This is a genomic window from Kitasatospora sp. NPDC087314, assembly GCF_044744365.1.
Lineage (GTDB): Bacteria > Actinomycetota > Actinomycetes > Streptomycetales > Streptomycetaceae > Kitasatospora.
The window spans coordinates 165,027-221,675 of sequence record NZ_JBIUYE010000016.1 but is presented as its reverse complement, the minus strand read 5'-3'; the positions used below and the strand labels follow the sequence as shown (position 1 = coordinate 221,675).

Genomic DNA, 56,649 nt, shown 5'->3' with positions numbered 1-56,649 from the left:
CGGAGAGCGTGGAGTGGCGGCCGGGCCCGTTCCAGCGCGGCCTGGTCTCGCTGCCGGTGCGGTTCACCCCGGCGCCCGCCCGTACCACGGGGCCGGGCGTGCGGACGGACCCCGCACCGGGCGGGGCGCCGGGCGGCTCCGCGGCGGCGCAGGCGTACCCGCAGGTCACCGCCCCGGCGCCGGTCCGGGCCCCGCAGAAGAAGGGGTGGTGGAGCTCCTTCCTGGACGTCTTCCGGCTCTGAGACGTCCTGGGCTCCGAACCGACGCGCCGTCGGAATCCGCTCGACCACCACTGGGTGAACCGGGTGTGACGGCGGCGCGGCACGTGACGGGGGCAACACGGATCGACGCTTGAGCGCACTGTTACTGGGTAGATCGCCGCCGTACTGCCCGCCCGCGCGCAAGGAGCCCCGTGTGACCGCCATGTTGGAAGCCCGCCCTGCGGATCCGGAGCGTCCTGACGCAAGGGTCGACCGTCGTGCCGCCGTGCCGCTGCTGCGGAGGCTGCGGTCGGCCGAGGGGCTCGCCGACCCGAGCCCGGTCTACGACGAGCTGCGGGCGCTGGGCGATCTCGTCCCGGCGCCCTGGGGCGGCTACCTGGTCACCGGTTACGACGCGTGCGACCAGGTCCTGCGCGGCAGGACCTGGCTCGTCCCCGACTTCGCCTGGCAGGAGCGGCAGACCGGGACGGAGCGCTGGGAGGCCGTCGCCACCCAGGAGATGAGCCGGACCCTCTCCCGGCTCAACGCCCCCGAGCACACCCGGCAACGGCGCAGCCTCGGGAACCTCTTCGACCGGAACACCCTCCGGGACATGGCTCCGCAGATCGAGGCCGACGCCACCGAACTGCTCGACCGCCTGGCCGAGCGAATACGGGCGGACGGCGAGGCGGACTTCGCCGCCGTGGTCAGCGAGCAGCTGCCGATCGGAACCGTCGGGCGCTGGCTGGACATCGCGCCGGCGGACTACCCGCACATCCTGACGATGACCCACAACCAGGTGCACGCCCAGGAACTGCTGCCCACCAAGAGCCAGCTGGCGGTCTCCGAGCAGGCCACCATGGACCTGCGCGAGTACTTCACCCGCCTCGTCCGGGAGCGGCGCGACAAGGACGGCGACGACGTGATCGCCGGCTGGATCCGCACCTGGGACGAGCTGGAGGGCGACCGCGAGGCCACCGACCGGATGGTCTACCAGCTCACCATGTTCGTCACCATCGCCTCGCTGGAGACCACGGCGACGCTGCTCTCCTCGCTGGTGTGGCAGCTGCTGCGGTCGCCCGGGACGTGGGAGTGGCTGCGGGAGCGGCCGGAGCACATCGACGAGGCGATCGACGAGGCGCTGCGCTACGACCCGCCGATCCGCGTCAACAGCCGCGTCGCGGGCGAGGACACCGTGCTGGCCGGGGTGTTCCTCCCCAAGGACACCATGGTCCACGTGATGTACGGCGCGGCCAACCGCGATCCGCGCCGCAACCCGGACCCGCACGCCTTCGACGTGCTCCGCCGGGGCACCCACCTCACCTTCGGCGGCGGCGCCCACTACTGCCTCGGCGCGGGCCTGGCCCGGTTGGAGGCACGCGCCCTGCTCGGCCAGCTGCTGCGGCGCTTCCCGACCCTGCGGGCGGTGAGCCCGCCGGAGCACGCGTCCCGGATGGTCTTCCACCGGGTGACGTCCCTGAGAGTGTCCGCATGAACGTTTCCCCGCAGGCGCCCCAGTACCCGTCGCACGCGATGCAGCCCCCGTACGTCCCGTACCCCTCGGCGCCCACCGGCTGGTACCCGCAGCCCGGGTCCGTCCCCGAGCCCGCGCCGATCCCCGAGCCCGCGCCGACCCGTACGGTCCGTTCCGAGCTCCGGGGCGCGGTGCTCCACGTCGAGCTGGACAGCCCGGGGACCGGGAACGCCGTCACCGCGGCCATGCTGGACGAACTCCTCGCCGTCCTCGCCGTACCCGACCCGGCCGTGCGGGTGATCGTGCTGTCCGCGGCCGGCCGGGACTTCTGCCTCGGCGGCGACCGCGACGAACTCTTCGCGGGTCTGGACGAGGACCCGACCGGCGGCGGCATACGGAGCTACGGGGACAAGGCCCGCAGGGTCTGCGAAGCCCTCACCAACAGCTCCGCCGTGACCGTCGCACGGGTCCAGGGCCGGGCGACCGGCGCCGGCTTCGCCCTGGCGCTCGCCTGCGACCTGCGGGTCGGCGCCGACGACGCCGTCTTCCGGCTGCCCGAGCTGGCCCTGGGCCTGCCCGTCGCCTGGGGCGGTCTGCTGCCCCGCCTGATCCACGAGGTCGGCGCGGCCCGGGTCCGCGAGATCATCCTCACCGGTCGCCCGGTCGGCGCGGTGGAGGCGCGTGAGCTCGCCATCCTGCAGCGGGTCGTCCCCGAGGAGGACCTGGATGCGGCGGTGGCCGAGTGGACCAGGCCCGTCACACGCCGCCCCGAGGCCGCGCTGCGGGTCACCAAGACACTGCTCGCCGCCCACGCGTCGGCCACCCGGCTGGCGGACGCCTCCGTGCTCGACTCCGAGCTGATGGCTTCGGTCCTCGCCGCCGCCCACTACACCCGCGGCCTCGCCACCCGGCCCCCGGCGTTCTAGGCCGGACAGGCCCTAGCCGGCCGCTGCCGTCCGTCGCCTCCGGAAGGTGACGGACGGCGCGGTGGCGCCCCTTCCGTTTCGCGGTTCAGGGAAGGGGCGGGGCGGGTGCCGCGACCCGGTCAGCGGGCGGCGGCGCGCTGGAGCGCGCTGGCGAGGAGGGCGAGGTCGGTGGGGCCGTTGCCGAGTTCGCGGACCGGGCGGCGGGCGGGCGGGGCGCCGAGCTGGAGCGGGTCTATCGCGACGACGGTGGGGCGCAGGGTGGCGGTGCGCGGGATGCGGCCGCTGATCCGGGCGGTCTGGAAGGCGGTGACGCCGCCGTCCGGCAGGCGCAGGTAGCCGCGGCCGGGGGTGTCCTCGGGGAGGGCGGCCGCGTCGCCGAGGTGGATCAGCAGGTCGGAGTCGGCCGGGTCCTCGGTGCGCAGCGCGATCCGCAGCAGGGCGGCCTCGTCGACCTCGGTGCCGGCGCTCTCCTCCGGACGGCCGGTGGCGACCGCGAGGTGGACGCCGAGCGGGCCGCCGCGGCGGGCGACGGCGGCGAGCGCGCGGGCGAGCGGGCGGCCGGCCGGGGAGGTGGGGGCGAGCAGGGCGTCGTAGTCGTCGACCACGACGACCAGCCGGGCCGGAACGGGGGCGGCCGCCGGGCGGGGGGCGTCGCCGCTGCGGGGCTGGATGATCCTGGGGGAGGCGGCGGAGCCGGCCGCGCCGACGGTGGCGGGCACCGGCACCTGCGGGCGTTCCGCGTCCGCGGCGCCGTGCTGCCCGTCCAGGATCCGGGCGGCGTGCCAGGAGGCGAAGTCCAGGCCGTCGAACAGCCGCTCGCGCAGGGCGAGTTCGTCCTCCAGCGCCTCGGCCGCGAGCAGCGCGGCGCGCGGGTCGGCGGCGGCGTTCACCCGGCCGGTGACGTGCGGCAGTTCGGTGCAGCCGTCCAGGCCGTCCTCCGTCGCCCGGCCCTCGATGAGGGTGACGGCCAGCCGCTCGGGGCGCTCGGAGACGGCGAGCGAGGCGACCAGGGTGCGCAGCAGTTCGGTCTTGCCGGAGCCGCGGGCGCCGCCGATGAGCAGGTGCGGGCCGCCCGGGTCGGGGGAGGGGAGGGCGAGTTCGGGGTCGGCCAGGTCGAGCGTGCAGAGCTCGTCCCGGGTGGTGCCGAGCAGCGCGGTGGCGGCGCCGATGCCGCCGGCGTGGGCGTCCCAGCGGGCGGACAGCTTGGCGGGGGTGACGGTGTCGAGCTGGAGCAGGTCGAGCAGCCGCAGGGCGTCGGGCAGCGGGCCGCGGGCGGCCGGGACGGCCTCGCGCAGCGGGGCGAGGACGCGGGCGAGCCGTTCGGCCCAGACGTCGGAGACGGCGTCCAGCGAGACCTCGTGCAGGGTCTCCCGGCCGCGGGCGACCGGGCGGTCGAGCGAGAGCTGGGTGCCGACCTCGCCGGTGATCAGGGCGGTGGCGCCGAGGCCGCGGGGGAGCAGTTCGGGCTGCTCGGCGAGGCAGATCGGGAAGATGCCGACGGCCGGGCCCTGGCGCAGCAGCAGGTCGAGCGCCTGCCGGGCGGTCTCGGTGGCCGGGCGGCCGTCCACCACGACCACGGTGGCGGGGTGGCCGCCGAGGCCGGTCGGGGCACTGAGCCGGGCGGTGAGTTCGGTCAGCCGGGCGGTGGCCTGGTCGTCGTCGAGGCCGAGCAGCAGGCGGCAGTCCTGGCCTTCGGCGGGGCGCAGGTGGGGCAGCCACAGGGCCCAGGCCCAGGTGTCGGTGCGTTCCTCGGGGGCGCGGCCCGGGTCGGCGTCGACGACGACGAGGCTCAGGCCGGTCGGCGGGTGCAGGGCCGCGAGTTGGGCGACGACGGCGCGGGTGAGCGAGTCCAGGCGTTCCCGGGGTCCGCTGAGGCCGAGGCTGCCGGCGGTCTGCAGGTCGAGGGTGACGGGGACGGCGGGCAGCGTGGTGCCGGGTGCGGTGCCGGGGCCGCCGGGGCGGTCGGCGGTGCCCAGGCGCAGGGTGAGCGCGTCGGGATGGCCGGGGCCGCGCTCCCAGAGCCGGGGGCCGGGGCCGACGGCGTTGAGCAGCAGGGTGGCGAGATCCGGCCACCGTTCGCGCTGGGCGGCGGCCTGGCGGAGCCGGACGGCGGTGTGGTGGCGCTCGGCGCTCTCCTGGCCGGGCGGTTCGGCGGTGCGGCCGAGCCGTAGCGAGAGCAGGCCGCGGCCGCGGCCGGGGGCGGGTTCGGGGGCGGCGGGCGGTTCCGCCACCGGCGGGGCGGGGCGGACCGGGCCGGGGGCGGCGAGCTGGAGGTGGCCGTGGCCGTCGGGCAGGGCGGCGCGGCCGGTGCCGGGGCCGTCGGCCGGGTCGGGGACGGCCACCTGCAGGGTGGATTCGCCGATCCGCAGCAGGGCGCCGGCGTCCAGCGGGACGGCCTCCTCGGGTGCGCCGGGCGGGACGAGCCGGCCGTCCAGGGTGGTGCCGTTGGTGGAGCCGAGGTCGCGGACGGTGACCTTGCCGTCGTCGGCGAGGTGCAGGGCCAGGTGCAGCCGGGAGACGTCGGGGTCGTCGAGCGGGACGTCGGCCTCGCCGGAGCGGCCGATCCGGATCTCCCGGCCGTGCAGCCGGTGCACCCCGCCGGCGTCCGGGCCGCCGACCACGCGCAGTTCGGCGGCGGCGGGGGTGTCGTCGGGGTCGTCGGCGGTCGGGTCGGGCTCGTTGAGGCTGAGGACGGCGCCGTCGAGGAGCGGGGGGTGGCCGAGCAGGGTGTGCTCGTCCACCCGGTGCGCCCCGGCGTACAGGTGCACATGGGTGGCGGCCCGGGGCCCGCGCACGCCGACGGCGCCCGCGAGGGCGCCCGCGAGGGAGCCGAGCGCGGTGCCGACGGGCGCGGTGACCAGCACGTCCACGTAGGGGATGGCGGAGCCGGCGGCGGTCGGGCCGCTGCGCGGTCGGAGGACGGTCAGCCGGATCTGCATCTCGCCCGCGGGTCCCTTCTGCTGGTGTGAAGCCTGGTACCGCTGCCCGGTGTCCTCGCGGGCGCGCGGGGCGACCGCGGCGACCCTTTGGGCCACACGAGTGGCGAGTGTCCATCCTGCCATCCGTCACGGACAGTCCGCGCACCGTACCGGATTTGACGATCTTGCGATCATCGCCATGGTGGAGGCGACGGAGGGTCAGGTCAACCGGTGCCGCGAGGGCCCCGTCGGCGGGCCCGTCGAACGGGTCCGGGAAGTCCCCTAGGGGATGTCCCCCAACCCCTCCGGGATGGCCTGCCGGTCGCCTCAAAAACCTGAACGGACACCGTTAGAGTGGCCGCAGACACGGGCCCGGCAGGCTCACCGCACCGGCGGAGGAGCGCCCCGCGCGGGCGGCACGACGAGGAGTGCGACAGGTGCGGCCAGTCGGCAGCAAGTATCTGCTTGAGGAGACCCTCGGTCGGGGTGCCACCGGGACGGTCTGGCGCGGCCGGGTGCGCCCCGACGTCCAGGTGCCCGGCAGCGAGCCCGGGCAGCTGGTGGCGATCAAGGTGCTGCGCGAGGAACTGGCGGCCGACCCGGACGTCGTGATGCGCTTCCTGCGCGAGCGCTCGCTGCTGCTGCGGCTGACCCACCCCAACATCGTCCGGGTCCGCGACCTGGTGGTCGAGGGCGAGCTGCTGGCCCTGGTGATGGACCTGGTCGACGGCCCCGACCTGGCCCGCTACCTGCGCGCCAACGGCCCGTTCAGCCCGATCGCCGGCGCCCTGCTGATGGCCCAGGTCGCGGACGCGCTGGCGGCCAGCCACGAGGACGGGATCGTCCACCGCGACCTCAAGCCGGCCAACGTGCTGCTCGCCTCCGTGCTGGTGGACGGCACCGAGCAGATGCACCCGCTGCTGACGGACTTCGGCATCGCCCGCCTGGCCGACTCGCCGGGCATCACCCGCACCCACGAGTTCGTCGGCACCCCCGCCTACGTCGCCCCGGAGTCCGCCGAGGGCCGCCCGCAGACCTCCGCGGTGGACGTCTACGGCGCCGGGATCATGCTGTACGAGCTGGTCACCGGCCGCCAGCCGTTCCAGGGCGACGGCGCCCTCGCGGTCCTCCAGGCCCACCTGGCGCAGGAGCCGCAGCGGCCCAGCACCATGCCCGAGCCGCTCTGGACGGTGATCGAGCGCTGCCTGCGCAAGGACCCGGCGCAGCGGCCGGGCGCGACCTCGCTGGCCCGCGCGCTGCGGGTGGTGGCGGCCGGCGTCGGGGTGCACGCCTCCCCGGCGGCGGTGGACGAGGCGCTCGCGGTCGGCGCGCTGCTCCTGCCGGACCCGCGGCCGACCGCCGTCCCGAACGCCGCCGCGGCCGTCCCGGACCTGCCGCCGACCGCCCCGGGCATGCCGCCCGCGGGCCCCGGCGCCCCGCACTACGACCCGGCCGCGGCGACCCGGGTGATGAGCACCCAGCCGCCGCCCGCCCCGCCGTACGGCGCCCCGGACCGCACCCAGGTGATGCCGCCCACCGTCGTGCCGCCGCCCCCGCCGGGCGCACCGGGCGCGCCGAAGGAGGAGACGCCGCACCCGTGGCAGACGCAGCTGCGGGCGGCGCGGGACCGCAACCAGCAGACCCAGGTCGGCTACTTCGGGCCGGAGGACTTCGAGGACCCGCAGGTCGCCCCGCCGCCCTACCAGGCCGGGACGGGGGGCCAGGCGGGGCCGGGAGGCCGGCCGGGCCAGGGCGGCCGACCGGGCTACCAGCCGCAGCCGCCGGCCGGCTACCAGCCGGACCAGCGACGCCAGGGCCCGCCGCCGCCCGGGTACGCCCAGCGCCCGCAGGTCGCCCCGCCGCCGTACCAGGGCGGCCCGGGCGGCCAGCCCGGCCACGGCGGCCAGCCGCAGCCCGGCGGCCGTCCGCAGCCGCCCGGCGGCTACCGGCCGGCCCCGGCGGGGTACGGGCAGTCGCAGGGCGGCTACCCGCCGCCGCCCCCGCCCGCCCCGGTGCCGCGCCGGAGCGAGCCGCCGGCGCCGCAGCACCGCGAGCCCCCGCAGCACCGCGAGGAGCCGCGCGAGCAGGCCCGCCGCGAGCCCGCCCCGCCGCGCGAGCGGCGCCCGCGCAGCCGCAACCGGATGTACATCCCGGGGCTCGGCTGTCTCAAGGGCTGCCTGATGGTGCTGCTGGTCCTGGTCGTGGCCGGGGTGGCGCTGTGGAACTTCACGCCGCTGCCGCACTACTGGGACAACGTCCAGGGCTGGTTCAACACCGTGCGCGACTGGGCGAACGCGCTGTTCGGCAGCTCGTAGATCTGACGTCGGGTCGGGTCCGGCCGTACGGGCCCCGCTCACGCCCGACACCGCGCCCGGGCGGCAGGATTGACGATTTGTCGACAATTCCGGAGATTTCTCGCCCGAGACTGCCCGCCCGGGGCCGTCAGGCGGCCCGCGCGGGGGGTCGGGGCGCGTAGGTTGGTCGCTGTTGTCCCGCCCCACCGAGCGCACCGGACCCCCGGCGCGCTCCCGCGCCGCCCACGGAGCAGCATTGGCACGCAAGATCGGCAGCCGGTACACCGTCCACCAGGTGATCGGCCGGGGTTCGGCCGGGACGGTCTGGCTCGGTGAGGGGCCCGACGGCCCGGTGGCGGTCAAGCTGCTGCGCGAGGACCTGGCCGCCGACCAGGTGCTGGTCGGCCGCTTCGTCCAGGAACGCGCCGCGCTGACCAGCCTCGACCACCCCCGGGTGGTCGGCGTGCGCGACATGGTCGTGGACGGCAGCGACCTCGCCCTGGTGATGGAGCTGGTCCAGGGCACCGACCTGCGCTCCCGGCTGGAGCGGGACGGCGCACTCCCGCCGCAGACCGCCGCCTCGGTCATCGCGGACGTCGCCGACGGCCTGGCCGCCGCGCACGCGGCCGGCATCGTCCACCGCGACGTCAAGCCGGAGAACGTCCTGCTCGACCTCGCCGCCGCCCCCGGGCCCGGCGGCGCCCCGCGCGCCAAGCTCACCGACTTCGGCGTGGCCCGCCTGGTCGACGCCCCGCGCCGGACCCGGGCCACCAGGATCATCGGCACCCCCGACTACCTCGCCCCGGAGATCATCGAGGGCCTGGAGCCGCGCGCCGCCGTCGACATCTACGCCCTCGCCACCGTGCTGTACGAGCTGCTGGCCGGCTTCACCCCGTTCGGCGGCGGCCACACCGGCGCGGTGCTGCGCCGCCACGTCACCGAGCAGGTGCCGCCGATCCCCGGCCTGCCGGACGGGCTGTGGCGGATCATCTCCGAGTGCCTGGCCAAGGCCCCGGCCTCCCGGCTGCGGGCCGCCGAGCTGGCCGCCCGGCTGCGCGAGCAGCTGCCCTCGCTGGCCGGCCTGCCGGTGCTGGCCGTCCCCTCCCAGGGCCGCGCCCCGGCCGAGGAGGCGCTGACCCCCGGCGAGGCCGTGTACGCCGAGGTGGACGCCGGCCCGGGCGTCCACAAGCGCCGCCGCGGCCCGGCCGTCCCACTGGTGCCCGGCGTCGCCCCCGACTCCACCCGGGACACCCACACCAGCCTGCGCCGCCCCTCCGCGGACGAGCTGGCCGCGTACGCCGCGGAGTCCCGCGCCCAGCGCACCGCCCCGGGCGCCGGGCACCGCCGGGACCGGCAGGCACTGCTGCGCCGCCGCCGGCTGCTGGCCGTCCTGCTGGCCACCGTCCTGCTGCTGGCGGGCGCCGCCGCGGCCTGGACGGCCTTCGCGGCCACCGCGCCGGACGCCGGCCATCCGGCCCGTCCGGCGGTGTCCGGCACGGCCCCGCGGGCGCCGTAGCGGGCCGTCGGGCCGCTCCCGGAGGGTCGGTGGACCCCGGTGTCGCCATGACCACCCCCGGAACCATTACCCTGGGGGCGTGGCAGCCGTCGATCCTTCCGAAGAGCTCAAGAACCTCGAAACGACCATGGGGTCGATCGAGGCCGTCCTCGACCTGGACAAGATCCGGGCCGACATCGCGGTCCTGGAGGAGGATGCAGCCGCCCCCAACCTGTGGGACGACGTCGCGAACGCGCAGAAGGTGACCAGCCGGCTCTCCTTCCTCCAGGGTGAACTGCGCAAGGTCGAGGGCCTGCGCAGCCGCATCGACGACCTGGGCGTGCTGTTCGAGCTGGCCGAGGCCGAGGACGACGCGGACACCCGCGTCGAGGCCGAGGCCGAACTCGTCTCCGTCCAGAAGGCGGTCGAGGAGCTGGAGGTCCGCACCCTCCTGTCCGGCGAGTACGACGCCCGCGAGGCGCTCATCAACATCCGGGCCGAGGCCGGTGGCGTCGACGCCGCCGACTTCGCCGAGCAGCTGATGCGCATGTACCTGCGCTGGGCCGAGCGGCACGGGTACGCCACCGAGGTGTACGACACCTCGTACGCCGAAGAGGCCGGCATCAAGTCCGCGACCTTCACCGTCAAGGCGCCGTACGCCTACGGCACGCTCTCGGTCGAGCAGGGCACCCACCGTCTGGTGCGCATCTCGCCGTTCGACAACCAGGGCCGCCGGCAGACCTCCTTCGCCGGTGTCGAGGTGCTCCCGGTCGTCGAGCAGTCCGACCACGTCGACATCGACGAGGGCGACCTGCGCATCGACGTGTACCGTGCCTCCGGCCCCGGCGGCCAGGGCGTCAACACCACCGACTCGGCGGTGCGCATCACGCACATCCCGACCGGCGTGGTCGTCTCCTGCCAGAACGAGCGCTCGCAGATCCAGAACAAGGCGTCCGCGATGAACGTCCTCCAGGCCAAGCTGCTGGAGCGGCGCCGCCAGGAGGAGCGCGCGGCGATGGACGCGCTCAAGGACAGCGGCAGCTCCTGGGGCAACCAGATGCGCTCCTACGTGCTGCACCCGTACCAGATGGTCAAGGACGTCCGCACCGAGTACGAGGTCGGCAACCCGCAGGGCGTGCTGGACGGCGACATCGACGGCTTCATCGAGGCCGGCATCCGGTGGCGCAAGCAGCGGGAGACCGCCGCGCAGTAGGCGCAGGCCAGGCTCAGACAGCGAAGAGGGCCCCCGACCGGATCGGTCGGGGGCCCTTCCGGTAGGTCTCGGACGGGGTGAGCGGACTCAGGCCAGTGCCTGCCGGGCGATCAGCGCCACCGCGAGCAGACCGGCCAGCAGGGCCAGCAGCATCGCGGGGGAGAGCGCCGCGAACGGCCCCTGCTGCTCCTGCAGCCGGGCCCGGTTGGCGCGGCAGACCGGGCAACGCCCGTCACTCACGCGGCCGTTGCAGTTGGCGCACACCAGATGGTCGCAGGTCATGCGATCTCCTCCTCGCTGCTACAGCCAACGCACCGGACGGGGCTTTGGTTCCTCTTCTTGCCCTGTGCGGGGGAGCGCCCGAACGCGGACGCCACCTCCACTCTGCCAGGTTCTGACCGTTCCGGCTCCCGGGCTGTGAGATGCCTCGCAATTTTCGGGGCATAACCGGACATTGTCCCCCAGATTTCGACGTCCGTCCCGGGCCGACCCTGCGCGCCGACCGTCGATTCGCGTATGGTCCCAGACCGGGAGCGGCCCTTTCCGCTCCCATCGCCCGCCCCAGGGCCGGGCGCCCGGGGTGGATGGACCGAGGACTGGCGCCGCCTAGGATGGCCTCCGTGATGCAGCCGTGATCAGATTCGACAACGTCTCCAAGACCTATCCCAAGCAGAACCGTCCCGCCCTGGACAACGTCTCGCTGGAGATCGAGAAGGGCGAGTTCGTCTTCCTGGTCGGCTCGTCCGGCTCGGGCAAGTCCACCTTCCTGCGCCTGTGCCTGCGCGAGGAGCGCCCCAGTACGGGTGAGGTGCACGTGCTGGGCAAGGACCTCGGCAAGCTGTCCAACTGGAAGGTGCCGCACATGCGCCGCCAGCTGGGCACCGTCTTCCAGGACTTCCGCCTGCTGCCGAACAAGACGGTCGCGCAGAACGTCGCCTTCGCGCTTGAGGTGATCGGCAAGCCCAAGAGCGCCATCAACAAGGTGGTGCCCGAGGTGCTGGAGCTGGTCGGCCTCGGCGGCAAGGAGGACCGCATGCCGGGCGAGCTCTCCGGTGGTGAGCAGCAGCGCGTGGCGATCGCCCGCGCGTTCGTGAACCGCCCGATGCTGCTGATCGCGGACGAGCCCACCGGCAACCTCGACCCGCAGAACTCCGTCGGCATCATGAAGCTGCTCGACCGCATCAACCGCACCGGCACCACGGTGCTGATGGCCACCCACGACCAGGCCATCGTCGACCAGATGCGCAAGCGCGTCATCGAGCTCGACAAGGGGCTGCTCGTCCGCGACCAGGCCCGCGGCGTCTACGGATACCAGCACTGACCGACCGGCGCTGAACCTGTAGGGCCGTCCGCCCGCGTCGCCAGACCAGCAGTACCGACCCTGGAGTTGTTACCCGCATGCGTGCCCAGTTCGTCCTGTCGGAGATCGGTGTGGGTCTCCGCCGCAACCTGACGATGACCATCGCGGTCGTGGTCAGTGTCGCGCTCTCCCTCGCCCTCGCCGGTTCCTCGCTCCTGGTCCGCGACCAGGTGAACTCCATGAAGGGGTACTGGTACGACAAGGTCGAGGTGAGCATCTACTTCTGCACCAAGTCGGACGCCCGCAACTCGCCGCAGTGCGACAAGGGCGCGGCCACCGACCAGCAGGTGCAGGACATCAAGGCCCAGCTGGACAAGATGGACTCGGTGGTCCAGTCGTCGACCTTCGAGAGCTCCGCCGAGGCGTACAAGCACTGGAAGGAGATGAACCCGGACAACCCGCTCATCTCCGTCCTGGGCCCGGACGCCATGCCGCAGTCCTGGCGGGTCAAGCTCAACGACCCGACCAAGTACGACGTCATCCAGAGCGCCTTCGCCGGAAAACCGGGCGTCAAGTCGGTCGAGGACCAGCGGAAGATCCTGGAGAACCTGTTCGGGCTGCTCAACGGCCTCCAGACGGCGGCCTTCGTGATCATGGTGCTGATGCTGTTCGTCGCCCTGCTGCTGATCGTCAACACCGTCCGGGTGTCGGCGTACAGCAGGCGGCGCGAGACCGGCATCATGCGCCTGGTCGGCGCCTCGAACTTCTACGTCCAGATGCCGTTCATCGCCGAGGCCGCGTTCTCCGCGCTGCTCGGCGCGATCATGGCCTCCGGGCTGCTGGTCGGCGGGCACTTCTTCGTCCAGAACTGGCTGGCCGACCGGGTGCAGTTCATCCACTTCATCGGCCTCGGCTCGGTGCTCGCGGTGATACCGCTGCTGATCGTGGTCGGTATGGGCATGGCCGGTGTGGCGGCGTTCTTCACCCTGCGCAAGTACCTCAAGGTCTGACCCCGACGGGCCCGGCGGCCCCGGACGGCACTGCGCCGTCCGGGGCCGCCGCCGTTCTCCGCTCCACCGTTCCGGCCTGTCGTGCCCGACGCGGTGTCTACACTCCGATGCCATGCTGCAAACTCCGCGCAGGGCACGTCAGGTGGCCACCCTCAGCCTGGTGTTCGGCGCCGTGCTGATGGCCGGGGCCGCCACCGGCGCCTGGGGCGACCCGAGCGGTCCGCCGCGGCGCCCGTCCGCCGACGCCGGCCCGGCCGCCGGGTCCGCCGTGGGCCTCCCGGCGGACCCGGCCGGCACCGCGCTGTCCGAGCAGCAGGCCGAGCACCTGCTGGGAGCCAACGGCGACCGCTGGGGCGCGTACTACAGCGCCCAGGAGTACGCCGAGTTCAGCCAGGGCCTGGACGGCCGCTACCTGGGCGTCGGCCTCTCGGTCGGCCGCGGTGAGGACGGCGTCACCACGGTCTCCCAGGTCGCGCCCGCCGGGCCCGCCGCCGCGGCCGGGATCGCGGCCGGCGACCGGCTGCTGCGGATCGACGAGGACCCGGCCGACCGCCTGCCGGTCACCGAGGTGGTGGCCCGGCTGCGCGGGCGGGACGGCGAGCGCACGGCGGGCTCCGAGGTCACCCTCGCCGTGCGGCGCGGCGACGGCGAGGCCCGCGAACTGCGGCTGCGGCGCGTCCTGCTGGACAGCCAGCAGGTCACCGCCGTGCACCTGGAGAAGGGCGCGCTGCGGATCACCGTGCGGGCCTTCACCAGCGGCGTGACCGACCAGGTGCGCGCCGCGCTGCGCGCCCCGCACACCGGCGTGGTGCTCGATCTGCGCGGCAACTCGGGCGGGCTGGTCGAGGAGGCCGCCGGCACCGCCGGGATCTTCCTGGACGGCGGCCCGGTCGGCTCCTACCAGGAGCGCGGCGAGACCCGGGAATTGACCGCACCGCCCGGAGGCGACCAGCGCACCCCGCTGGTGGTGCTGGTCGACGGCGGCACGATGAGCGCCGCCGAACTGCTCACCGGCGCGCTCCAGGACCGCAGCCGCGCCGTGGTGGTGGGCTCGCGGACCTTCGGCAAGGGCACCGTCCAGCAGCCCAGCCGGCTCGCCGACGGCGCCGTGCTGGAGCTGACCGTCGGCCGCTACTACACCCCGGCCGGCCGCTCCCCGGAAGGCGCCGGCCTGGCCCCGGACGTCCCGGCGACCGGCGGCGAGGACGCCGACGCGCTCGCCCTGCGGGTGCTGGCCGGGCTCGGCACCCGGGCCTAAAGGGGCTGCCCCGCGCGGGCCGAAGTGCGAGAATGGCCGCGCTATGGCAAAGGAAACCGGACAGAAGCTGATCGCGCAGAACAAGAAGGCGCGACACGAGTACATGATCCTCGACACCTACGAGTGCGGCCTGGTGCTCACCGGCACGGAGGTGAAGTCGCTGCGCGAGGGGCGGGCCAACCTGGTCGACGGCTACGCCTACATCCAGGGCCACGAGGCCTGGATCGACAACGTGTTCATCCCCGAGTACACCCAGGGGACGTGGACCAACCACGCGGCCCGGCGCAAGCGCAAGCTGCTGCTGCACAAGATGGAGATCCGCAAGATCGAGACCAAGGTCCGCGACGCGGGCCACACGCTCATCCCGCTCTCGCTGTACTTCAAGGACGGCCGGGTGAAGCTCGAACTCGCGCTCGCCGTCGGCAAGAAGCTGTACGACAAGCGGCAGACGCTGCGCGAGAAGCAGGACACCCGCGAGACGGCCCGCGCGGTGGCGGCCGCCCGACGGCGCCAGCGTTAATCCGCTGGACCCTCACCCGTCGCCTCGCGTACTATGGCGCCAGCAACACGGACGGTCACCGTCCGGCTGTTTCTCAACAAAACATGGGGATGATCGGTTTCGACAGGGGATGTTGAAACAGGGGAAGCGAGCCGAGGAACGCGGCAATGATCTCGTTAACCACGTGTCGCAAAAAAATAATCGCCAACTCTAAGCGCGATTCCCAGCAGTTCGCTCTCGCTGCCTAATAAGCACCGATAGCGCTTGGGTGTCAGACCGGGGAGTTCCCGACCCGGACCCTGGCATAATCTAGGGAACTCAACCGTCCGCCCGGGCTGCGAGGGTGGATGGGAAATCAAACAGCAGCTGGGCCTGTTGGCGGCTTGTCCGTGTGACCGCCAGGGCCGAGAAAAGCACAGCGGACTGCGCTCGGAGAAGCCCTGAATTAACTCCACTGGACCCGGGTTCGATTCCCGGCATCTCCACCACCCCATGTTCACAGTGAAGGCCGTCCACCGCTCAGCGGAGGGCGGCCTTCGTGCTGCCGCCGTACCGGGGCCGTGTCCGTTTCGATGCGGCTCCGATGCGTCTCCGACGCCGTCCCGATGCGGCGCGCGGCACCGGCCGGGGCGTAGGATCATCCGTCCGCTCGTTTTCCGGAGCCGGATTCCGTCGCTACCACCGAGGCCATGCAGAGCAACACGGACACCACCGCCGCCACCGACCACGAGACCGTACGCGAACGCGAGATCGCCGGTGAGCAGCAGCACCTCGACACCGTCTACCACCGGCTGGAGGAGAAGCTCGCCGAGGCCGAGTACATCCTGGAGGACGCCGCCAAGCGGGTTCACGTCGGCACCCCCGGCGCACTCGCCGAGCGGGACGCCCAGGTCTACCGGGCCGGTGCGCACCTCCAGCGCCTGAACAACGAGTTCGAGGACTTCCTGTTCGGCCGGATCGACCTCCAGCGGGCGGACGCCCCGGAGGAGCACGGCATTCCCTCCGACACCCCGCTCGACCCGGCCGACCCGGCCGTCGCCGAGACCCTGCACATCGGTCGCCTCGGTGTGCTGGACGCCGAGTACGGCCCGCTGGTGATCGACTGGCGGGCGCCCGCCGCCGCGCCGTTCTACCGCGCCACCCCGGTCGAGCCGGGCCGGGTGATCCGCCGCCGGGTGATCCGCTCCAAGGGGCGCCGGGTGGTCGGCGTCGAGGACGACCTGCTGCGCCCCGACCTGACCCCGACCCTGAACGGCCGGGAGCTGGCCGTGGTCGGCGACGGTGCGCTGATGGCCTCGCTCGGCCGCGCCCGCAGCCACTCGATGCGCGACATCGTCTCCTCCATCCAGAAGGAGCAGGACGAGGTGATCCGCGCGGCCGCCGCCGGCGCCACGCTCGTCACCGGCGGCCCGGGCACCGGCAAGACCGCCGTGGCCCTGCACCGCGCCGCGTACCTGCTGTACCAGGACCGCCGCCGCTACGCCGGGGGCATCCTGGTGGTCTCGCCGACCCCGCTGCTGGTCTCCTACACCGAGGGCGTGCTGCCCTCGCTCGGCGAGGAGGGCCAGGTCGCCATCCGCGCGGTCGGCTCGCTGGTGGACGGCATCGAGGCGGGCACCTACGACAGCCCGGAGGCGTCGCGGGTCAAGGGCTCGGCCCGGATGGTGCAGCTGCTGCGCCGGGCCGCCCGGGCCGCGCTGGAGCTGGGCGCGCCGCAGGAGCTGAAGGTGGTCGCCCGCGGCGAGGTGCTCAAGCTGGACGCGGCCCGCCTCAAGGCCGTCCGCGGCAACGTGATCGGCTCCGGCGGCACCCCGCTGAACCTGCTGCGCCCGCGGGCCCGCAGGCTGCTGCTGGACGCCCTGTGGCAGGAGGCCACCCGGCACCTGCCGAAGCCCGCCGACCACTACGCCCGCGAGCAGCGCCAGGAGGAGAAGGAGTCCTTCGACGAGTACGTCTCGGACGAGGCGCCGTTCCTGGACTTCCTGGACGCCTGGTGGCCCGCGCTCACCCCGCGCCGGGTGCTCGCCACGCTCAAGCAGCACCGGCACACCAACCGGATCGCCCGCCGCGCCGTCGCCCCGGACGAGGCGAGGCTGCTGGCCGCCTCCTGGCGCCACCTGTCCCACCGGGGCGAGGGCGCGCTGTCCGCGCACGACGTCGCGCTGGTGGACGAGCTCCAGGTGCTGCTCGGCGAGGCGGCCCGGCCGAAGGTGCGCGAGGTGGACGCGGTGGACCTGCTGAGCGGGCTGGAGGAGGTCACCACCTTCGCCGACCGCAGCTCCCGCCAGCGCGAGCGGGTGCCGGTGGAGCGCACCGAGTACGCGCACGTGATCGTGGATGAGGCGCAGGACCTCACCCCGATGCAGTGGCGGATGATCGGCCGCCGGGCCCGGATGGCGACCTGGACGATCGTCGGCGACCCGGCGCAGTCCTCCTGGCCGTTCCCGCAGGAGGCCCAGGCCGCGCTGGACGAGGTGCTGTCGGGCAAGCCGCGCCGCCGCTTCACGCTGACCGTCAACTACCGCAACCCGGCCGAGATCGCCGAGGTCGCGGCCAAGGTGCTGGCGCTGGCCGCGCCGGGCACCCCGTCGCCGAGCGCGGTGCGCCGGGTCGGCGTCGAGCCGCGCTTCGCGGCCGTCACCGATCCCGCGCCGGAGGCCTTCGGCGCGGCGGCCCGGACCGAGCTGGAGCGGCTGCTGACCGAGGTGGACGGCACGGTGGCGATCGTGGTGCCGATGGACCGCCGGGCCGAGGCGGCCGGCTGGACCGAGGGCCTGGGCGAGCGGGTGGTGGCGCTGGGCAGCCTGGAGGCCAAGGGCCTGGAGTACGACGCGACCGTGGTGGCCGATCCGACCGGCATCGCCGGCGAGTCGGAGGCCGGCCTGCGGGTGCTGTACGTGGCGCTGACCCGGGCGACCCAGCGGCTGACCGTGCTGTCCGGCCCGGACGACCTGCCGGACGCGGCGGGCGTGCCCGCGCTGCTGCACGGCTGACGGCCGGTCCGCGACACGAAGAAGGCCCCCCACCGCTTGGTGAGGGGCCTTCAGACGTTAGTGACACCGACCCGCCATGCTCGCCTCGCGGCAAGTGGTCCCTCGAAGGGACGAAGGTTGGGCCCGGGGGCTTGGATCGAGCCGGTGTCCCGTCCAATGTAACGCATCGGCCCGGAGAGGCAAGAAGTTGTCGGATCCGCACACTCAATGAACGTTATTTCTGGCTACCCCTTGGAAGGTGCGACGATCGAGGTCTAGCATGCGCAGGCGATGCCTTCAACAAAACGTTGAACCTGCCGCACGGACGGAAGAAGGAAGCGTCGATGGCGACGGTGCCCAGTGTCTCCAACTCGATCACGGTGCGGCTGGAGGTCCCGGCCCGGGGCAACGCCGTCAGTGCGATCACCACGGCCGTGGAGTCCTCCGGCGGTTCGGTGACCGGTCTCGACGTCACCGCCTCCGGCCTGGAGGCGCTGCGGATCGACGTCACGGTCGCGGCCTCCTCGGTCGCGCACGGTGAGGAGATCGTCGAGAAGCTGCGGGCGATCGACGGCGTGTCGATCGGCAAGGTCTCGGACCGCACCTTCCTGATGCACCTCGGCGGCAAGATCGAGATGTCGTCCAAGCTGCCGATCCGCAACCGTGACGACCTCAGCATGATCTACACCCCGGGCGTCGCCCGGGTCTGCATGGCGATCGCCGAGAACCCCGAGGACGCCCGCCGCCTCACGATCAAGCGCAACAGCGTCGCCGTGGTCACCGACGGCTCGGCGGTGCTGGGCCTGGGCAACATCGGCCCGGCCGCCGCGCTGCCGGTCATGGAGGGCAAGGCGGCCCTGTTCAAGCGCTTCGCCGGGATCGACGCCTGGCCGATCTGCCTGGACACCCAGGACAGCGACGAGATCGTGGCCATCGTCAAGGCGATCGCCCCCGGCTTCGCGGGCATCAACCTGGAGGACATCTCCGCGCCGCGCTGCTTCGAGATCGAGGCCCGGCTGCGCGAGGCCCTGGACATCCCGGTCTTCCACGACGACCAGCACGGTACCGCGATCGTGGTGCTGGCCGCCCTCACCAACGCGCTCAAGGTGGTCGGCAAGGAGATCGGCGACATCCGGGTGGTGATGTCGGGTGCCGGCGCCGCCGGTACCGCGATCCTCAAGCTGCTGCTGGCGGCCGGCGTCGAGCACGCCACCGTGGCGGACGTGCGCGGCGTGGTCCACCAGGGCCGGGAGGACCTCAACGAGAGCCTGCGCTGGATCGCCGAGCACACCAACCGCTCGGGCCGCACCGGCAGCCTCAAGGAGGCCGTGGCGGGCGCCGACGTCTTCATCGGCGTCTCGGCCCCGAACGTCCTGGACGGCGACGACCTGGCCACCATGGCCGAGGACTCGATCGTCTTCGCGCTGGCCAACCCGGACCCGGAGGTCGACCCGGCCATCGCCCGGCAGACCGCCGCCGTGGTCGCCACCGGCCGCAGCGACTTCCCCAACCAGATCAACAACGTGCTGGTCTTCCCGGGTGTCTTCCGCGGCCTGCTGGACGCCCAGAGCCGGACCGTCAACACCGAGATGATGATCGCCGCCGCCCGGGCGCTGGCCACCACCGTCGGCGACGACGAGCTGAACGCCAACTACATCATCCCGAGCGTCTTCCACAAGGACGTCGCCAAGACGGTGGCCTCGGCGGTGCGCGAGGCGGCGCTGGCCGGCGTCCAGGAGAACACGGAGCCGGCCCGTCCGACCCCGGGCATCGTCGGCACGCTCGACGCGTCCTCCTTCCCCACCGTCAAGCTCTGACCGGCCCGGTCGCCGGCGTGTCGCCGGTCGGTCAAATGTCCGAATAGCGGACATGCCCGCCCAAGTCCGCCCCGAACCCTTGCGACACAAGGGCGAGGGGCGTGTTTGGGCTTGTCGTGCCTAGGGCGTACGGTAGCCCTGCACGGGGCAGGCGTGTCCGACAAGTACGGAACGTCCCCCTGGTCTTCCGGCGCGTCCTCCCGACCGCCGCCCGCGCCCGGTCCGCCGGAGCCGACGGAGCGTCACACCTCCAACGGGCGGGCTTTGTTCGGGTGTCGTGGCCGGGGCCCGATTGGCTTTCTCGGGGCCGGTCGGGGCAGGATTCGTATCCAGGCAGGCGGACGGGCCTTCGACGGCACCGGCGCGCGGCATCGGGTACGGACCCGGCCTGCGACCACGCAATGCCTGCATGAGCACAGTGTGCGGACCTGCGGCCCATCCGGGTGCCCCCCGGTGGGAGTACCGATGGGCCCCCGCACACCGCAAGCGAACAGACCACAGGAGTACACATGAACCGCAGTGAGCTGGTGGCCGCGCTGTCCGAGCGCGCCGAGGTGACCCGCAAGGACGCCGACGCCGTTCTGGCCGCCTTCGCCGAGATCGTCGGCGAGGTCGTCGCCAAGGGCGACGAGAAGGTCACCATCCCCGGTTTCCTGACCTTCGAGCGCACCCACCGTGCCGCCCGCACCGCCCGCAACCCGCAGACCGGTGAGCCGATCCAGATCGCGGCCGGCTACAGCGCCAAGGTGAGCGCCGGCTCCAAGCTCAAGGAAGCCGCCAAGGGCTGAACCACCCCTTGAACGCCCGAGAGGCCGGGCTCCCCGCTGGGGAGCCCGGCCTCTCGGTTTTCCGGCCCGGTGATCAGGCGTCGACCAGCTGCTCGGACGGCAGCTCGACGTGGGCGCCCAGGTCGCGCAGCTTCTCCATGAAGTTCTCGTAGCCGCGGTTGATCAGGTCGATGCCGTGCACGGTCGAGGTGCCCTCGGCCGCCAGCGCCGCGATCAGGTACGAGAAGCCGCCGCGCAGGTCCGGGATGACCAGCTCGGCGCCCATCAGCTTGGACGGGCCGGAGACGACCGCCGAGTGCAGGAAGTTGCGCGCGCCGAAGCGGCACGGGGTGGCGCCCAGGCACTCGCGGTACAGCTGGATGTGCGCACCCATCTGGTTGAGCGCGCCGGTGAAGCCGAGCCGCGACTCGTACACCGTCTCGTGGACGATGGACAGCCCGGTGGCCTGGGTCAGCGCGACCACCAGCGGCTGCTGCCAGTCCGTCTGGAAGCCCGGGTGCACGTCGGTCTCCAGGGCGATCGCCTTGAGCTCGCCGCCCGGGTGCCAGAAGCGGATGCCCTCGTCCTCCACCTCGAAGGCGCCGCCGACCTTCCGGAAGGTGTTCAGGAAGGTCATCATCTCCAGCTGGCGGGCGCCGCGGACGTAGATGTCGCCCTTGGTGGCGAGCGCCGCGCAGGCCCAGGAGGCGGCCTCCAGGCGGTCCGGCAGCGCGCGGTGGGTGTAGCCGCCCAGCTCGTCGACGCCGGTGATCAGGATGGTCCGGTCGGTGCCCAGCGTGATGATCGCGCCCATCTTCTGCAGCACGCAGATCAGGTCGACGATCTCCGGCTCGATGGCCGCGTTGCGCAGCTCGGTGACGCCCTCGGCGAGGACGGCGGTGAGCAGCACCTGCTCGGTCGCACCGACCGAGGGGTAGGGCAGCTCGATCCTGGTGCCGCGCAGACGCTGCTGGGCGACCAGGTAGGTGCCCTGCGGGTGCTTCTCGATGGTGGCGCCGAACTGGCGCAGCACCTCGAAGTGGAAGTCGACCGGGCGGCCGCCGATGTCGCAGCCGCCCAGGCCCGGGATGAAGGCGTGGCCGAGGCGGTGCAGCAGGGGGCCGCAGAACAGGATCGGGATCCGCGAGGAGCCGGCGTGCGCGTCGATGTCAGCGACGTTCGCACTCTCCACGTGGGACGGGTCGAGGATCAGCTCGCCGTCCTCGTCGCCCGTGCGCACGGTGACCCCGTGCAGCTGGAGCAGGCCGCGGACCACCTTGACGTCGCGGATGTCCGGGACGTTGCGCAGTCTGCTGGGGCCCTGGCCGAGGAGGGCGGCGACCATGGCCTTGGGCACCAGGTTCTTCGCACCGCGGACGCGGATCTCGCCTTCGAGCGGGTTTCCGCCGTGGACCAGCAGGACGTCGTCGGTCATCGTTCTCGCAATCCGGGGTGCCAGAGGAGTGGGAAGGGGCTCCGGTAGAGAGCCGGTGGTGGACCGGTTGGTACGGGCGCGTTCGGGCCCCCGGCGAAACCGAGTCGGCACCGTAGAAAGGGCGTCCACCATCCGTAGATGGTAGTGGGCGTGCCGATGGTTCCCGTGAGCCTCTCCCGTGATGGTGCTCTCTCCGGGTCCGGTCCCGCCCGCCGGATGGTCCGTACGGGTGTTCGTCGGGCGTGATGGTTTCGAGCGTTGCGGTGTCCGACCCCGGCCGTTCTGCGGGATCATGTGTGGCATGACGGCGGCCCATTCGCACGCAGGACGGTCCCACACCGGCCGTCTGCTCGTCGCGACGCCCCTGCTCACCGATCCGAACTTCGCCCGGGCGGTGGTGCTGCTCCTCGATCACGACGCCGAGGGGGCGCTCGGCGTGGTCCTCAACCGGCCGACGCCGGTCGAGGTGGGCAGCGTGCTGGACGGCTGGGGCCGGCTGGTCGGGCAGCCCGCCGTGGTGTTCCAGGGCGGGCCGGTGGCGCTGGACTCGGCGCTCGGCCTCGCCGTGGCGCCGGGGGAGCCGGGCACCGGCGAGCCGCTCGGCTGGCGGCGGGTGCACGGCGCGATCGGCCTGGTGGACCTGGAGGCGCCGCCCGAGGTGCTGGCCGGCGAGCTGGGCGGGCTGCGGATCTTCGCCGGGTACGCCGGCTGGTCGCCCGGCCAGCTGGAGACGGAGCTGGAGAGCGGCGCCTGGTACCTGGTGGACTGCGAGCCGGGGGACATCTCCAGCCCGGAGCCGGAGCGGCTGTGGCGCTCGGTGCTGCGCCGCCAGCGCGGCCCGCTCGCGCTGCTGGCGACCTACCCGGACGACCCGACGCTGAACTGACGCACGGCCCGTCGGCGCGACACTGGCCGGGTTTCGCGGGGCGCCCATAGACTTGGCACCTATGAGCACTCTTGAGCCCGAGCGCGGCCTCGGCACCGGCACCCTGGTCGAGCCCGTCCCGCAGGTGTCCCACGGGGACGGCGACCACGAGCGCTTCGCGCACTACGTCCAGAAGGACAAGATCATGGAGAGCGCGCTCTCCGGATCGCCCGTGGTGGCGCTCTGCGGCAAGGTGTGGGTGCCCGGGCGCGACCCGAAGAAGTACCCGGTCTGCCCGATGTGCAAGGAGATCTACGACGGCATCGGCAAGCCGCAGGGCGGGGACGACAACGGCAACAAGTAGCACCGGCCGCTCCGCGCGGGTGCCCGGCGTCGTTGTGCACAGCGCCGTTTTGCATGCTGCCGCGTTTCCGAAGTGGTCTATGCCAGTCGTCCAGGGCGGGGGCAGGATGTCGGAATGGACCTCATTCCCGTGCCTTCGAGTGCCGTCCGCCGCCCGGACGAGGACTTCCCCCTCGACGCCACCACCACGCTGACCGCGCCGCCCGGGCTGGCCGACGCCGAGCGGTGGCTGCGCACCGCGCTGGCCGCGGCCACCGGGCTGCCGTTCGGCCCGGGCCGGCCGGGTGCGGGCGTCGAGCTGGTCCAGGACGACGCGCTGGCCGCCGAGGCGTACCGGATCGCGGTGCGCCCCGGCCACGCCCTGATCGCCGCCGGCGGGCCGGCCGGTGCGCTGTGGGGCGCGCAGACCCTGCGGCAGCTGCTCGGCCCGGACGCCTACCGCCGCTCCCCGCTGCGCCGCACCGGCTGGGTGCTGCCCGGCGCGGACATCGCGGACGCCCCCCGGTTCGGCTGGCGCGGCGCGCTGCTCGACGTCGCCCGGCACTTCCTGCCCAAGTCGGACGTGCTGCGCTTCGTCGACCTGCTGGCCGCGCACAAGCTCAACGTGCTGCACCTGCACCTGACCGACGACCAGGGCTGGCGGGTGGAGATCAAGCGCTACCCGGGCCTGACCGAGCGCGGCGCCTGGCGGGACCGCTCGATGGTCGGCTACCGGGCCGGCCAGCGCCGCGACGACCGCCCGCACGGCGGCTACTACACCCAGGACGACCTGCGCGAGATCGTCGCCTACGCGGCCGCGCGCGGGGTCACCGTCGTCCCGGAGGTCGACCTGCCCGGGCACACCCAGGCCGCCGTCGCCGCCTACCCCGAGCTGGGCAACACCGACGTGGTGGACACCGCCGCGCTCGGCGTCTGGACGGACTGGGGGGTGAGCCACAACGTGCTCAACGCCTCCGAGGGCACCCTGCGCTTCTTCGAGGGGGTGCTGGAGGAGGTCCTGGAGCTCTTCCCGTCCGAGTTCATCCACCTCGGCGGCGACGAGTGCCCCAAGGAGCAGTGGAAGGACAGCGCGGCCGCCCAGGCGCGGATCCGCGAGCTCGGCCTGGCCAACGAGGACGAGCTGCAGAGCTTCGTGATCCGGCACTTCGACCGCTGGCTGGCCGAGCGCGGCCGCCGGCTGATCGGCTGGGACGAGATCCTGGAGGGCGGCCTGGCCCCGGGCGCGGCCGTCTCCTCCTGGCGTGGGTTCGGCGGCGGGATGGCCGCCGCCGAGGCCGGGCACGACGTGGTGATGTGCCCCGAGCAGCACGTCTACTTCGACCACCGGCAGGCCGACGGCCCCGACGAGCCGATCCCGGTCGGCTTCGTGCGCACGCTGGAGGACGTCTACCGCTTCGAGCCGGTGCCCGGGCAGCTGGACGAGACCGCCGCCCGGCACGTGATCGGCACCCAGGCCAACCTGTGGAGCGAGTTCATGGACAGCGCCCGCGACATCGACTACCGGGCCTTCCCCCGGTTGGTGGCCTTCGCCGAGGTCGCCTGGTCCGACCTGCCCACCGAGCCGGCCGAGCGCGACTACGCGGGCTTCGAGCGCCGGCTGGAGACGCACCTGAAGGTGCTGGACGCGCTCGGTGTCGAGTACCGCCCGGCCGGCGGTCCGCACCCCTGGCAGCGCCGGCCCGGCGTGGCCGGCCGGCCGATCGAGGGCCCGCCGCCGGTGCGCTGAGCGCGGCGGTTGTCACGCCCCGGGAACTTCTGAGTGGTCATCCGACGTCAAGAACAGATGAACATCTGCCCTGGCCCGATTCGGGTTGGGGCAGATACCGCCCGGTATCCGTCCCAATCGGGCAGTCCCGTTCACCGACCCCGAAATGATCATCGAGCATTGTGTGCCAGAGTTGCCCAACCCGGCCCGATCGCCCGTACCCTACGGGCCAGGCCGGGCTGCTGACGCGGACACCACGGCCGAAGGCCGCGGGCGGCAGGCGATCGATGAGCAAGTGGAGCACGGTGGGACCCAGGTGAACCGGACGATCATGCTGCCGGCCTCCCTCGACGAGGCCGTCGACGCGCTGGCCGCCACCCCGGCCGCGGTACCGGTGGCCGGAGCCACCGACCTGATGGAGGCCGTCAACGCCGGGCGGCTGCGCCCCGCCGCCCTGGTCGGCCTCGGCCGGATCACCGAACTGCGCGGCTGGCGCTACGAGGACGGCGGCACCGCCGTCCTCGGCGCCGGACTCACCCACGCCCGGATGGACCGCCCCGACTTCGCCGCGCTGATCCCCGCGCTCGCGGACGCCGCCCGCACGGCCGGCCCGCCGCAGGTGCGCAACGTCGGCACCCTCGGCGGCAACATCGTCACCGCCGCCCCGGCCGGCGACACCCTCCCGGTGCTCACCGCCCTGGAGGCCAGCGTCACCCTCGCCCGGGCCGGCGCCAGCCGGGAGGTGCCGGTCAGTCACCTGCTCACCGGCCTCGACCCGGTGCGCCCCGGCGAACTGCTCACCTGGGTGCGCGTCCCGCTGCTGCACGCCCCGCAGGTCTTCCTCAAGGCCACCGGCCGCAGCGGCCCGGCCCGCGCCACCGCCTCCGTCGCGCTGGTCCTCGACCCCGCCCGGCGCGCCGTGCGCTGCGCGGTCGGCGCCGTCGCCCCGGTGCCGCTGCGCCCGCTGGAGGCCGAGGCCTGGGTGGCCGGCTGCATCGACTGGGACGGCAGCAGGGAGATCGACCCGGCCGCGACCGCCGCCTTCGGCGAGTACGTGGCCGCCGCGTGCGTCCCCGACAGCTACGGCGCCGAAGGCGCCTGGGAGGCCGTGACCGAGGGGCCGAGCGCGGCCGCCGTTCGGCTGCGGCGTACCGTATCGGTGCTGGCCCGACGGGCACTGGGAAGGGCGCTGAAGTGACCACAGACCCCAACGAGACCCTCGACGCCGACCCGCTCGGCCTCACCCCGCAGGTCAGCCGCGAGCTGCGCCCGTGCGCCTCGTACACCTTGCGGGTCAACGGTTTCGAACGGCCCGTCACCGACGCCTGGATCGGCGAGAGCCTGCTCTACGTGCTGCGCGAGCGGCTCGGCCTGGCCGGCGCCAAGGACGGCTGCGAGCAGGGCGAGTGCGGGGCCTGCTCGGTGCAGGTGGACGGCCAGCTGGTGGCCGGCTGCCTGGTGCCCGCCGCCCTGGCCGCCGACAGCGAGATCAACACCGTCGAGGGCCTGTCGGCCGCCGGCGGCGCGAGCGACGTCCAGCAGGCGCTGGCCGAGTCCGGCGCGGTGCAGTGCGGCTACTGCACCCCCGGCATGGCGATGGCCGTGCACGACCTGCTCCAGCGCAACCACCGCCCGACCGAGGTCGAGGCCCGCCAGGCGCTCTGCGGCAACCTCTGCCGCTGCACCGGCTACCGGGGTGTGCTGGCCGCCGTCCAGAGCATCGCGGACGGGCGCGCCGCGGACGCCGAGGAGGCGGAGGAGACCGCCGAGCAGGCCGCGGCCGTCGACCAGCCCGCCGCCGACCGCCCCGCCGAGGAGCCGGCCGCCGAACCCGCAGCCGCCGTCGAACCGCCGGTCTACACCGACGCCGACGCCTGGATCGAGCACGTCCCGCAGCCGCCCGCCGAGCAGACCCCGGCGGGCGCCGGGGAGCCGTACGGCGACGGGCCGGGCGGCTACGACAGCGGCGTGTACGACACCGCCGTCCTGACGCCGGTCCAGGGCATCCCCGCCCAGACCGCCGACGACCAGGTGTACTACCCGCCGCAGGGCTACCCCGAGCAGCCGTACCAGGGCACCCCCGCCCACGGCACCTACGTGCCCGGCGGCTACCCGCAGCAGAGCGGCTACGACACCGGGTACGACGACGCCCCGGTCTACCAGCCCACCCCCGCGCACGGCACGCCCCTGCCGGGCACCGCCTTCGACGGCACGCCCCCGCACGGCACGCCGTACGTCGCCACGCCCCCGCACGGCGCCCCGGCCGAGGGCGCCGCCCCGGCCGGCGTTCCGTACGGCGCCACCCCCGCTCACGGCATCCGGCTCCCCGAGGACGACCACGCATCATGACGTCGCCTACCGACATCGGCGCAGCACTCCAGCAGGACGGCGGCGAGGGCGGCGCACCGGAGCCGTTCGGCCTGGGCAGCTCACCGCTGCGCAGCGACGCGCTGCCCAAGGCGCTCGGCATCTACCCGTACGCGGCCGACCTGTGGGCCGAAGGGCTGCTCTGGGGCGCGGTGCTGCGCTCGCCGCACCCGCACGCCCGGATCCGGGGCATCGACACCTCGGCCGCGCTCGCGCTGCCCGGCGTGCACGCCGTGGTCACCGCCGCGGACCTGCCGCCCGGCCCGGACGGCGGCCCGGACGGCGCCCCGGCCGGGCCGATCGTCGCCGACCGGCCGGTGCTGGCCGCGGGCGTGGTGCGCCACCACGGCGAGCCGATCGCCGCGGTGGCCGCCGACCACCCCGACACCGCCCGGCTGGCGGTCGGCCTGATCGCGGTCGACTACGAGCCGCTGGAGGCCGTCACCGACCCCGAGCAGGCCTTCACCGCCCCGGCGCTGCACCCGGACGGCAACCTGTTCCGCCACCTGCCGCTGCGCACCGGGGACCCGGACGCGGTCGGCGAGATCGTCGTCGAGGGCCTCTACCAGGTCGGCCGGCAGGACCCGGCCCCGCTCGGCGCCGAGGCCGGGCTGGCCGTGCCGCGCCCGGACGGCGGCGTCGAACTGCACCTGTCCTCCACCGATCCGCACGGGGACCGCGACCGCACCGCCGCCTGCCTCGGCCTGGAGCCCGACCGGGTCCGGCTGGTGGTCACCGGCGTGCCCGGCGCGACCACCGACCGCGAGGACCTCTCCTTCCAGGTCACCCTGGCGCTGCTGGCGCTGCGCACCGGTCGCCCGGTGAAGATGACCCTCACCCGCGAGGAGTCCTTCCAGACCCACACCTCGCGCCACCCCGCGCTCCTGCGCTACCGCCACCACGCCGATGCCGAGGGCACCCTGGTGAAGGTCGAGGCGCAGATCCTGCTGGACGGCGGCGCGTACGCGGACGTCTCCGCCGAGGCGCTGGCCGCCGCCACCGCCTTCTCGGTCGGCCCGTACGTCTGCCCGAACGTCTTCGTGGACGCCTGGGCGGTGCGCACCAACAACCCGCCGGCCGGGCGGATGCGCGGCGAGGGCGCACTGCAGGCCTGCTTCGCCTACGAGTCGCAGCTGGACCAGCTGGCCGCCCGGATCGGCGTGGACCCGGTGGAGATCCGCCGCCGCAACGCGATGGCCACCGGCGACCCGATGCCCACCGGACAGGCCGTCACCTGCCCGGCGCCGGTGGGCGCGCTGCTGGACGCCGTCGCGGCCGAGCCGCTGCCGGCCCTGCCGGTGGACGACCCGGACGCCGAGTGGCTGCTGCCGGGCGGGCCCGGCGGCGCCGGCGACCCGGCGGCGGTGCGGCGCGGGATCGGCTACGCCGTCGGCATGGTGCACATGCTCGGCGCCGAGGGCGAGGACGAGGTCTCCACGGCCACCGTGCGGGTCAGCGGCGACCACGCCACGGTGATCTGCGCGGCCGTCGACTCCGGACAGGGCTTCGCCACGCTGGCCCGGCAGATCGTGCAGACCGTGCTGGGCGTCAGCGAGGTGTACATCGCGCCGGCCGACAGCGACCAGTCGATCGCCGGGCCCTCCGCCCGCGGCCGGCACACCTGGGTCTCCGGCGGCGCGGTCGAGCGCGCCGCGCTGATGGTGCGCCACCAGCTGCTGCAGCCGATCGCCGCCAACTTCGGGATGTCGGTGGAACTGCTGCAGATCGCCGACGGCAAGATCACCTCGTACGACGGGGTGCTCGGCATGCCGGTCGCCGAGGCGCTGGAGGGCAAGGAGCTCTGGGCGACCGCGCAGTGCCGCCCGCACCCCACCGAGCCGCTGGACGAGTCCGGGCAGGGCGACGCCTTCGTGTCCATCGCGTTCTGCGCGATGCGCGCGGTGGTGGACGTGGACATCGAGCTGGGCGCCGTCCGGGTGGTCGAGATGACGGTCGCCCAGGACGTCGGCCGGGCGCTGAACCCGCGACAGATCGAGGACCGGATCGAGGCGGGCGTGGCCCAGGGTGTCGGCCTGGCCCTGCTGGAGGACCTGCGCACCGAGGGCGGCGTGCTGCAGAACCCCTCGTTCACCGGCTACCGGCTGCCCACCGCCCTGGACACCCCGGAGGTGCGGATCGCCGCCCTGCTGGAGGAGCGGGACGTGGTCGCCACCTTCGGCGCCAAGGCGGTCAGCGCCGTCCCCGCGGTGGTCGCCCCGGCGGCCGTCGCCGCCGCCGTCCGGGCCGCCACCGGACTGTCGGTCGGCCGGCTGCCGATCCGGCCGGAGGACGCGGTCGCGGTCTGACGGACCGGGGCGGTCGGCTTCGCGCCGACCGCCCCGGAAACGCCTGAAAAGGAATTGCCGGTCGACGGAATGTCGACCGGCAATTCCTTTTTCCAACGAGGCCATGACGGGAATCGAACCCGTGTACACCGCTTTGCAGACGGTTCCCTAAGCCACTCGGGCACACGGCCAGTGAATTCATAGTGGCGGAATCCGCGGGGGGTCGTCAACGGCGGAATGTAAATTCTGTATGGCAACCTGTGTTACCGTCGGAGCCAGGTGGCCGGTGTCCGGCCACCCCGGACGAGCGCGTCGTACCCGGTGACGACAAGACGGCGCAGTTCAGCGGCAATCCGGCCGCTGTGGACTGCGGAGGTGCGGCCGTCATGGCTTGGCTCGTTCTGATCATCTCGGGTGTCCTGGAGACCGTGTGGGCGGTGGCCCTGGAGTCGTCCAAGGGCTTTTCCCGGCTCGTCCCCAGCCTCGTCTTCGGCGTCGCCCTGCTGCTGAGCATGGGCGGGCTGGCGTACGCGATGCGCACCATTCCGATCGGCACCGGCTACGCGGTGTGGGTCGGCATCGGCGCGGTCGGCACCGCGCTCTACGGCATGGCCGTCCTGGGGGACGCGGTGACGGCGGCCCGGATCGGCTGCCTGCTGCTCATCGTCTCCGGCGTGGTCGGCCTGAAGGTGCTGCACTGATCTCGGGCCTAGGTCCTGAGACCTAGCTGATCACCGACTCCGGTCAGGGGTCACGGAGGCAGACGGCCCTTACGATGTCACCCATGACCACTGCCTCCCCCACCTCGGTCGACTCCGCGCCGATACCCCTCGATGACGACCCCGGCGGCGGGGTGCTCAGCGGCCGCTACCGGGCGCTGACGCTGGGGATCGTCTCGGTGGTCCTGCTGCTCGCCTTCGAGGCGACGGCCGTCAACACCGCGATGCCGGTGGCGGCCCGTCAGCTGGACGGCATCGGGCTGTACGCCTTCGCCTTCTCCGGCTACTTCACCACCACGCTGTTCGCCCTGGTCGTCTCCGGCCAGTGGTGCGACCGGCGCGGCCCGCTCCAGCCGCTGTTCACCGGCATCGCGGTCTTCGGCATGGGCCTGGTGGTGGCCGGGACGGCGCCGGGGATGTGGGTGTTCGTGGCCGGGCGGGCGATCCAGGGCCTGGGCGGCGGACTGGTGATCGTCGCACTGTACGTGGTGGTCGGCCGGGCCTACCCGGAGCGGCTGCGCCCGGCGGTGTTCGCGGCCTTCTCCTCGGCCTGGGTGCTGCCCTCGATCGTCGGCCCGGTGGTCTCCGGGGCGATCACCCAGCACCTGGGCTGGCGCTGGGTGTTCCTGGCCGTCCCGGTGCTGATCCTGCTGCCGCTGGCGGTGATGGGCCCGGCGCTGGCCCGCTCCGAGCGGGACCACCCGGTGCTCAAGGGCGCGGACTTCGACCGCCGGCGCACCGTGCTGGCCGCGATGGCGGCGCTCGGGGCCGGCCTGCTGCAGTACGCGGGCCAGCGGCTGGACCTGATCGGGCTGCTCCCGGCGGCGGCCGGGGCGGCGCTGCTGCTGCCCGCCGTGCTGGGGCTGCTGCCCGCCGGGACGCTGCGGGCCGGGCGCGGGCTGCCCACGGTGATCCTGCTGCGCGGGGTGGCCGCGGGGGCGTTCTTCGCGGCCGAGGCGTTCATCCCGCTGATGATGGTCACCCAGCGCGGCCTGTCGCCGACGCTGGCCGGGCTCACCCTGACCAGCGGCGGCCTGTCCTGGGCGCTGGGCTCGTGGTTGCAGGGGAGGCCTGGGGCCGAGCGCTACCGCGAGGCGATGATCCGGGGCGGGTTCGTGCTGACCGCGGTGGCGATCGCGGGCGCCGCGCTGGTGCTGGTCCCGGCGGTGCCGGCCTGGGCGGCGGCGGTGGCCTGGGGCGTCGGCGGGATCGGGATGGGGCTGACGGTCGCGAGCGTCAGCGTCCTGATGATGAAGCTGTCCACGCCGGAGGACGCCGGGGCCAACTCGGCCTCGCTGCAGATGAGCGACGCGCTGGGCAACGTGCTGCTGGTCGGCCTGTCCGGGGTGCTCTTCGCGGCGCTGGGCGGCGGCTCGGTGGCCGCCGCCCACGAGGGCGTCGAGGGGGCCGGCTCGACCGGCGCCTTCGCGGTGATCTTCCTGACCATGACCGGGGTGGCCCTGCTGGGCGCGCTGGTCTCCGGCCGGGTCCGCAAGGCCTGACGGTCAGCCGACGGCGGAGGCGGACGCGCCGGCGGAGGGCACCGGCGGCGGCGCCGGGGTGCCGAGGAAGCTCCCCCAGCCGCCTGCCGGCGACTGGCCCGGGGCGAGGCTCTGCAGCTTGCGCAGCACCGCCGGGTCCTGGGCGTCCAGCCAGTCCACCAGCTGGCGGAACGAGACCAGCCGGACCTCGGGCTTGCCCGCGATGCTCGTCAGCGCCTCCTCGACGGCGTTCATGTAGATGCCGCCGTTCCACTCCTCGAAGTGGTTGCCGATGATGTACGGCGCGCGGTTGCTGTTGTACGTGCGGTCGAAGCCCATCAGGTAGGAGTCGCGGGCCTGGGTCTGGAAGCCCGGGTAGAGCGCCGGATCGGCCTTGGTGTTGGGGCCGCACTGGTTGTACATGATGTTGTAGTCCATCGACAGCACCTGGAAGGTGTGCCCGGGGAAGGGGATGGACTGCAGCGGGAGGTCCCAGAGCGCGCCGCCCTGGATCTTCTGCGGCCACACCTGGGTGCCGTTGCCGCTGCTGTCGTAGCGCCAGCCGCGCTTGACGGCGGTGGGCAGCAGGTTGCGCTGGCCCTCCAGGCAGGGGGTGCGGCTGCCGATCAGCTCCTTGCGGTAGTCGAAGGGCAGCGCGGGCAGGTCGGTGAAGCCGGTGTTGGTCCGCCAGTTGGTCACGAAGTCCATCGCCTGCTGGATCTCGCTGTCCCACTCCTCCGGGGACCACTTGCCGACGCCGGTGGAGCCGCAGAAGTGGCCGTTGAAGTGGGTGCCGATCTCGTGGCCCTCCAGCCAGGCCGCGTGCACGTTCTCCAGGGTGTCGTGGATGTGCTGGTCGCTCAGGTAGCCGATCTCGGAGGCGCCGACCTTGTGCTGCGGGGGGCGGTAGAGGTCCTTCTTGGACTCGGGCAGCAGGTAGAGGCCACTGAGGAAGAAGGTCATCGACGCGTTGTGCTCCCGCGCCAGCCGGCGGAAGCGGGCGAACAGGCCGTTGTCGAGCTCGCCGGCGCCGTCCCAGGAGAAGACCACGAACTGCGGCGGGCGCTCGCCGGCCTTGAGGCGTTCGGGGACGGGCTGGTGGGGCTGGGCGCCGGTGTCGGAGGTGGAGCCGTCGCCGATCAGGGCGGCCTGCGGCTTGGGGGCGGGTGCGGGGGTGCCGCTCCGGGTGGTGGCCGCGTCGCTGGTGGGGACGGCGGCAGGGATGCCGGCGCCGGTCGCCCGCACTCCGCCGCCGACGCTGTTGCTGCCGCAGCCGGCCGCCAGGGTGGCGGCGGTGGCCGCTCCGGCGGCCAGCAGGGTTCGGCGGGAGAGAGCGTCCATGGTCACTCCGTTCATGAGGCGTTCGGCAGGCGTACAGGCATGCGAAAGTCCGGTCGGACGAGTGGGGTGATATAACCCGTGACCGGGTCAGCATGGCATGTGGGCTCGATCGGTCGGAGAGGCTCTACCGATGGTCGTAATCGATCGCTCGATTGACGCAACCGGATCGACCTTGTCCGCCGTCGAAGCTCATGCCGAGGTGTGCGGGCGGCTTCGACGCCTGGGACCCGGCCGTCGCGTTCTGTCACGAGGCACCCACTCGGCGCAGTGATCGGACCGGTGGCCCTGCCGATCGGCGGGTGTCGGTACGACCATCGTATGGACGTGCTTTAGGGTCCGATCGGATTGAATTGTTCCCAGGGAACTCCCAGGATCGGGAATCCGTCGGCAGAGGGGAGCGCCCGTGGGCGTCCAGCAGAGCAGGGGCCCCTGGCCGGGCACCCTGGCGGCCGGTGCCGCGCTGGTGCTCGGCGCCTGGCTGCTGCACGACGGCGGACCGGGCGCGCTGCCGCCCGTCCCCGGCGTCGCGCAGGCCCTGTCCGGCTTCGCCCCGGTCTCCGTCGTTCCGCCGCTCGGCCCGTCCGCCCCCACCCGGATCCGCATCCCGGCCGTCCGGCTGGACGCCCCGGTCACCACGCTCGGCCTCGACTCCGGCGGCCACCTCCTGGCCCCGCCCGAGGCGGACCGCAACCTGGCGGGCTGGTACCGCGGCGGGGCCAGCCCCGGGCAGCGCGGCACCGCCATCCTGGCCGGACACGTCGACAACAAGGCAGGCCCGGCCGTCTTCTACCATCTGGGGGCACTGCGCCGCGGCGACCGGATCGAGATCGCCCGCGCGGACGGCGCCGTCGCCGTCTACCAGCTGTACGCCATCGAAGTGCACGACCGAAAGGACTTCCCGGACGACCGGGTGTACCGCCAGGCCGCCGACGCACAGCTGCGGGTCATCACCTGCGGCGGCGCGTACAGCGACGAGCACGGCTACGAGGGCAACGTCGTCGCCTACGGCTTCCTGGCCGACACCACCCGGCCGGGTAAACCCGCATGACCACGCTGAACCTCGCCACCCGCTGGAACCCGATCGACTGGCCGCTCACCCACGGCCCGATTCCGTACGCCGTGTACGTCGTCGGCTGGGTCGCGCTGCTCGCGCTCGCCGTCGGCCGGAGCCGGAGCTGGTGGCGCTTCCGGCTGCCCGCCGCCCTGTTCACCGCGGCGGCCCTGAGCCTGCTGCTCGATGTCGTGGTCGACGGCTGGTGGCACCCCTTCCCCGAGGGCACGCCCGAGTACGTCACCTGGTGGATCGCCGTCGCCCTGCTCGGCTTCTGCCTGGCCGGCTGGCGAATGCGCCGGCTGGTCTGGCGGCGCAAGGCGTTCGTGCTCGGGCTGAGCTCGCTGGTGCTGCTGATGGCCGCCTCCGAGGTCAACATCGGCTTCGGGCAGTTCCCGAGCGGCCGGGTCATGCTCGCGCCGTGGCTGACCAAGACCGAGGAGGGCATCCCTCCCAAGGTCGCGCGGACGGCCGCCGCCCCGGCGGACAAGGTGCTCTCCGAAGTCTGGAAGCCCCCGGCGGACCTGCCGGACAAGGGCACCGTCTCGGTGGTGCCGATCCCCGGGACCAAGTCCGGCTTCGAGGCCCGCGACGCGTACGTCTACCTCCCGCCCGCCTACCAGGCCAACCCGCGCCCGCAGCTGCCGGTGGTCATGCTGATCAGCGGCCAGCCCGGGACCCCGGGGGACTGGGTGCTCGCCGGTCAGGTGAACGAGGCGCTGGACGCCTTCGCGCAGAAGCACGGGGGCCTCGCCCCGATAGTGGTGATGCCGGATCAGCTGGGCTCGACCTGGGCCAACACGCTCTGCCTGGACTCCAAGATCGCCAAGGTGCACACCTATCTGGCCGAGGACGTCCCCGACTGGATCCACCAGAACCTGCAGACCGCCCAGGGTCGGAAGTCCTGGGCCGTGGGCGGCGCCTCGATGGGCGGCACCTGCGCGCTCCAGCTCGGCGTCAACGCTCCCGACGTCTTCGGCACCGTGCTCGACATGTCCGGGCAGCTGGAGCCCACCCTGGGCACCCGGGCCGACACCGTCAACGCGGCCTACGACGGGGACGAGGCGAAGTTCGACGCCGTAGACCCGGTCCAGGTGATGGCCCGCAAGCAGTTCCCGGACACCGCCGTCGCCATGGTGGTCGGCAAGAACGACACCGAGTTCCGGCCGCAGATGGAGGAGGTCTACAAGTCCGTGAAGGCGGCCGGGATGAAGGTCAAGTTCGAGCTGATGCCGGGCGACCACGGCTGGGTCGTGTTCCGCCCCGGCATCGTCCAGCAGATCCCCTGGCTCGCCCAGCAGACCGGGCTGATCAGGTGATCGGCGTCGGCACCGCGCTCGCCGTCGCCGGCGAGCGCCAACAGGAGGCGGACGGGCCGGACCGCGGCCCGGTCACCCGGACGCCGGAGCCGGGCCCGCAGCGGGCCCGCCGGGCGGCCCGGGCACTGGGCGGGTGGCTGCGCTCGGCGCCGCTGACGCTGGTGCTGCTGGCCGGGCTCTGGGCGCTCGGCGCGGCCACCGGCAGCCTGGCCCACGGGCCGTCGGAGCGGCTGCTCGACCGGGTCGGGGTCGGCCTGCCCACCCTCGCCGAGGGCCGATGGTGGACGCCGTTCACCTCGCTGTTCTGGTGCTCCGGCGCGGGCTCGTACGTGTTCACCAGCCTGCTGCTGCTCCTGGTCGGCCCGGCCGCCGAGCACCGGCTCGGGCGGGTGCGCACGCTCGCGGTGCTGGTCGGCGGGCAGCTGGCGGGCACCCTGTTCGGCGCCGGGCTGGTCGCGGTCGGCTCCCGGGTCGGCGAGCAGTGGACCGCCTCGGTGGCCGACCAGACCGCCGTCGGCCCCGCCATCGGCCTGTTCACCCTGGCCGGGGTGCTCGGCTACCGGCTGACCGTGCTCTGGCGCCGCCGACTGCACCTGCTGGTGCTGCTCGTTCCGCTGGTCATGACCCTCTACGTGGGCCACCTGCAGAGCGTCCAGCGGTGCGCCGCCGCGCTCGTCGGGCTGGGCGTCGGCGCGCTGCTCGGCCGGGGCCGGCTGCGGCTGCGCACCCACCGCTCCTCGCACTCCGAGACCCGGGTGCTGGTGGCGGTCTGCCTGGTCGCCGCCGCCCTCGGGCCGCTGATCGCCTCGCTGTACGACAACGCCAGCGGGCCGTTCAACACCTTCTCCGAGCTGTACTTCTCGCACCGGCTCAGCCCGGACGAGGTGGCCGACCTCTGCTCGGTCTCGGCGCACGACTGCGCCCGCGCGCACGCCGTGGAGCGGATCTTCGACACCCCGGGCCGCCTGATGGCCGCGGTCTTCCCGGCACTGCTGCTGGTCCTGGCCGAGGGGCTGCGCCGGGGGCTGCGGCTCGCCTGGCGGGTCACCATCGCCACCGAGCTGCTCTGGGCGGGGCTGCTGTGCTGGCTGTACCTCGGCTCCGGCCCGGTCGGCGGCGACGTGGTCCAGTACTTCGTCGAGGCGCTGCTGCTGCCGCTGCTGACCATCGGCCTGCTGCTGGCCAACCGCCAGCGGTTCCGGCTGCGGCTGTCCGGCCGGTCGGTGCGCCGGCTGGCGGCGCTGACCGGCGGCGCCGCGCTGGCCGCCTCCGCCGCGTACACCGGGCTCGGCGTCCTCGCGGCCGACCAGTTCGAGCCCGGGGCGACCTTCCGCAGGCTGCTGCACGGGCTGCCGGCGCAGTTCCTGCCGCCCGCGTACAACGACCTGACGCCGGACTACCCGATCGCGGTCGGCCCGGTGGCGCTCTTCCTGGAGACGTACTGCGGGCTGGCGTTCTGGGTGGTCGCGCTGAGCGCGCTGCTGCTCGCCTTCCGCCGGCCGGTGGTGCACACCGACGCGGCGGCGGCCGCCCGGGCCAGGGCGCTGCTCACCGCGCACGGCGGCGGGACGCTGTCGTTCATCACCACCTGGGACGGCAACCACTACTGGTTCGACGAGGAGGGCCGGGCGGCGGTCGCCTACCGGGTGCTGGGCACCGTGGCGCTGACCACCGGCGACCCGTTCGGCGCGCCGGAGGCCCGGACCGGGGCGGTGGCCGGCTTCGCCCGGTACTGCGACGCGCGGGGCTGGACGCCGTGCTTCTACAGCGTCTCCCCGCAGACCAGGGCCGCCGCCGGGCAGCTCGGCTGGCGCTCGGTGCAGGTCGCCGAGGACACCGTGGTCGCGCTGCCCGAGCTGGCCTTCACCGGCCGCAAGTGGCAGGACATCCGGACGGCGCTCAACAAGGCCGGCAAGCAGGGCATCACCGCCGAGTGGTGGGCCTACCACGAGGCGCCGCTCGCGCTGCGGGACCAGATCCGGGCGATCTCCGAGGAGTGGGTCTCCGAGAAGGGCCTGCCCGAGATGGGCTTCACGCTCGGCGGGCTGGAGGAGCTGGACGACCCGGACGTCCGGGTGCTGATCGCGGTGGACGAGCAGCGCGTCGTGCACGGGCTGACCAGCTGGATGCCGGTGTACGAGGACGGCGTGCCGGTCGGCTGGACGCTGGACTTCATGCGCCGGCGCTCGGACGGCTTCCGCGGCGTCAACGAGTTCCTGATCGCCTCGGCCGCGCTGGGCTTCAAGGAGGAGGGCGCGCGCTTCCTGTCGCTCTCGGGCGCGCCGCTGGCCCGTTCCGGGCAGGACGAGGAGCCCACCGGCCTGCAGCGGATGCTGGACTGGATGGGCCGGGTGCTGGAGCCGGTGTACGGCTTCCGCTCGCTGCTCGCGTTCAAGGCGAAGTTCCAGCCGGAGTACCGGCCGATGTACATGGCGTACCCCGACCCCGCCGCGCTGCCCAGCATCACCAGGGCGATCGGCAAGGCGTACCTGCCGCACCTGACGCCGGCGCAGGGCGTCCGGCTGATGCGCAGGCTGTCGGGCTGAGGGCGGCGGCGCCGGACGGGCACCCAGGCCCCGGACCCGGGGGCGGCCGGAAGCGCGGGGGCGCCTCCGGACGCCGTCCGCCGTGCGCCGGTCCGCCGCTCAGCCGAGCAGCTCGGCGAGCGCGCGGTCGGCGTCCAGGTACAGGTGCTCCTCGCCCTCGGGGACGAGCAGCCGGCTGCGCCACAGGAAGCGCCGCAGGTCGGTGGTGTCGAACTGGAGCAGCGCGGTGCCCTCCGGCGCCCGCAGCTCGACCATGGTGCGCCGGCCGAGCGCGGGCCGGATGTGGACGTCGCCGACACCGGCCGGCAGTTCCAGGCCGGCCGAGAGCAGCTGGCGGGCGAAGATCCAGACGATGTCGTCGGCGGCCTCCCCGCCCGGGCCGCCGTCCGCCGGCCCGTCCAGGGAGAACTCGGCGGGGAAGGCCATCCGGACGGCGAGCGGGTCCTCCGGCCGGTAGGTCAGGACGACCCGCAGCCGGACGGAGCGGTGGGTGGAGAGGATCAGGCGGGCCTGGACGGTCTCTTCGGTGGGGGTGTGCACGGCGAGTCCCTTCGGGTCGGTGTGAGGCCGGTCGGCAGGGGGAGGGTCGGGACGGCCTCACCCTGGTGAGAGTCCTGGGACCGGCCGTGATTACCCGGTTTCAGAGCCGATCGGATGTGATCCGCGTCACGTCGGTTTCCGGCCGCCCGGGCTCGGCACGGAGCCTCGCCTGGCCGCCCCGGCGGCGCCGGGCCGGTACGCTGGGCGGGTTGTCCGATCGCCGCCCGACCGCGGGACGGGGCTGAAAAACCGCCTCTGACCTGCGATGATCCCCCTCGGAGACCGTGAGTACTGCCGCCGCCTCCTCGATGCCCCTGTTCTCCGACGCGCCGGAGCCGCAGGCACCCGCCCGGGGCTCCGGGCCCGCCGCCTCGCACCACCTCTCGCCGGCCTTCCCCGGCCGCGCCCCCTGGGGCACCGCGGGCAAGCTGCGGGCCTGGCAGCAGGGCGCGCTGGACAAGTACATCGAGACCCAGCCGCGCGACTTCCTCGCGGTCGCCACCCCGGGCGCCGGTAAGACCACCTTCGCGCTCACCCTGGCCTCGTACCTGCTGCACAACCACCTGGTGCAGCAGGTGACCGTCGTCGCGCCGACCGAGCACCTGAAGAAGCAGTGGGCCGAGGCCGCCGCGCGGATAGGCATCAGGCTCGACCCGGCGTACTCCTCCGGCCCGCTCTCCCGGGACTACCACGGCATCGTGGTCACCTACGCGGGCATCGGGGTCAACCCGATGCTGCACCGCAACCGGACCGAGGCGCGCAAGACCCTCGTGATCATGGACGAGATCCACCACGCCGGCGACTCCAAGTCCTGGGGCGAGGCCTGCTTCGAGGCCTTCGAGCCGGCCACCCGCCGGCTGGCGCTGACCGGGACGCCATTCCGTTCCGACACCAACCCGATCCCGTTCGTCCAGTACGAGGCCGGCGGCGACGGCATCCGCAAGTCCGTCGCCGACTACACCTACGGCTACGGGCACGCGCTCGCCGACCACGTCGTCCGCCCGGTGATCTTCCTCAGCTACAGCGGCAACATGCGCTGGCGCACCAAGTCCGGCGACGAGCTGGAGGCCCGGCTCGGCGAGCCGATGACCAAGGACCTGATCGCCCAGGCCTGGCGCACCGCGCTGGCCCCGCAGGGCGAGTGGATCCCCGCCGTGCTGCAGGCCGCCGACCGGCGGCTGTCCGAGGTCCGCAAGGCGATCCCGGACGCCGGCGGGCTGGTCATCGCCACCGACCAGAACACCGCGCGCGCCTACGCCAAGATGCTGCGCGAGATCACCGGTGAGAAGGCCACCGTGGTGCTCTCCGACGAGACCGAGGCCTCCAAGCGGATCTCCGACTACGCGGCCGGGGACTCGCGCTGGATGGTCGCGGTCCGGATGGTGTCCGAGGGCGTCGACGTGCCGCGGCTGTGCGTCGGGGTGTACGCGACCTCGATCTCCACCCCGCTGTTCTTCGCCCAGGCCGTCGGCCGCTTCGTGCGCGCCCGCAAGCGCGGCGAGACCGCCTCGGTGTTCCTGCCGACCATCCCGATGCTGCTCGGCTTCGCCAACGAGATGGAGCTCCAGCGCGACCACGTGCTGGACCGGCCGAAGAAGGAGGGCGAGGGCCTCTTCGACGAGGAGGACCGGCTGCTCGCCGAGGCCGAGCGGGCCAACGACGGGCCGGACGGCGCGGGCGGCGAGGAGTTCTCCTACGAGGCGATCGGCTCCGACGCGGTCTTCGACCGGGTGCTGTACAACGCCATGGAGTTCGGCATGCAGGCCCACCCGGGGAGCGAGGAGGAGGACGACTACCTCGGCATCCCCGGCCTGCTGGAGCCGGACCAGGTGCAGATGCTGCTGCAGAAGCGCCAGCACCGGCAGATCCAGCGCAGCAAGGGCAAGCCCGCCGAGGAGGCCGACCTGCTGGAACTGCCGGCCGAGCAGCGGCCGGTCGTCACCCACCAGGAGCTGCGGGAGCTGCGCAAGGAGCTGAACGCGCTGGTGGCCGCCTGGCACCACCGCACCAACCAGCCGCACGGCACCATCCACAACGAGCTGCGCCGCCAGTGCGGCGGCCCGCTGACCGCGCAGGCCACCGCCAACCAGCTGAAGGCGCGGATCGCCAAGATCCGCGAGTGGGCGAAGTAGCCGCGGGAACGGTACGGCGGGCGGCCGCGAGTCGGTCCGCCCGCCCCGGCCCGTCCGCCCGGGTCGTCCGCCCCGGTGTGTCCGGACTTCGGACCGGGGGCGGACCAACGCCCTGACGGGCCCGGCGAAATGGGTGTGTCTGCCCCGGTTTCGTCGCGCTGTCGGTGTCGATCACGACCGAATTTTGGACAACCACTTCCGTCACGACACTTCCTTCACTACCTTTCCCCCACGCTCTTCCACCGGGCAATCCCCACGGGACGGGCTCCGCAGGACCGTACGCGTGTCAAGGACGACACCGCGCGGTCCGAGCGCGGCCACCCACCTGCGCGCGACACCGAACCCGGACCGGCGCCGCCTGCCCCGCGAGCGCCGCGGAAAGGATGCCCGTCGTGACTGCCGAGACCTCCCAGACCCTGGACCGTGGCGTCCGGGTCCTCAAACTCCTCGCCGACTCCGAGCGCGGGCTCACCGTCACCGAGCTGGCAGCCCGACTGGCCGTCAACCGCACCGTCGTCTACCGGCTGCTGGCCACCCTGGAACAGCACGGCCTGGTCCGCCGGGACATCGGCGGCCGCGCCCGGGTGGGCCTGGGCGTCCTGCGCCTGGCGCACCGGGTGCACCCGCTGCTGCGCGAGGCCGCGCTGCCGGCCCTGCGCAGCCTGGCCGAGGACCTCGGCGCCACCGCCCACCTGACCCTGGTGGACGGCAACGAGGCGCTGGCCGTCGCCGTGGTCGAGCCGAGCTGGACCGACTTCCACGTCGCCTACCGCACCGGGCTGCGCCACCCGCTCGGCGAGAGCGCCGCCGGGCGGGCGATCCTGGAGGCCCGCACCTTCCCCAGCCAGCGCCGGCCGGAGCAGGGCTTCGTGATCACCCGTGCGGAGGAGCAGTCCGGGGCGAGCGGTGCGGCCGCCGCGCTGATCGGGCTGAGCGGCATCGAGGGCAGCGTCGGCGTGGTGATGCTGAACGGGCTGGTGCCCGAGCGGGTCGGCCCCCGGGTGGTGGAGGCGGCGACCGAGGTGGCCGACGCACTGAGGTAGGCCCCGAGGTGTGTTTGGATTCCCCTTGTGTCCGACACCAAGCTGCCCAAGGCCCTGACCTCCCCGCGGACCCGCGCGCTCACGCTCTGCGGGGTGCTGGTCGCCGCGCTGTTCGGCGTGGCCGCCTTCGTCCCGCTGCCGTACACGCTCACCTGGCCGGGCCTGACCGCGGACACCCTCGGCACGTACCAGGACAAGCCGGTCCTCACCATCAGCGGGGCGCCGCTGCGCGCCACCGAGGGCGAGCTGCGGATGGTCACCATCTCGGCCACCAACCCGGGGGAGAAGACCGGGTTCTGGCGCGCGCTGCGGGCCTGGTTCGACCAGGACGAGGCGGTGCGCCCGACCGACACGGTCTACCCGCCGGGCAACCCGGCCAAGGCCGAGGAGCAGACCGCCCAGCAGATGGTCGAGTCGCAGAACAGCGCCACCACCGCCGCGCTCGGCTACCTCCACCTCTCTCCGGACCAGGTGAAGGTCAAGGTCGACCTGGGCGACGTCGGCGGCCCGAGCGCCGGTCAGATGCTGGCGCTGGGCATCATCGACAAGCTCGCCGGTGACGGCAAGGGCGGCGACCTCACCGGCGGGCTCAAGATCGCGGGCACCGGCACCATCGACGACCAGGGCGTCATCGGCGCGGTCGGCGGCGTCCCGCTCAAGACGCAGGCGGCCGCCCGGGACGGCGCGACGGTGTTCCTGCTGCCCAAGGACGAGTGCACGGACGCCAAGGTGAACACGCCCGGGACGCTGCGACTGGTGCCGGTCGGCACGCTCGGCGAGGCGGTCTCGGCGCTGGAGGCGCTGAAGAGCGGCGGCAGCGTCCCCGGCTGCTGACCGGACCGGCCGCCGGTCAGAGCCCGAAGGCCACCAAGGCGAAGTCGTCGGGAGGCCGGGCCGGGCCTACTCGGCGGCGGCCTGGTCCACCAGCGGCAGGATGCGGTACGGCACCGGGTTCTCCAGCGCGATCGCGGTGGACGAGCGGACGATCCCGTCGAAGCCCACCACCCGGTCGATCACCCGCTGGAGGTCGGCGTTGGAGCGGGCCACGATCCGCACCATCATGTCCCCGGCCCCGGTGATGGTGTGCAGCTCCAGCACCTCCGGCACGCTCGCCAGGTGCGCCCGCACGTCCGCGCCCTGGCCCTGGGAGATCTCCAGGGTGGCGAAGGCCGTCACCGGGTAGCCGAGCGCCGCCGGGTCGACCTCCGGGCCGAAGCCGCCGATCACCCCCTTGGCCTGCAGCCGGTCCAGCCGGGCCTGCACGGTGCCCCGGGCGACCTGCAGCCGGCGCGAGCACTCCAGCACCCCGATCCGGGGCTCCTCGGCCAGCAGGCGGATCAGCCGGCCGTCCAGCGCGTCGATCGCGTCGTTCCCGCCGACCGGCCCGGGGCCTGCCGAAGCACCCTGCGGGGCGGGGGAGTTGGGCGAGCCGGGGGAGCTCGGGGAGTGGGCGGTGGGCATCGCGGCTCCGTCCTCCGGTGGGCATTCTGTACAGCGGCGCCGCTGATTCTCCCGCCCCGGCGCACAGCTTGACCAGGAGGAAACGGAACAGTTGCGCGCCGGTCGGCTCGGCGCCACCCTCCAGCCACAACCCCGTGCACCGGGCCCCACCCCGGCGCGTGGTCGCACCCACCGTGGTCCCGTACGCCTACCGGGAGGGCCGTCATGACCGACACCGCCGCCGAACCCGTCCTGCTCGCCGCGGGACCCGGAGAGCCCCACCCCCTTCCGGCGGGCCGCACCGACGCGGTGGTCTTCGCGGTCGGCGACGCCGAGCGGGCCGCCCGCCGCTACGCCGCCGCGCTCGGGCTGCGCTGCAGCGCGTACGCCGGGCCGGAGACCGGGGAGCCGGAGACGGTCTCGTACGTGCTCGACGCGCCCGGGACCCGGATCGTGCTCACCTCGCTGGTCCAGGTGATCGGCCCGCGCGGCCGGGAACTGGCCGGGTACCTGGCCCGGCACGGGGACGGGGTGCTGGACCTCGCGGTGAGCGTGCCGGACGTCTACTACGCCTACGACTACGCGGTGGACCGGGGCGCGCTGTCGCTGGCCGAGCCGTACGAGGCGCGGGACCGCTTCGGCACGGTGGTGCTCGCGACGATCGGGGTGCCCGGCGGGACCAGGCACACGCTGGTCGACCGGTCCGGCTACGCCGGGCCGTACCTGCCGGGGTACCTGCCGTTCGAGGCCTGGTGAGGCGGTTTCAGCGGATGGCCGTCTCGACCACGGGCGGGTGGCCGTTCCAGTAGACGAAGACCGAATTGGCCTGCTCGCCCTTGGTGAAGTCCACCCGCATCCACTGGTCGCCGTTCCACACCTGCATCTGCCAGCCCGGGTCCGGGGTGGCGGAGACCAGCGAGGCCTCGTCGGGGCGGATGTCCAGGGCGACCTTGCCGCCCGGCACCGGGTAGCTCTTCACGGAGGACGTCGCGGTGGCGGTGGGCGTGGGGCGGCGGGTGGGCTGCGGGGTGGTGGCCGCGGTGGGGGCGGTGGCGGCGGCCGGCCCGCGCGCCGTCGTGGTGGCGGCGGCCGGGGAGGCCGGTGGGGAGGGGGCCGTGGTCTGGGTGACCGGCCGGCCCTGGTCCGGGGTGGTGGTCGCGGTGTGCGGCGTGCCGTCGGCCCTCGGGGAGGGCAGTGGCAGCGCCGTGGGCTGCTCGAACGCGGCGCCGGTCAGCACCGCGTGCACGCCGAGCCAGGACAGCGCCACCGCCGCTCCGGTGGCCGCCGCCCAGGCGCCGAGCTGTACCAGTCCGTTCCGCATCGTCCGCTCATCCTGCCGTATCCCGGGTCGGTGCAGACGGACAGCCCCGTTATCAGTCAGGGCAGTTGCACCATGTCCGGAGGCCACCCCGAGGTACAGACCACTGCCCGCCGATGGCGTACCGTGCAGGGCCATGGCAACAGTGCTCGTGGTCGAGGACGACCCCTTCGTACGCTCCGCCCTCATCCGGCACCTGACCGACACCGGTCATGCGGTCCGCAGTGTGGGCACGGCACTTGAGGCGCTGCGGGAGGTCGCCCAGGTCGGCTGTGACCTGGTGATCCTGGACCTGGGCCTGCCGGACCTGGACGGCAGCGAGGCGCTCAAGATGATCCGGGGCCTGACCAACGTTCCGGTGATCATCTCGACCGCGCGGGACGACGAGGCCGAGATCGTCCGGCTGCTCAACGACGGCGCCGACGACTATCTGGTGAAACCTTTCTCCGGGGAGCACCTGAGCGCCCGGATGGCCGCCGTGCTGCGCCGGCTCGGCGGCGGCGCCGCCCCCGTCGCCCAGGTGCTGCGGGTCGGCGGGCTCGCCATCGACCTCCAGCGGCGCGAGGCGGCGCTGGACGGGCGGCTGCTCGACCTGACCCGGCGCGAGTTCGACCTGCTGGCCTTCCTGGCCGGGCGCCCCGGCGTGGTGGTGCCGCGCAAGGAGATCCTGGCCGAGGTCTGGCAGCAGACCTACGGCGGCGACCAGACCATCGACGTCCACCTCTCCTGGCTGCGCCGCAAGCTCGGCGAGACCGCCTCCAACCCCCGTTACCTGCACACCGTCCGGGGTGTCGGGGTCCGGCTGGAGGCCGCCGGGGGACTGGCGGAGCACCGGACATGAGGAAGTTCGGGCGCTCGCTGCGCTGGGCCCTGGTCAAGGCCGCGGTGGCCGGGACCACGATGGTCGCGCTGGCCTTCCTCATCCCGCTCGGCCTGATGGTCCAGCAGACCGCGCGGGACCGCGCGTTCACCGCCGCCGAGCGGCAGGCCGCAGCGCTCGGCCCGGCCCTCGCCATCACCACCGACCAGGACGCCATCAACCGCGCCCTGGCCAGCACCGACGCCGGCGGGCAGGGCCGGATGGCGGTCCACCTGCCGGCGGCCCAGGCCGTACCGCCCGCCTCGGCGGACCAGGCCGCACTGCCGGGGGTGGGCGGCCCCGGCGGACCCACCCTCGGCGAGGCCCGCGCCGGCGCCGGCGACGTGTCCACCGCCGGCGGGCAGGGCCGTTCCTTCACCGTCGAGGTGCCGGGCGGGTACGCGCTGCTCCAGCCGGTCGCGGTGGACACCGGGCGGACCGCCGTGGTCGAGGTGTTCGTCGCCGACGGCGACCTGACCCGGGGCGTCTCCACCGCGTGGCTGGTGCTCTCGGCGGTCGCGCTCGGCCTGGTCGCCATCTCGGTGCTGGTCGCCGACCGGATGGGCAGCCGGATCGTGGCCTCCGCCCGCCGGCTCGCCGCCGCCGCCCGCTCGCTCGGCGCCGGCAACCTCGCGGTACGCGTCCCGGCGGACGGCAAGCAGGCCGCCGGCAGCCCCGAGGAACTGCGCGAGGCCGCCCACGCGTTCAACACCATGGCCGACCGGGTGGTCCAACTCCTCGCCGCCGAAAGGGAACTGGCTGCCGATCTGTCGCACCGGCTGCGCACCCCGCTGACCGTGCTGCGGCTCAACGCCGCCTCGCTCGGCGAGGGCGACGCCGCCGACGCCACCCGGCACGCGGTCTCCCAGCTGGAGCGCGAGGTCGACCAGATCATCCGCTCGGCCCGCCGCGCCCCCGAGGACACGCCCGCCGTCGCGGTCGGCTGCGACGTCGCCGAGGTGATCCGCGAGCGGGTCGGCTTCTGGTCCGCGCTCGCCGAGGACGAGGGGCGCCGCTGGCAGCTGGCCGGCGCCGACCGGGCGACGCCCGTCCCGATCCAGCGCGCCGACCTGGCCGCCGCCGTCGACGCGCTGCTCGGCAACGTCTTCCGGCACACCGCCGTCGGCACCGCCTTCTCGGTGGACGTGCTCGCCACCGACAGCTCGGTGATCGTGCTGGTCGGCGACGCCGGCCCCGGCTTCAGCGACCCGGCCGCCGCCCTCAAGCGCGGCGAGGGCCACGGCGGCGAGGGCTCCACCGGCCTCGGCCTCGACATCGTCCGCAAGCTCGCCGAGTCCACCGGCGGCGATCTGTCGCTCGGCCGCTCCGCCGTGCTCGGCGGCGCGGAGATCCGGCTCCGGCTGCGGACCCGCCCGGACGGCGCCCCCGCGCGGGCCGGGCGGCGGCGCAGCCGGGGCGCGCTGTTCCAGAAGTGACGGCCGCCCGGTCGGCTCCGGGCGCTTTCCCGCCCCTTCGCCTTCTCGCCCGCACCGGCCGAGGCCCCGCGCCCCTTCTCACAGCCCCGGCCGTCCGCGTTACGCCCGCACCGGAGTACGGCCGATCGGGGTACATTCGTCACGTTCCGTGACTGATCGTGCCCGGGCCGGGCGGGGCCGCATCCGGTATCGTCGGCGGTTGGTCGAGCGGTGGACGGAGTGGACTGGTGACAGCGGTGCAAGACGAGCGCAGCCCGGTGCGGACCGCACCCGACCCCGCGCCCGCCCCCCTGTCGGACCGGCTGCGGGACGCGCTCGGCGCCCCCGTCCGCGCGCTGCGCGAGGCCCCCCGCCGACCGCTGCTGGCCGCCTCGGCCGTGGCTCTCCTGTCCCTGGTCGTGTACGCAGTGGTCCGCCACTTCGTCCACACCTCGATGGTCGACATGATCGTCTACCGGGCCGAGGGCGCCGCCGTCGCCAATGGCGACGACCTGTACGCACTGCGCGTCACCGAGTGGAACCTGCCCGCGACCTACCCCCCGTTCGCGGCGATGCTGTTCGTGCCGACCACCTGGTTCCCGGTCCCGTTCCTCCGGGTGGCGATCACTCTCGGCAACCTCGGGTTGCTCGCCCTGCTGACCCACCTGTCCTTCAAGCTGGTCGGCTGGCCGCGCCGCGAACTGCGGCCGATCGGCGTCGTCCTGGTGACCGGCCTCGGCGTCTGGCTCGAACCGGTGTTCACCACGCTCCGGTACGGCCAGATCAACCTCGCGCTCGCCTGCCTGATCCTCTGGGACCTCACGCGTTCGGACGCCCGCCGCAGCAAGGGCATGGCGATCGGCATCGCCGCCGGCCTCAAGCTCACCCCCGGCCTGTTCGCCGTCTACCTGCTGATCACCGGCCGGATCCGGGCCGCCGTCGTGGCCGGCCTCACCTTCCTCGGCACCTTCCTGATCGGCGCCGTCGCCCTGCCCGACGCCACCTGGGGCTTCTGGACCAAGTACCTCTACGACTCCTCGCGGGTCGGCAAGACGTACATCGTCGACAACCAGTCGCTGCGCGGCGCCGTCGCTCGCCTGCTGCACGTCGCCGAACCCGGCACCGTCGCCACCCTCGCGGCCGGCCTGGTCGCGCTGGCCGGCCTCGCCGTCGCGGCCTGGGCCGCCCGCAGCGCCCGCTGGCTGCCCCGCGCCGAGGCCTGGGGCGTCTGCTGCGCCGCCGTCACCGCCGTGCTGATCTCCCCGATCAGCTGGACCCACCACTGGGTCTGGTGCGTGCCGATGCTCGTCCTGCTCGCCGCCGAGGCCTCCGTCGAGCACGCCCGCCCGGCCGCCGTCCGCCGGCTGCGCTGGCGGGCCGCCTTCTGGGCGACGCTGCTCGCGTTCCTCTCCTTCGCGATGTGGGCCACGAAGCCGGTCGGGGTGGCCGTCCTCCACATGTCACCGCTGCGCCAGCTGTCGACCTCGATCTACCCGTGGGTCGGGCTCTGCTTCCTGCTCGCCGCCGCCATCCGGATAAGGGCACGGCGACGCTCCGCCGGCGCACCGCTGGTCCGGCTGCCCGGCCAGCGCGACGGCGGCGGCCCGGACGCCGCCCGCGGCCGTCAGCAGGCCCCCGCGGCCCGCTGAGCCGGCGGGGCGCCGCTCCTGTCCGTCGGTCCGCTCGTGTGCGCGGCTCTGTCCGCGTGCGTGGGTCCGCCCGCGTGCGCGGGTCTGCCCGTGCTCGTCGGTCCGCCCGGGTGCGTACGTGCGCTCGCGTTCGCGCGCGCTCACGCAAGCAGGTCCGCGAGCGAGCCGTCCATGTCCAGCGCGGCCAGCTCGCTGCCCGGCGGGACCAGTCGGTGCGCCCGCTCCAGCCAGGCCGCGACGGCCGGCAGCGGCGCCTCCAGCAGCGCGTCCCCGGCCGGGGAGCTCAGCGCCAGGCAGAGCACGCTGCGCCGGCCCGAGCGGGTCGGCCAGATCCGCACGTCGCCCTGTCCGCACGGCCGGAAGGTGCCCTCGACCAGCAGCTCGCGGGCGAACACCCAGGTCACCGGCGAGCCGGTGTCCAGGTGGAAGGTGATGTGCACCGCGTACGGGTCGTGGCTGCCGTAGGACAGCCGGGCCGGGACGGGGACGCTGTGCTCGGGGGAGAGCACCAGGTTGAGTTCCAGTTCGTGCTCGACCACGCTGCTGGGGCGCTCCATGATCGTCTTCCTCTCTGCCTTCGGTTCCTGCCCGGTTCCGGGCCCGTTGACCTCTTGAGAGGGCGGTCCACGCCGGCTCTTACACACGTTTCCGGGATTTCTCCGGGAAGTTCGGTGAGGGGTGGTGAACGGCCGGGGCCGCGGCGCGTGGACATCCGTCGCACGCCGGGGCCGGTCGGCCGTCCTTACCCCGGACGGCCCCCCGCTGTCCGGTGATTCGCCAACTTTCCGTCGGCGCCCTGGTGAGGTACTACCCTTTGTGACTGCCCGGCGACTGTCCGCCTACCGGCGGCGCCCCACGCGTGCCGGGCGGCTCGCGGGCGCGCCGGGCGGGTGTGCCGCGTCGGCCCCGCCAGGACCCGCCAGGAAAGAAGACCCCCATGACGGACCGCCCCTTCGCCGCCGCCGGCGACCCGGCCGTCGGACCCGAGCCGGGCTACTATCCCGACCCCTCCATCCCCGGCTTCGTCCGGTACTGGGGCGGCTCGGCCTGGGTGCCGGGCACCAGTCGGCCCGCGCCCGCCGAGGGTGAGGTGCTGGAGCCGCCCCGGTTCGCGGACCGGCGGCCCGCCCCCGGTACGGCGGCGGCGCGGGCGGTGCCGCCGCCGATGGCGCCGGAGCCGGTCGTTGCGGGACTGGCCGTTGCGGAGCCGTCCTGGGGCGGGGCCGTCGGCGGCGGGGACACCGGGCCCGTGTACCTCGACCAGACCACGGGCGGGGCGGAGTTCTTCCTCGGGCCGCGGGTGGCGGAGGTGATCGGCGGGCCGGTGTTCCGGACGGTCGGGCCGTCCGGGGTGGAGGCGGCGGCGTTCGGTGAGCCGGTCTTCGGTGAGCCGGTCGTCGAGGTTTCGGCTACCGGACTGGAGGAGCCCGGCTGGCAGGCCGATCCGCAGGCGCAGCGGGGGCCGATGGAGACGGGTGATGCGTCGCGCTGGGTCTCGTGGGGGGTGCTTCCGGGGGCGCCCGAGGCCGAGGAGGGGCGCGCGGACGAGGTGAGTGCTCCGATTGCCGTCCCGGCCAGTGTCCCGGCCGGCGTATCGAGCGTCACGTCGGTGGCCGTGGAGGCGGCCGCCGTCGCTGCTCCGGTCACGGCTGCCGCCCCGACGGCGGTGGCGGTACGGGAGGCCCCGGCGTCCGTCGCCGGGTCCGTTCCGGTGGTCGTGCGCGAAGCCGAGCGTGCCGTCGAGGTCGAGGTCGAGCCTGCCGCCCCGGCCGCCACCGTACGGGCCACTGCCGCCCCGGCCGCCACCGTATCGGCCCCGGTGTCGGCCCCGGCGCCCGCCGCATCGCTGCCCGTGCCGCGCCCGGCCCGGGAGGCCGTCGCCCGGCGGCGCCCCGCCCCGGCGGTGCCGGCCGGCCTCGGGCGCCGACTGGCCGCGCGGGCCGTGGACGCCGCCGTCCTCCTCGTGGTCGCCGTCGCCGCCGGCATCCCGCTCGGCAACTCCGCGTCCGAGCACCTCCAGCGGAAGCTCGACCAGGCCCGGATGGCCAGCGCCCTCACCCGGCGCCAGGTCCAGGTCTGGCTGGTGGACGACGTGGTGCTCGGCAAGGTCGCGGTCCTGGTGGGCATCCTGCTCTTCGTCAGCCTGCTCTGCGAGGTGCTGCCGACCGCCCGCGCCGGCCAGACCTTCGGCAAGCGGCTGGCCCGGATCCGGGTGGTGGACGCCGCCGCTCCTGCCGCCCGGACCAGGCTGGGCCTCGGCCGCTCCCTGCTCCGATGGGCCGTCAGGCAACTCGGCCTCGTGCTGCTCGTCGGCCTGGTCTGGCCGGTGTTCGACCGTCCGGCCCGGCGCGGCTGGCAGGACCGGGCGGCCCGCACCCGGGTGGTCCGCGACTGAGGCCGTCGGGCCCGGCGGCCGCCTGACGGCGCGAAGGTCCTTTCGAGTCCGGGGCGGCAAAACGGACGGAATATACCAAAGTGTGAGAATCTGCGATGTTCTACTCGAGGGATGAGCACCCACGACCCCTCGGGCCCCCAGCCGGAGGGGGGCGGCCAGCCCTCCTTCGACAAGCAGTCCCCGCAGCCGGGCGGCGGCACGCCGGAAGGCCGGCCGTCGGACCCGAACCCGTCGCCCGCCCCGCCGCCCACCGGCGGCCCGTCCGATGCCCCGCCCGGCGGCCCCGGTGCGTACGGCGGCACCTACGGCGGTCCGAGCCGCGGTCAGAGCCCGTACGGCCAGCCCGGCTACGGCCAGAACCCCTACGACCAGCCCCCGCCCGGTTACGGCCCCGCCGGCCACGGGGCCCCCGGCGCCGGCCCCGTTCCCGGCATGCCGCCGATCGGCAGCTGGCCCCGGCGCATCGTCGCCCGGCTGATCGACTACGTCCTCGTCCAGGCCGTCGGCGTGATCGTGGTGGCCCCTTTCGCCAATCTCGGCGACCGCTCCGGCTCGGCCGGCGCCTTCTGGCTCGGCTGCGCCATCTACCTCCTCTACGAGGCGCTGATGCTCAGCCGGGACGGCCAGACCCTCGGCAAGAAGGCGATGCACATCCGGGTCGCCATGCTGATCGACGGGAACAAGCCCACCCAGGCCGCCGCCTGGACCCGCGCGGCCGTCTACATCCTCCCGGCCGTGCTCTGCTGCGCCGCCCTCTGGTGGATCATCGACGGGCTGTTCGGCGTCTTCGACAAGCCCTACCGGCAGTGCATCCACGACAAGGCCGCGAGGACCGTGGTGGTCACCACCGACTGACCCGGTCAGGCGGACCGCGACGCCCGGTGGCGGATCAGCGCTGCCGGGCGTACTCGCGCCCGGCGGGCGCCGGGGAGGCCGCCCCCGCCGCCGACCTGCCGGACGTGGCGAGCGACAACACCGTCACCAGGGTGCCGAGCGCCAGCGCGAACCCCACCAGCACCGCGACCTCCAGGACGCCCGAGGCGCCCGAGACGGCCAGCAGTGCCACCGTGGCGGCGACGACGGTGAACGAGCCGAGGCAGTACTGGGCAGCGGACGGACGCGGCATGGCGGGGAGTCCTTCGCACGTCGGGGGAAACGAGCGGGAATGGTGCCGGTTCCAAGGTCCTACCCGGCAAGGGAGTTCGGTAAGTCCAGGCTAACCCGCCGGACCGGGGGCACAGGGGGCGCACAGGCTCACCCCGGGGTCGTCCGCCCCCTCGATACGGTGAACAGGACCGCGCCCGACCCGCCACACCGAGGGAACCGCCCGTGCCCATCCCCGCCGACTGGCCCACCACCGAAGCCCAGGCACTCGCCGAACAGGAACGCCTGCGCCCCCTCGTCCAGACCCACGACGACCCCGGCGCCGCCGTCGTCCCGGACGGCGGCCGCCTCATCGCCGGCGTCGACGTCGCCTACGACGACGAACACGACCTCGTCGCCGCCGCAGCCGTCCTCCTCGACCGCGACACCCTGACCGTCGTCGAACAGGCCACCGCCGTCGGCCGCATCCCCTTCCCGTACACCCCCGGACTGCTCGCCTTCCGTGAACTCCCCGCCGTCCTCGACGCCCTCTCCGCCCTCACCCGCACCCCCGACACCGTCGTCTGCGACGGCTACGGCCTCGCCCACCCCCGCCGCCTCGGCCTCGCCAGCCACCTCGGCGTCCTCACCGGCCTGCGCACCCTCGGCGTCGCCAAGACCCCCTTCACCTTCGACCACCGCGACCCCGACGCCCCCCGCGGCTCCACCACCCCGCTCACCGACCCCGCCACCGGCGAAGAAGTCGGCCGCGCCCTCCGCACCCGGCCCGGCGTCAAACCCGTCTACGTCTCCATCGGCCACCGCATCGGCCTCGACACCGCCGTCCGCACCACCCTCCACCTCGCCCGCGACTACCGCCTCCCCGAGACCACCCGGCACGCCGACTCCCTCTGCCGCCGCGCCCTCGCCGACGCCCTCCGGTCGGGGACGCCTGCGAACTGACCATGCGTCAGGCGGGATTCGGGCCCGGTGTGTTAGACATGGACACCGGGGCCCGACCCCTGGCAGCGACTCGCGGACGCACGGGGGAGGCGCCGACGTGGCAACAGGGACCGGCACGACCGGCGGAGGCGGCCAGGGCTACCGCGTCGAGGTCGAACAACTCCGCGCCTTCGCCGCCCAGGTCCGGCTCATGCTCGCCGAATTCCAGCACCACGCCGACGGCACCGACACCCACGGGCGCAGCGGCGTCGCCAAGACCGCCTTCGGCACCTTCGCCGAGGCCGCCGAGATCCACAACCGCTACAACACCATGCGCGACGGCCTGCGCGACGTGCTCAACCAACTCCAACAGGCCGTCGACGACGCCCAGAAGAACGCCGAACTCACCGCCACCAACTACGAGGAACACGACCAGCGCACCGCGAAGAAGCTCAAACTCGGCGACGACGGCTGGTCCATCGCCAACCCCTCCGCAAGCAGCAAGGCCGCCTACGAGCACACCGTCGCCCCGCCCACCCGCGACGGCGGCCCATCCGCCCGGTAGCGCCCGTCGTCAACCCCCGGCGACCGCCGGCCGAGCCCGAACGGAGGCGAACCACCCGTGGCCTACACCGACTTCACCCGATACAGCCACGCCCAACTCCGCGCGATGGCCGAAGCCCTCAACCCCGGTGAGGTCATGGCCGCCGGCGACCCCTGGCGCCGCGCCGCCGAAACCCTCAAGGCCATCCGCACCACCCTCACCCGCGCCAGCACCGAAGCCGCCGTCACCTGGGAAGGCACCACCAGCGACGCCTTCCACACCCGCATGCTCCACCTCGCCGCCGACATCAACAACGCCGCCTCCTACGCCAACGACGCGGCCAACACCCTCCACGCCATGTCCGAGGCCATCGCCAAGGCCAAACGCGACATGCCCGAGGAACCCAGCACCTGGGAAGAGGTCAAGGACACCGTCGGCGACGGCGTCTCCTCCGTCTTCGGTGGCGACGACGACCACATCCCCGTCGCCGACCGCCGAAAGGCCGAAGCCGCCACCGTCATGCAGACCCTCGCCATGCACTACCGCATCGCCACCCCGGCCCTGAAGCCGCCGCAGAGCCTGCAGCCGCTGGCGAACTTGGGTGAGAAACGTGACGTGCCACCGCAGGACGACCCGATCGGGTCGGCGGCGGTGGCGAGCGCGATGATGTCAGGTACCTCGTTCGGAGTCGCGGGAACATCGGGGCGTGTGACGAGCAACCCGTCGTCGCAGAGCCCGAAGTCCTCCGGATCGACGACGACGGCGGCCCGCTCCATGTCGAGGAGCACACCGGTGCCGACCGATTCGGGAATCAAGGGCGGCACGGCGCAGCCCCCGCCGAGGCCGCAGGGTTCGGCGAACCAGGGCGCCGGCGTGGCCGGCACACCGGTGGCCCTCCCGGGCGGGACGACGGTCGGTCCCGCCACTCCCGGGACCCAGACGTCCGGAGCGGGCGTTGTGTCGCCCGGAAGCCCTGTGGGCGGTCCCCTGGAGAGCAGTGGCGGGCAGGGGAGCACCACCCCCGCAGGCCCGACGGTGGTCGCTTCGCCGGTTGGGCCCGGTATCGGCCAGGCGAAGGCCGGCCCCGGTGGTCGGGCGCTCTCGGATGGCGTGAATCCGACGGGTGGTTCCGGATCGGGTGGCGGCCGAGCTGTCGGATCCAGTGGACCGTACCCGGGCCTCGGAGCCGGGGGCCGTGGTGCTTCCGGAGCCCGGCCGGTGGGTGGGCCTTCGGGGCGAGCTGGTGGGGCTTTAGGTGAGACCGCGCGGCCGGTCGAGGGAGTTCGCGGCAAGCAGGCTTTCACGGAAGGTGGTTCCGGTCTGGGTGCCCGGAACCGGCTGAGGGGTGAACCCGGTGCGGGCGGCTCGGGTGGCATGACCCCCGGCATACCGCTCACCGGTGCGCAACGGCACAAGAAGGATCGGGAGAAGGGTGGTCGGCGGCCCGACTACCTCGTCGAGGACGAGGAGACGTGGGCGTCGGACAAGCCGGCGAATCCGAACGTGGTGGAATGAGCCCGGTCCTGAAACGGATGGGTGATCTGATCGCGTCCCGCAAGCCGGTGATCTGCGGGACGCCGTACTGAGTGGGGTGACCAGGCTTGATGAGCCACCGGTTGGCGCGTGGTACCGCGGCCCTTGCCGCCGGGGCATTGATCTGGGGGGTCGCGGCACCGACGGCGTCTGCGGATCAGATCAGGGACAAGCAGTGGGCCTTGAAGACCTTCGAGGCCGAGACGAAGGTCTGGGCTGTCAGCCAGGGCGAGGGTGTGATCGTCGGCCTGGTCGACAGTGGCGTCGACCAGGACCATCAGGACCTGACCGGGCAGGTGCTTCCGGGGGGCGACTTCTCCGGTGCGAACACGGACGGTCGTGTCGATGGCGACGGCCACGGCACCGCGATGGCGAGCCTGATCGCGGGGCATGGACACGGTCCACAGGCGGGGGTCATGGGCTTGGCCCCGAAGGCGAAGATCCTGCCGGTGAAGGTGCGGACGGACGGCGAGAATCCGGGCCTCCAGCAGAACGGACTCGCCGAGGCGATCCGGTTTGCCGTGGACCACGGGGCGAAGGTCGTCAACATGTCGCTCGGGGGGACGTCGCGGTTCGACTCCCCGGCACGGGAAGCCGTCGACTACGCGGTCTCCAAGGACGTCGTGCTGGTCGCCGCCACCGGCAACAGCGGTGACAGCCTGAGTGGTGTCCAGTACCCGGCGGCCTTCCCCGGAGTGGTGGCGGTGGCAGCGGTGGATTCGACCGGAAGTGCCTGGGATCGTTCGACGCCAGGCGCCGAGACCACACTCGCCGCGCCCGGTGTCGAGATCTACCAGGCCACGGCCAAGTCCTCGTCCAGCTACGGGATCGGTAACGGCACCTCGGACGCGACCGCCTACGTCTCCGCGACCGCCGCGCTCATCCGGGCCAAGTACCCGGCGCTCTCCGCCGGGCAGGTGATCAACCGGATGATCAAGTCCGCTGCCGCGCCGGCCGACGGGTCGGCGGTGCCCGGTGACAAGTACGGCTACGGGATCCTCGCGCCGGCGAAGGCGTTGGAGGCGAATCCGGCCGTGGACAGCGGGCCTCGGGAGAATCCGTTGGTGGGGCGGAGGGAGTCGCAGGGGACTCCGCCGGGGGCGGCGACGGAGGAGGCGACGGAGCAGCCCGGTGAGCAGGCCGTCGTGCCCGACGCGCAGGCCGACCGCGGTGGGTGGTTCGGGGTCGGGGTGGCGCTGGGGCTGGCGTTGTGGGGGGCGCTGGTCGGCGGGGTGGTGCTGGTGGTGGTGTTGGTGGTGCGGGCGCGGCGGCGCAGGCGGGCGGCTGCGGGAGGCGGGCCAGGCCCGGGGTCGTATCCGTATCAGTGAGGACCGAGGCGCCAGGGCCGGACTGGCAGCATCTTGGCGGCGATTGGCGTCCCTGCTGCTGGTGGGGTGGGCGGCACGGTGGCCATGCTGGGGCCATGAGTACTTCTGAGCGCGGCGAGCGCGGTGTGGACCCGGCGGACGTGATCGTCCCGGACGGCAAGGACTGGACCTGGGTGCTGGAACGCCCGTGCCCGGACTGCGGGCTGGACACCCCGGCGGTGGTCCGGGAGGACGTCGCGGGGATGGTCCGCGCCAATGCGCAGGCCTGGCTGGCCCTGCTGGCAGGCGACGGGGCGGGGCTGCGGCGGCGTCCGGCGCCGGGCGTCTGGTCGGGGCTGGAGTACGCGTGCCACGTCCGGGACGTGTTCCGGCTGTTCCACGTCCGGTTGAACCTGATGCTCGACGAGGACGGCCCGCTGTTCCCGAACTGGGATCAGGACGAGACGGCGCTCGCCGAGCGCTACGGGGAGCAGGCTCCGGAGGTGGTGGCCGGGGAGCTGGCGGAGGCCGCGGAGACCTTGGCCGCGGCCTTCGGGCGGGTTGCGGGCGAGCAGTGGGGGCGGACCGGGGACCGCAGCGACGGGGCGCGGTTCACCGTGGAGTCGTTTGCCCGCTATCTGATCCACGACCCGGTGCACCACCTGTTCGACGTGACCGGCGAGCGGGTCTGAGGGGCTCACCAGCCGGAGGCCTCGCGCAGCATGGTGCGCCGGAGCCGGCCGGCCACGCTGGCGGTGTCGGTGCCGATGACGTCGGCGATCTCGGGGGCGGCGAGGCCGACCACGTAGTGCAGGATCGCCAGGTCGTC

The 56,649-nt window shown here is 73.8% G+C and carries 48 protein-coding genes, 1 tRNA gene, 1 other RNA gene and 1 riboswitch (2 of these 51 running past the window's edge); of the genes, 39 read left to right on the top strand and 11 right to left on the bottom strand.

The window, feature by feature from the left end; all coding sequences use genetic code 11:
• The 3 genes from ACIO5E_RS31750 to ACIO5E_RS31740 form a co-directional block, all read left to right on the top strand.
• Positions 1–242: the end of a cytochrome P450 gene (locus ACIO5E_RS31750; protein WP_400674502.1), read on the top strand. 1,144 nt of this gene lie to the left of the window's left edge; the window shows 242 of its 1,386 coding nt (coding positions 1,145–1,386); its start codon lies off the left edge, out of view; its stop codon occupies positions 240–242.
• A 319-nt stretch (positions 243–561) separates the two neighbouring features.
• Positions 562–1,695, top strand: coding sequence for a cytochrome P450 (locus ACIO5E_RS31745; RefSeq protein ID WP_400674565.1), 1,134 nt, complete (start codon positions 562–564; stop codon positions 1,693–1,695).
• A complete protein-coding gene (locus tag ACIO5E_RS31740) occupies positions 1,692–2,600 on the top strand; it encodes an enoyl-CoA hydratase/isomerase family protein (RefSeq protein ID WP_400674500.1) in 909 nt (302 codons plus the stop codon). The genes ACIO5E_RS31745 and ACIO5E_RS31740 overlap by 4 nt, the downstream gene beginning before the upstream one ends.
• A 119-nt stretch (positions 2,601–2,719) precedes the next feature.
• Here the strand turns inward: ACIO5E_RS31740 and ACIO5E_RS31735 are convergent, their stop codons facing one another.
• Positions 2,720–5,635, bottom strand: a complete 2,916-nt coding sequence (locus ACIO5E_RS31735) for an FtsK/SpoIIIE domain-containing protein (protein WP_400674498.1) — start codon at positions 5,633–5,635, stop codon at positions 2,720–2,722.
• A gap of 320 nt (positions 5,636–5,955) precedes the next feature.
• Between ACIO5E_RS31735 and ACIO5E_RS31730 the strand changes: the two genes are divergently transcribed.
• The 3 genes from ACIO5E_RS31730 to prfB all read left to right on the top strand — a co-directional run bounded on the left by ACIO5E_RS31730 (position 5,956) and on the right by prfB (position 10,520).
• A complete protein-coding gene (locus ACIO5E_RS31730; RefSeq protein WP_400674496.1) occupies positions 5,956–7,833 on the top strand; it encodes a serine/threonine-protein kinase in 1,878 nt (625 codons plus the stop codon).
• 235 nt (positions 7,834–8,068) lie between these two features.
• Positions 8,069–9,328, top strand: coding sequence for a serine/threonine-protein kinase (locus ACIO5E_RS31725; RefSeq protein ID WP_400674494.1), 1,260 nt, complete (start codon positions 8,069–8,071; stop codon positions 9,326–9,328).
• Between the two features lie 79 nt (positions 9,329–9,407).
• On the top strand, positions 9,408–10,520 hold the full coding sequence (prfB, locus tag ACIO5E_RS31720; protein ID WP_280680138.1) for a peptide chain release factor 2: 1,113 nt from the start codon (positions 9,408–9,410) through the stop codon (positions 10,518–10,520).
• Positions 10,521–10,607: 87 nt separating this feature from the next.
• Here the strand turns inward: prfB and ACIO5E_RS31715 are convergent, their stop codons facing one another.
• Positions 10,608–10,802, bottom strand: a complete 195-nt coding sequence (locus tag ACIO5E_RS31715; RefSeq protein ID WP_030059729.1) for a hypothetical protein — start codon at positions 10,800–10,802, stop codon at positions 10,608–10,610.
• Between the two features lie 349 nt (positions 10,803–11,151).
• Between ACIO5E_RS31715 and ftsE the strand changes: the two genes are divergently transcribed.
• The 8 genes from ftsE to ACIO5E_RS31675 all read left to right on the top strand — a co-directional run bounded on the left by ftsE (position 11,152) and on the right by ACIO5E_RS31675 (position 20,164).
• A complete protein-coding gene (gene ftsE / locus ACIO5E_RS31710) occupies positions 11,152–11,841 on the top strand; it encodes a cell division ATP-binding protein FtsE (protein ID WP_063349173.1) in 690 nt (229 codons plus the stop codon).
• A 77-nt stretch (positions 11,842–11,918) separates the two neighbouring features.
• On the top strand, positions 11,919–12,830 hold the full coding sequence (ftsX, locus tag ACIO5E_RS31705; RefSeq protein WP_280680134.1) for a permease-like cell division protein FtsX: 912 nt from the start codon (positions 11,919–11,921) through the stop codon (positions 12,828–12,830).
• A gap of 112 nt (positions 12,831–12,942) precedes the next feature.
• A complete protein-coding gene (locus tag ACIO5E_RS31700; RefSeq protein ID WP_400674489.1) occupies positions 12,943–14,088 on the top strand; it encodes a S41 family peptidase in 1,146 nt (381 codons plus the stop codon).
• 43 nt (positions 14,089–14,131) lie between these two features.
• Positions 14,132–14,608, top strand: coding sequence for an SsrA-binding protein SmpB (smpB, locus tag ACIO5E_RS31695; RefSeq protein ID WP_280680130.1), 477 nt, complete (start codon positions 14,132–14,134; stop codon positions 14,606–14,608).
• An 85-nt stretch (positions 14,609–14,693) separates the two neighbouring features.
• Positions 14,694–15,075, top strand: a transfer-messenger RNA (tmRNA) gene (ssrA, locus tag ACIO5E_RS31690).
• A gap of 201 nt (positions 15,076–15,276) precedes the next feature.
• The gene (locus tag ACIO5E_RS31685; RefSeq protein WP_400674486.1) at positions 15,277–17,580 is read left to right on the top strand and encodes a HelD family protein; all 2,304 of its coding nucleotides are present in this window, start codon (positions 15,277–15,279) and stop codon (positions 17,578–17,580) included.
• A gap of 323 nt (positions 17,581–17,903) precedes the next feature.
• Positions 17,904–19,376 (top strand): NAD-dependent malic enzyme, encoded by a 1,473-nt coding sequence (locus tag ACIO5E_RS31680; protein ID WP_280680126.1) that lies wholly within the window; start codon positions 17,904–17,906, stop codon positions 19,374–19,376.
• A gap of 509 nt (positions 19,377–19,885) precedes the next feature.
• Entirely contained in the window at positions 19,886–20,164 is a 279-nt protein-coding gene (locus ACIO5E_RS31675) for an HU family DNA-binding protein (RefSeq protein WP_280680124.1), read from the top strand.
• A gap of 73 nt (positions 20,165–20,237) precedes the next feature.
• On the opposite strand, the gene murA is transcribed toward ACIO5E_RS31675, so the two are convergent.
• Positions 20,238–21,578 (bottom strand): UDP-N-acetylglucosamine 1-carboxyvinyltransferase, encoded by a 1,341-nt coding sequence (murA, locus tag ACIO5E_RS31670; RefSeq protein ID WP_400674483.1) that lies wholly within the window; start codon positions 21,576–21,578, stop codon positions 20,238–20,240.
• A gap of 292 nt (positions 21,579–21,870) precedes the next feature.
• On the opposite strand from murA, the gene ACIO5E_RS31665 reads away from it, so the two are divergent.
• The 6 genes from ACIO5E_RS31665 (at position 21,871) to ACIO5E_RS31640 (ending at position 29,184) form a co-directional block, all read left to right on the top strand.
• Positions 21,871–22,464, top strand: a complete 594-nt coding sequence (locus ACIO5E_RS31665; RefSeq protein ID WP_400674480.1) for a YqgE/AlgH family protein — start codon at positions 21,871–21,873, stop codon at positions 22,462–22,464.
• A 61-nt stretch (positions 22,465–22,525) separates the two neighbouring features.
• A complete protein-coding gene (locus ACIO5E_RS31660) occupies positions 22,526–22,807 on the top strand; it encodes a DUF3039 domain-containing protein (RefSeq protein ID WP_280680118.1) in 282 nt (93 codons plus the stop codon).
• 114 nt (positions 22,808–22,921) lie between these two features.
• Entirely contained in the window at positions 22,922–24,532 is a 1,611-nt protein-coding gene (locus ACIO5E_RS31655; protein WP_400674477.1) for a beta-N-acetylhexosaminidase, read from the top strand.
• A 310-nt stretch (positions 24,533–24,842) separates the two neighbouring features.
• Positions 24,843–25,709, top strand: coding sequence for an FAD binding domain-containing protein (locus ACIO5E_RS31650; RefSeq protein ID WP_280680193.1), 867 nt, complete (start codon positions 24,843–24,845; stop codon positions 25,707–25,709).
• Positions 25,706–26,860 carry a 2Fe-2S iron-sulfur cluster-binding protein gene (locus ACIO5E_RS31645; RefSeq protein WP_400674474.1) on the top strand — a complete coding sequence of 385 codons (1,155 nt, stop codon included), beginning with the start codon at positions 25,706–25,708 and terminating at the stop codon, positions 26,858–26,860. Before ACIO5E_RS31650 ends, ACIO5E_RS31645 begins: the two co-directional genes overlap by 4 nt.
• Entirely contained in the window at positions 26,857–29,184 is a 2,328-nt protein-coding gene (locus ACIO5E_RS31640) for a xanthine dehydrogenase family protein molybdopterin-binding subunit (RefSeq protein ID WP_400674472.1), read from the top strand. The genes ACIO5E_RS31645 and ACIO5E_RS31640 overlap by 4 nt, the downstream gene beginning before the upstream one ends.
• Positions 29,185–29,282: 98 nt before the next feature.
• Here the strand turns inward: ACIO5E_RS31640 and ACIO5E_RS31635 are convergent.
• A tRNA-Cys gene (locus ACIO5E_RS31635) sits at positions 29,283–29,354 on the bottom strand.
• An 85-nt stretch (positions 29,355–29,439) separates the two neighbouring features.
• Positions 29,440–29,505, top strand: a riboswitch (guanidine-III (ykkC-III) riboswitch).
• A 44-nt stretch (positions 29,506–29,549) separates the two neighbouring features.
• On the opposite strand from ACIO5E_RS31635, the gene ACIO5E_RS31630 reads away from it, so the two are divergent.
• Both ACIO5E_RS31630 and ACIO5E_RS31625 read left to right on the top strand, forming a co-directional pair.
• Positions 29,550–29,864, top strand: coding sequence for a DMT family transporter (locus tag ACIO5E_RS31630; protein WP_400674469.1), 315 nt, complete (start codon positions 29,550–29,552; stop codon positions 29,862–29,864).
• An 83-nt stretch (positions 29,865–29,947) separates the two neighbouring features.
• On the top strand, positions 29,948–31,384 hold the full coding sequence (locus ACIO5E_RS31625; RefSeq protein WP_400674466.1) for an MFS transporter: 1,437 nt from the start codon (positions 29,948–29,950) through the stop codon (positions 31,382–31,384).
• Between the two features lie 3 nt (positions 31,385–31,387).
• Here the strand turns inward: ACIO5E_RS31625 and ACIO5E_RS31620 are convergent, their stop codons facing one another.
• Positions 31,388–32,704, bottom strand: a complete 1,317-nt coding sequence (locus ACIO5E_RS31620; protein ID WP_400674463.1) for a hypothetical protein — start codon at positions 32,702–32,704, stop codon at positions 31,388–31,390.
• A gap of 403 nt (positions 32,705–33,107) precedes the next feature.
• Between ACIO5E_RS31620 and ACIO5E_RS31615 the strand changes: the two genes are divergently transcribed.
• The 3 genes from ACIO5E_RS31615 to ACIO5E_RS31605 are packed head-to-tail and all read left to right on the top strand — an operon-like array spanning position 33,108 to position 37,620.
• Complete coding sequence (locus ACIO5E_RS31615; RefSeq protein ID WP_400674461.1) at positions 33,108–33,752, top strand: class F sortase; 645 nt, start codon at positions 33,108–33,110, stop codon at positions 33,750–33,752.
• A complete protein-coding gene (locus tag ACIO5E_RS31610; RefSeq protein ID WP_400674459.1) occupies positions 33,749–35,074 on the top strand; it encodes an alpha/beta hydrolase in 1,326 nt (441 codons plus the stop codon). The genes ACIO5E_RS31615 and ACIO5E_RS31610 overlap by 4 nt, the downstream gene beginning before the upstream one ends.
• Positions 35,071–37,620, top strand: coding sequence for a rhomboid family intramembrane serine protease (locus tag ACIO5E_RS31605; RefSeq protein ID WP_400674457.1), 2,550 nt, complete (start codon positions 35,071–35,073; stop codon positions 37,618–37,620). Before ACIO5E_RS31610 ends, ACIO5E_RS31605 begins: the two co-directional genes overlap by 4 nt.
• A 99-nt stretch (positions 37,621–37,719) precedes the next feature.
• Here the strand turns inward: ACIO5E_RS31605 and ACIO5E_RS31600 are convergent, their stop codons facing one another.
• Positions 37,720–38,160, bottom strand: coding sequence for an SsgA family sporulation/cell division regulator (locus ACIO5E_RS31600; RefSeq protein WP_400674455.1), 441 nt, complete (start codon positions 38,158–38,160; stop codon positions 37,720–37,722).
• A 308-nt stretch (positions 38,161–38,468) separates the two neighbouring features.
• Here ACIO5E_RS31600 and ACIO5E_RS31595 point away from each other — a divergent pair, with 308 nt between their 5' ends.
• The 3 genes from ACIO5E_RS31595 (at position 38,469) to ACIO5E_RS31585 (ending at position 42,169) form a co-directional block, all read left to right on the top strand.
• A complete protein-coding gene (locus tag ACIO5E_RS31595; protein ID WP_400674562.1) occupies positions 38,469–40,292 on the top strand; it encodes a DEAD/DEAH box helicase in 1,824 nt (607 codons plus the stop codon).
• Positions 40,293–40,684: 392 nt separating this feature from the next.
• Entirely contained in the window at positions 40,685–41,335 is a 651-nt protein-coding gene (locus ACIO5E_RS31590) for an IclR family transcriptional regulator (RefSeq protein ID WP_280680098.1), read from the top strand.
• A gap of 27 nt (positions 41,336–41,362) precedes the next feature.
• A complete protein-coding gene (locus ACIO5E_RS31585) occupies positions 41,363–42,169 on the top strand; it encodes a S16 family serine protease (RefSeq protein ID WP_400674453.1) in 807 nt (268 codons plus the stop codon).
• Positions 42,170–42,235: 66 nt separating this feature from the next.
• Here ACIO5E_RS31585 and ACIO5E_RS31580 read toward each other — a convergent pair whose 3' ends face one another.
• Entirely contained in the window at positions 42,236–42,796 is a 561-nt protein-coding gene (locus tag ACIO5E_RS31580) for an Lrp/AsnC family transcriptional regulator (RefSeq protein WP_400674451.1), read from the bottom strand.
• Positions 42,797–43,000: 204 nt separating this feature from the next.
• On the opposite strand from ACIO5E_RS31580, the gene ACIO5E_RS31575 reads away from it, so the two are divergent.
• Positions 43,001–43,531: a VOC family protein gene (locus ACIO5E_RS31575; protein ID WP_400674449.1), complete on the top strand. Its 531-nt coding sequence runs from the start codon at positions 43,001–43,003 to the stop codon at positions 43,529–43,531.
• A 7-nt stretch (positions 43,532–43,538) separates the two neighbouring features.
• On the opposite strand, the gene ACIO5E_RS31570 is transcribed toward ACIO5E_RS31575, so the two are convergent.
• A complete protein-coding gene (locus tag ACIO5E_RS31570) occupies positions 43,539–44,096 on the bottom strand; it encodes a hypothetical protein (RefSeq protein ID WP_400674447.1) in 558 nt (185 codons plus the stop codon).
• A gap of 133 nt (positions 44,097–44,229) precedes the next feature.
• On the opposite strand from ACIO5E_RS31570, the gene ACIO5E_RS31565 reads away from it, so the two are divergent.
• The 3 genes from ACIO5E_RS31565 to ACIO5E_RS31555 all read left to right on the top strand — a co-directional run bounded on the left by ACIO5E_RS31565 (position 44,230) and on the right by ACIO5E_RS31555 (position 48,016).
• Positions 44,230–44,934: a response regulator transcription factor gene (locus tag ACIO5E_RS31565; protein ID WP_400674445.1), complete on the top strand. Its 705-nt coding sequence runs from the start codon at positions 44,230–44,232 to the stop codon at positions 44,932–44,934.
• Positions 44,931–46,388 (top strand): sensor histidine kinase, encoded by a 1,458-nt coding sequence (locus ACIO5E_RS31560; RefSeq protein ID WP_400674444.1) that lies wholly within the window; start codon positions 44,931–44,933, stop codon positions 46,386–46,388. The genes ACIO5E_RS31565 and ACIO5E_RS31560 overlap by 4 nt, the downstream gene beginning before the upstream one ends.
• Positions 46,389–46,615: 227 nt before the next feature.
• A complete protein-coding gene (locus ACIO5E_RS31555) occupies positions 46,616–48,016 on the top strand; it encodes a glycosyltransferase 87 family protein (protein ID WP_400674441.1) in 1,401 nt (466 codons plus the stop codon).
• A 140-nt stretch (positions 48,017–48,156) separates the two neighbouring features.
• On the opposite strand, the gene ACIO5E_RS31550 is transcribed toward ACIO5E_RS31555, so the two are convergent.
• Positions 48,157–48,573 (bottom strand): SsgA family sporulation/cell division regulator, encoded by a 417-nt coding sequence (locus ACIO5E_RS31550; RefSeq protein ID WP_400674439.1) that lies wholly within the window; start codon positions 48,571–48,573, stop codon positions 48,157–48,159.
• A gap of 380 nt (positions 48,574–48,953) precedes the next feature.
• Between ACIO5E_RS31550 and ACIO5E_RS31545 the strand changes: the two genes are divergently transcribed.
• Positions 48,954–50,411, top strand: coding sequence for an RDD family protein (locus tag ACIO5E_RS31545; protein ID WP_400674437.1), 1,458 nt, complete (start codon positions 48,954–48,956; stop codon positions 50,409–50,411).
• 111 nt (positions 50,412–50,522) lie between these two features.
• Positions 50,523–51,266, top strand: coding sequence for an RDD family protein (locus ACIO5E_RS31540; RefSeq protein WP_400674435.1), 744 nt, complete (start codon positions 50,523–50,525; stop codon positions 51,264–51,266).
• A gap of 34 nt (positions 51,267–51,300) precedes the next feature.
• On the opposite strand, the gene ACIO5E_RS31535 is transcribed toward ACIO5E_RS31540, so the two are convergent.
• The gene (locus ACIO5E_RS31535) at positions 51,301–51,537 is read right to left on the bottom strand and encodes a hypothetical protein (RefSeq protein ID WP_280680068.1); all 237 of its coding nucleotides are present in this window, start codon (positions 51,535–51,537) and stop codon (positions 51,301–51,303) included.
• Between the two features lie 203 nt (positions 51,538–51,740).
• Here ACIO5E_RS31535 and ACIO5E_RS31530 point away from each other — a divergent pair, with 203 nt between their 5' ends.
• From ACIO5E_RS31530 to ACIO5E_RS31510, 5 genes are all read left to right on the top strand, one after another.
• A complete protein-coding gene (locus ACIO5E_RS31530) occupies positions 51,741–52,457 on the top strand; it encodes an endonuclease V (protein WP_400674433.1) in 717 nt (238 codons plus the stop codon).
• Positions 52,458–52,554: 97 nt separating this feature from the next.
• Positions 52,555–53,001: a DUF2563 family protein gene (locus ACIO5E_RS31525; protein ID WP_400674430.1), complete on the top strand. Its 447-nt coding sequence runs from the start codon at positions 52,555–52,557 to the stop codon at positions 52,999–53,001.
• A gap of 57 nt (positions 53,002–53,058) precedes the next feature.
• Positions 53,059–54,495: a WXG100 family type VII secretion target gene (locus ACIO5E_RS31520; protein ID WP_400674427.1), complete on the top strand. Its 1,437-nt coding sequence runs from the start codon at positions 53,059–53,061 to the stop codon at positions 54,493–54,495.
• A gap of 200 nt (positions 54,496–54,695) precedes the next feature.
• Positions 54,696–55,841, top strand: coding sequence for a type VII secretion-associated serine protease mycosin (mycP, locus tag ACIO5E_RS31515; protein WP_400674425.1), 1,146 nt, complete (start codon positions 54,696–54,698; stop codon positions 55,839–55,841).
• 95 nt (positions 55,842–55,936) lie between these two features.
• Positions 55,937–56,512: a DinB family protein gene (locus ACIO5E_RS31510; protein WP_400674424.1), complete on the top strand. Its 576-nt coding sequence runs from the start codon at positions 55,937–55,939 to the stop codon at positions 56,510–56,512.
• Between the two features lie 5 nt (positions 56,513–56,517).
• Here the strand turns inward: ACIO5E_RS31510 and ACIO5E_RS31505 are convergent, their stop codons facing one another.
• Positions 56,518–56,649, bottom strand: the final stretch of a protein-coding gene (locus ACIO5E_RS31505; RefSeq protein WP_400674421.1) for a hypothetical protein. Its footprint extends 309 nt past the window's final position; only the last 132 of its 441 coding nucleotides appear in the window; the start codon falls outside the window, past its right edge — the gene reads right to left on this strand; it ends in the stop codon at positions 56,518–56,520.

What these genes read in the sequence shown, in the direction of transcription:
- ACIO5E_RS31740 (WP_400674500.1), top strand. Translation starts at nt 1,692, where the DNA reads ATGAACGTTTCCCCGCAGGCGCCCCAGTACCCGTCGCACGCGATGCAG.
- ACIO5E_RS31715 (WP_030059729.1), bottom strand. Translation starts at nt 10,802, where the DNA reads ATGACCTGCGACCATCTGGTGTGCGCCAACTGCAACGGCCGCGTGAGT.
- ftsX (WP_280680134.1), top strand. Translation starts at nt 11,919, where the DNA reads ATGCGTGCCCAGTTCGTCCTGTCGGAGATCGGTGTGGGTCTCCGCCGC.
- ACIO5E_RS31700 (WP_400674489.1), top strand. Translation starts at nt 12,943, where the DNA reads ATGCTGCAAACTCCGCGCAGGGCACGTCAGGTGGCCACCCTCAGCCTG.
- smpB (WP_280680130.1), top strand. Translation starts at nt 14,132, where the DNA reads ATGGCAAAGGAAACCGGACAGAAGCTGATCGCGCAGAACAAGAAGGCG.
- ACIO5E_RS31685 (WP_400674486.1), top strand. Translation starts at nt 15,277, where the DNA reads ATGCAGAGCAACACGGACACCACCGCCGCCACCGACCACGAGACCGTA.
- ACIO5E_RS31680 (WP_280680126.1), top strand. Translation starts at nt 17,904, where the DNA reads ATGGCGACGGTGCCCAGTGTCTCCAACTCGATCACGGTGCGGCTGGAG.
- ACIO5E_RS31675 (WP_280680124.1), top strand. Translation starts at nt 19,886, where the DNA reads ATGAACCGCAGTGAGCTGGTGGCCGCGCTGTCCGAGCGCGCCGAGGTG.
- murA (WP_400674483.1), bottom strand. Translation starts at nt 21,578, where the DNA reads ATGACCGACGACGTCCTGCTGGTCCACGGCGGAAACCCGCTCGAAGGC.
- ACIO5E_RS31665 (WP_400674480.1), top strand. Translation starts at nt 21,871, where the DNA reads ATGTGTGGCATGACGGCGGCCCATTCGCACGCAGGACGGTCCCACACC.
- ACIO5E_RS31660 (WP_280680118.1), top strand. Translation starts at nt 22,526, where the DNA reads ATGAGCACTCTTGAGCCCGAGCGCGGCCTCGGCACCGGCACCCTGGTC.
- ACIO5E_RS31655 (WP_400674477.1), top strand. Translation starts at nt 22,922, where the DNA reads ATGGACCTCATTCCCGTGCCTTCGAGTGCCGTCCGCCGCCCGGACGAG.
- ACIO5E_RS31650 (WP_280680193.1), top strand. Translation starts at nt 24,843, where the DNA reads ATGCTGCCGGCCTCCCTCGACGAGGCCGTCGACGCGCTGGCCGCCACC.
- ACIO5E_RS31640 (WP_400674472.1), top strand. Translation starts at nt 26,857, where the DNA reads ATGACGTCGCCTACCGACATCGGCGCAGCACTCCAGCAGGACGGCGGC.
- ACIO5E_RS31630 (WP_400674469.1), top strand. Translation starts at nt 29,550, where the DNA reads ATGGCTTGGCTCGTTCTGATCATCTCGGGTGTCCTGGAGACCGTGTGG.
- ACIO5E_RS31625 (WP_400674466.1), top strand. Translation starts at nt 29,948, where the DNA reads ATGACCACTGCCTCCCCCACCTCGGTCGACTCCGCGCCGATACCCCTC.
- ACIO5E_RS31620 (WP_400674463.1), bottom strand. Translation starts at nt 32,704, where the DNA reads ATGGACGCTCTCTCCCGCCGAACCCTGCTGGCCGCCGGAGCGGCCACC.
- ACIO5E_RS31610 (WP_400674459.1), top strand. Translation starts at nt 33,749, where the DNA reads ATGACCACGCTGAACCTCGCCACCCGCTGGAACCCGATCGACTGGCCG.
- ACIO5E_RS31595 (WP_400674562.1), top strand. Translation starts at nt 38,469, where the DNA reads ATGCCCCTGTTCTCCGACGCGCCGGAGCCGCAGGCACCCGCCCGGGGC.
- ACIO5E_RS31580 (WP_400674451.1), bottom strand. Translation starts at nt 42,796, where the DNA reads ATGCCCACCGCCCACTCCCCGAGCTCCCCCGGCTCGCCCAACTCCCCC.
- ACIO5E_RS31575 (WP_400674449.1), top strand. Translation starts at nt 43,001, where the DNA reads ATGACCGACACCGCCGCCGAACCCGTCCTGCTCGCCGCGGGACCCGGA.
- ACIO5E_RS31570 (WP_400674447.1), bottom strand. Translation starts at nt 44,096, where the DNA reads ATGCGGAACGGACTGGTACAGCTCGGCGCCTGGGCGGCGGCCACCGGA.
- ACIO5E_RS31565 (WP_400674445.1), top strand. Translation starts at nt 44,230, where the DNA reads ATGGCAACAGTGCTCGTGGTCGAGGACGACCCCTTCGTACGCTCCGCC.
- ACIO5E_RS31560 (WP_400674444.1), top strand. Translation starts at nt 44,931, where the DNA reads ATGAGGAAGTTCGGGCGCTCGCTGCGCTGGGCCCTGGTCAAGGCCGCG.
- ACIO5E_RS31550 (WP_400674439.1), bottom strand. Translation starts at nt 48,573, where the DNA reads ATGGAGCGCCCCAGCAGCGTGGTCGAGCACGAACTGGAACTCAACCTG.
- ACIO5E_RS31545 (WP_400674437.1), top strand. Translation starts at nt 48,954, where the DNA reads ATGACGGACCGCCCCTTCGCCGCCGCCGGCGACCCGGCCGTCGGACCC.
- ACIO5E_RS31540 (WP_400674435.1), top strand. Translation starts at nt 50,523, where the DNA reads ATGAGCACCCACGACCCCTCGGGCCCCCAGCCGGAGGGGGGCGGCCAG.
- ACIO5E_RS31535 (WP_280680068.1), bottom strand. Translation starts at nt 51,537, where the DNA reads ATGCCGCGTCCGTCCGCTGCCCAGTACTGCCTCGGCTCGTTCACCGTC.
- ACIO5E_RS31510 (WP_400674424.1), top strand. Translation starts at nt 55,937, where the DNA reads ATGAGTACTTCTGAGCGCGGCGAGCGCGGTGTGGACCCGGCGGACGTG.